At 67.2% G+C, this 56258-nt stretch carries 49 protein-coding genes (1 of these 49 only partly in view); 24 read left to right on the top strand and 25 right to left on the bottom strand.

The window, feature by feature from the left end; translation table 11 throughout:
* Positions 1–106: 106 nt before the first annotated feature.
* The 3 genes from ACFTR6_RS12485 to purB all read right to left on the bottom strand — a co-directional run bounded on the left by ACFTR6_RS12485 (position 107) and on the right by purB (position 7461).
* Positions 107–5092 carry an NAD-glutamate dehydrogenase gene (locus tag ACFTR6_RS12485; RefSeq protein WP_377958149.1) on the bottom strand — a complete coding sequence of 1662 codons (4986 nt, stop codon included), beginning with the start codon at positions 5090–5092 and terminating at the stop codon, positions 107–109.
* 129 nt (positions 5093–5221) lie between these two features.
* Entirely contained in the window at positions 5222–5887 is a 666-nt protein-coding gene (locus tag ACFTR6_RS12480) for a histidine phosphatase family protein (protein WP_377958148.1), read from the bottom strand.
* 131 nt (positions 5888–6018) lie between these two features.
* Entirely contained in the window at positions 6019–7461 is a 1443-nt protein-coding gene (gene purB, locus ACFTR6_RS12475; RefSeq protein WP_087872001.1) for an adenylosuccinate lyase, read from the bottom strand.
* Positions 7462–7665: 204 nt separating this feature from the next.
* Here purB and ACFTR6_RS12470 point away from each other — a divergent pair, with 204 nt between their 5' ends.
* Together ACFTR6_RS12470 and ACFTR6_RS12465 are read left to right on the top strand one after the other, a co-directional pair.
* Positions 7666–7986: a hypothetical protein gene (locus ACFTR6_RS12470; protein ID WP_377958147.1), complete on the top strand. Its 321-nt coding sequence runs from the start codon at positions 7666–7668 to the stop codon at positions 7984–7986.
* Positions 7986–9581, top strand: a complete 1596-nt coding sequence (locus ACFTR6_RS12465) for a hypothetical protein (RefSeq protein WP_377958146.1) — start codon at positions 7986–7988, stop codon at positions 9579–9581. Before ACFTR6_RS12470 ends, ACFTR6_RS12465 begins: the two co-directional genes overlap by 1 nt.
* On the opposite strand, the gene ACFTR6_RS12460 is transcribed toward ACFTR6_RS12465, so the two are convergent.
* Complete coding sequence (locus ACFTR6_RS12460) at positions 9535–9963, bottom strand: phage holin family protein (protein ID WP_076799551.1); 429 nt, start codon at positions 9961–9963, stop codon at positions 9535–9537. The two genes, ACFTR6_RS12465 and ACFTR6_RS12460, sit on opposite strands and share 47 nt — an antisense overlap.
* Before the next feature lie 60 nt (positions 9964–10023).
* Between ACFTR6_RS12460 and hisC the strand changes: the two genes are divergently transcribed.
* The 5 genes from hisC (at position 10024) to ACFTR6_RS12435 (ending at position 15867) form a co-directional block, all read left to right on the top strand.
* A complete protein-coding gene (hisC, locus tag ACFTR6_RS12455; RefSeq protein WP_377958145.1) occupies positions 10024–11142 on the top strand; it encodes a histidinol-phosphate transaminase in 1119 nt (372 codons plus the stop codon).
* 148 nt (positions 11143–11290) lie between these two features.
* Entirely contained in the window at positions 11291–12514 is a 1224-nt protein-coding gene (gene pdhA, locus ACFTR6_RS12450) for a pyruvate dehydrogenase (acetyl-transferring) E1 component subunit alpha (protein ID WP_377958144.1), read from the top strand.
* Positions 12514–13494 carry an alpha-ketoacid dehydrogenase subunit beta gene (locus ACFTR6_RS12445; protein WP_076799554.1) on the top strand — a complete coding sequence of 327 codons (981 nt, stop codon included), beginning with the start codon at positions 12514–12516 and terminating at the stop codon, positions 13492–13494. The genes pdhA and ACFTR6_RS12445 overlap by 1 nt, the downstream gene beginning before the upstream one ends.
* 88 nt (positions 13495–13582) lie before the next feature.
* Positions 13583–15124 (top strand): dihydrolipoamide acetyltransferase family protein, encoded by a 1542-nt coding sequence (locus tag ACFTR6_RS12440; protein WP_377958143.1) that lies wholly within the window; start codon positions 13583–13585, stop codon positions 15122–15124.
* A gap of 113 nt (positions 15125–15237) precedes the next feature.
* Entirely contained in the window at positions 15238–15867 is a 630-nt protein-coding gene (locus ACFTR6_RS12435) for a phosphatase PAP2 family protein (RefSeq protein ID WP_377958142.1), read from the top strand.
* A gap of 3 nt (positions 15868–15870) precedes the next feature.
* Here ACFTR6_RS12435 and ACFTR6_RS12430 read toward each other — a convergent pair whose 3' ends face one another.
* The 3 genes from ACFTR6_RS12430 to ACFTR6_RS12420 form a co-directional block, all read right to left on the bottom strand.
* Positions 15871–16212: a hypothetical protein gene (locus ACFTR6_RS12430; protein ID WP_083706281.1), complete on the bottom strand. Its 342-nt coding sequence runs from the start codon at positions 16210–16212 to the stop codon at positions 15871–15873.
* Between the two features lie 162 nt (positions 16213–16374).
* Complete coding sequence (locus tag ACFTR6_RS12425) at positions 16375–16806, bottom strand: universal stress protein (RefSeq protein WP_377958141.1); 432 nt, start codon at positions 16804–16806, stop codon at positions 16375–16377.
* A 57-nt stretch (positions 16807–16863) separates the two neighbouring features.
* Positions 16864–18159 carry a PLP-dependent aminotransferase family protein gene (locus ACFTR6_RS12420; protein WP_377958140.1) on the bottom strand — a complete coding sequence of 432 codons (1296 nt, stop codon included), beginning with the start codon at positions 18157–18159 and terminating at the stop codon, positions 16864–16866.
* A 124-nt stretch (positions 18160–18283) separates the two neighbouring features.
* Between ACFTR6_RS12420 and ACFTR6_RS12415 the strand changes: the two genes are divergently transcribed.
* Entirely contained in the window at positions 18284–19198 is a 915-nt protein-coding gene (locus ACFTR6_RS12415) for an isocitrate lyase/phosphoenolpyruvate mutase family protein (protein ID WP_377958139.1), read from the top strand.
* On the opposite strand, the gene ACFTR6_RS12410 is transcribed toward ACFTR6_RS12415, so the two are convergent.
* Both ACFTR6_RS12410 and ACFTR6_RS12405 read right to left on the bottom strand, forming a co-directional pair.
* Positions 19195–20124 (bottom strand): GerMN domain-containing protein, encoded by a 930-nt coding sequence (locus tag ACFTR6_RS12410; protein ID WP_377958138.1) that lies wholly within the window; start codon positions 20122–20124, stop codon positions 19195–19197. The genes ACFTR6_RS12415 and ACFTR6_RS12410 overlap by 4 nt on opposite strands.
* Positions 20125–20339: 215 nt before the next feature.
* A complete protein-coding gene (locus ACFTR6_RS12405) occupies positions 20340–20906 on the bottom strand; it encodes an NAD(P)H-dependent oxidoreductase (RefSeq protein WP_377958137.1) in 567 nt (188 codons plus the stop codon).
* A 124-nt stretch (positions 20907–21030) separates the two neighbouring features.
* Between ACFTR6_RS12405 and ACFTR6_RS12400 the strand changes: the two genes are divergently transcribed.
* Entirely contained in the window at positions 21031–21672 is a 642-nt protein-coding gene (locus ACFTR6_RS12400; RefSeq protein ID WP_377958136.1) for a TetR/AcrR family transcriptional regulator, read from the top strand.
* Between the two features lie 57 nt (positions 21673–21729).
* Positions 21730–22782 (top strand): Gfo/Idh/MocA family oxidoreductase, encoded by a 1053-nt coding sequence (locus ACFTR6_RS12395; RefSeq protein WP_377958135.1) that lies wholly within the window; start codon positions 21730–21732, stop codon positions 22780–22782.
* Positions 22783–22859: 77 nt separating this feature from the next.
* Here ACFTR6_RS12395 and ald read toward each other — a convergent pair whose 3' ends face one another.
* The gene (ald, locus tag ACFTR6_RS12390) at positions 22860–23978 is read right to left on the bottom strand and encodes an alanine dehydrogenase (RefSeq protein WP_076799561.1); all 1119 of its coding nucleotides are present in this window, start codon (positions 23976–23978) and stop codon (positions 22860–22862) included.
* Positions 23979–24213: 235 nt separating this feature from the next.
* Here ald and ACFTR6_RS12385 point away from each other — a divergent pair, with 235 nt between their 5' ends.
* Positions 24214–25431 carry a CdaR family transcriptional regulator gene (locus ACFTR6_RS12385; protein ID WP_076799562.1) on the top strand — a complete coding sequence of 406 codons (1218 nt, stop codon included), beginning with the start codon at positions 24214–24216 and terminating at the stop codon, positions 25429–25431.
* Between the two features lie 20 nt (positions 25432–25451).
* On the opposite strand, the gene ACFTR6_RS12380 is transcribed toward ACFTR6_RS12385, so the two are convergent.
* The 4 genes from ACFTR6_RS12380 to ACFTR6_RS12365 all read right to left on the bottom strand — a co-directional run bounded on the left by ACFTR6_RS12380 (position 25452) and on the right by ACFTR6_RS12365 (position 27840).
* Positions 25452–25727, bottom strand: a complete 276-nt coding sequence (locus ACFTR6_RS12380) for a hypothetical protein (protein ID WP_377958134.1) — start codon at positions 25725–25727, stop codon at positions 25452–25454.
* A gap of 88 nt (positions 25728–25815) precedes the next feature.
* Positions 25816–26535 (bottom strand): cache domain-containing protein, encoded by a 720-nt coding sequence (locus ACFTR6_RS12375; RefSeq protein WP_377958133.1) that lies wholly within the window; start codon positions 26533–26535, stop codon positions 25816–25818.
* Between the two features lies 1 nt (position 26536).
* On the bottom strand, positions 26537–27313 hold the full coding sequence (locus ACFTR6_RS12370; RefSeq protein WP_377958132.1) for a FadR/GntR family transcriptional regulator: 777 nt from the start codon (positions 27311–27313) through the stop codon (positions 26537–26539).
* 50 nt (positions 27314–27363) lie between these two features.
* Entirely contained in the window at positions 27364–27840 is a 477-nt protein-coding gene (locus ACFTR6_RS12365; RefSeq protein ID WP_377958131.1) for a helix-turn-helix domain-containing protein, read from the bottom strand.
* A 146-nt stretch (positions 27841–27986) separates the two neighbouring features.
* On the opposite strand from ACFTR6_RS12365, the gene ACFTR6_RS12360 reads away from it, so the two are divergent.
* Complete coding sequence (locus ACFTR6_RS12360; RefSeq protein ID WP_377958130.1) at positions 27987–28715, top strand: alpha/beta fold hydrolase; 729 nt, start codon at positions 27987–27989, stop codon at positions 28713–28715.
* An 87-nt stretch (positions 28716–28802) separates the two neighbouring features.
* On the opposite strand, the gene ptsP is transcribed toward ACFTR6_RS12360, so the two are convergent.
* Positions 28803–30488: a phosphoenolpyruvate--protein phosphotransferase gene (gene ptsP / locus ACFTR6_RS12355; protein ID WP_076799567.1), complete on the bottom strand. Its 1686-nt coding sequence runs from the start codon at positions 30486–30488 to the stop codon at positions 28803–28805.
* Positions 30489–30647: 159 nt separating this feature from the next.
* On the opposite strand from ptsP, the gene ACFTR6_RS12350 reads away from it, so the two are divergent.
* The 3 genes from ACFTR6_RS12350 to ACFTR6_RS12340 are packed head-to-tail and all read left to right on the top strand — an operon-like array spanning position 30648 to position 34611.
* On the top strand, positions 30648–31376 hold the full coding sequence (locus tag ACFTR6_RS12350) for a TetR/AcrR family transcriptional regulator (protein ID WP_087872806.1): 729 nt from the start codon (positions 30648–30650) through the stop codon (positions 31374–31376).
* 53 nt (positions 31377–31429) lie between these two features.
* Complete coding sequence (locus ACFTR6_RS12345) at positions 31430–33448, top strand: PTS mannitol transporter subunit IICBA (protein ID WP_377958129.1); 2019 nt, start codon at positions 31430–31432, stop codon at positions 33446–33448.
* Positions 33448–34611: a mannitol-1-phosphate 5-dehydrogenase gene (locus ACFTR6_RS12340; protein ID WP_377958128.1), complete on the top strand. Its 1164-nt coding sequence runs from the start codon at positions 33448–33450 to the stop codon at positions 34609–34611. Before ACFTR6_RS12345 ends, ACFTR6_RS12340 begins: the two co-directional genes overlap by 1 nt.
* A 399-nt stretch (positions 34612–35010) precedes the next feature.
* On the opposite strand, the gene ACFTR6_RS12335 is transcribed toward ACFTR6_RS12340, so the two are convergent.
* On the bottom strand, positions 35011–35883 hold the full coding sequence (locus ACFTR6_RS12335) for an SDR family oxidoreductase (protein WP_377958127.1): 873 nt from the start codon (positions 35881–35883) through the stop codon (positions 35011–35013).
* A 97-nt stretch (positions 35884–35980) separates the two neighbouring features.
* Between ACFTR6_RS12335 and ACFTR6_RS12330 the strand changes: the two genes are divergently transcribed.
* A complete protein-coding gene (locus ACFTR6_RS12330; protein ID WP_087872809.1) occupies positions 35981–36355 on the top strand; it encodes a helix-turn-helix domain-containing protein in 375 nt (124 codons plus the stop codon).
* Between the two features lie 114 nt (positions 36356–36469).
* Here ACFTR6_RS12330 and ACFTR6_RS12325 read toward each other — a convergent pair whose 3' ends face one another.
* From ACFTR6_RS12325 to rraA, 3 genes are all read right to left on the bottom strand, one after another.
* On the bottom strand, positions 36470–37906 hold the full coding sequence (locus ACFTR6_RS12325; RefSeq protein ID WP_377958126.1) for a sugar porter family MFS transporter: 1437 nt from the start codon (positions 37904–37906) through the stop codon (positions 36470–36472).
* A gap of 267 nt (positions 37907–38173) precedes the next feature.
* Positions 38174–39826 (bottom strand): MDR family MFS transporter, encoded by a 1653-nt coding sequence (locus ACFTR6_RS12320; protein WP_377958125.1) that lies wholly within the window; start codon positions 39824–39826, stop codon positions 38174–38176.
* Between the two features lie 109 nt (positions 39827–39935).
* Positions 39936–40424, bottom strand: coding sequence for a ribonuclease E activity regulator RraA (rraA, locus tag ACFTR6_RS12315; protein ID WP_377958124.1), 489 nt, complete (start codon positions 40422–40424; stop codon positions 39936–39938).
* 158 nt (positions 40425–40582) lie between these two features.
* Between rraA and ACFTR6_RS12310 the strand changes: the two genes are divergently transcribed.
* Positions 40583–41884, top strand: a complete 1302-nt coding sequence (locus ACFTR6_RS12310) for an MFS transporter (RefSeq protein ID WP_377958123.1) — start codon at positions 40583–40585, stop codon at positions 41882–41884.
* 20 nt (positions 41885–41904) lie between these two features.
* Here ACFTR6_RS12310 and ACFTR6_RS12305 read toward each other — a convergent pair whose 3' ends face one another.
* Complete coding sequence (locus ACFTR6_RS12305) at positions 41905–44085, bottom strand: FG-GAP-like repeat-containing protein (RefSeq protein WP_377958122.1); 2181 nt, start codon at positions 44083–44085, stop codon at positions 41905–41907.
* A gap of 390 nt (positions 44086–44475) precedes the next feature.
* Between ACFTR6_RS12305 and ACFTR6_RS12300 the strand changes: the two genes are divergently transcribed.
* The 5 genes from ACFTR6_RS12300 to ACFTR6_RS12280 all read left to right on the top strand — a co-directional run bounded on the left by ACFTR6_RS12300 (position 44476) and on the right by ACFTR6_RS12280 (position 48603).
* The gene (locus ACFTR6_RS12300; RefSeq protein ID WP_236783178.1) at positions 44476–45051 is read left to right on the top strand and encodes a TetR/AcrR family transcriptional regulator; all 576 of its coding nucleotides are present in this window, start codon (positions 44476–44478) and stop codon (positions 45049–45051) included.
* A 290-nt stretch (positions 45052–45341) separates the two neighbouring features.
* The gene (locus ACFTR6_RS12295; RefSeq protein ID WP_377958121.1) at positions 45342–46547 is read left to right on the top strand and encodes an NADP-dependent malic enzyme; all 1206 of its coding nucleotides are present in this window, start codon (positions 45342–45344) and stop codon (positions 46545–46547) included.
* A 137-nt stretch (positions 46548–46684) separates the two neighbouring features.
* The gene (locus ACFTR6_RS12290; RefSeq protein WP_076799579.1) at positions 46685–47188 is read left to right on the top strand and encodes a DUF456 domain-containing protein; all 504 of its coding nucleotides are present in this window, start codon (positions 46685–46687) and stop codon (positions 47186–47188) included.
* Positions 47189–47214: 26 nt separating this feature from the next.
* Complete coding sequence (locus ACFTR6_RS12285; RefSeq protein ID WP_087872815.1) at positions 47215–48177, top strand: lipopolysaccharide assembly protein LapB; 963 nt, start codon at positions 47215–47217, stop codon at positions 48175–48177.
* A 66-nt stretch (positions 48178–48243) separates the two neighbouring features.
* Complete coding sequence (locus ACFTR6_RS12280) at positions 48244–48603, top strand: nuclear transport factor 2 family protein (protein ID WP_076799581.1); 360 nt, start codon at positions 48244–48246, stop codon at positions 48601–48603.
* Between the two features lie 51 nt (positions 48604–48654).
* Here the strand turns inward: ACFTR6_RS12280 and ACFTR6_RS12275 are convergent, their stop codons facing one another.
* Entirely contained in the window at positions 48655–49299 is a 645-nt protein-coding gene (locus ACFTR6_RS12275) for a LysE family translocator (RefSeq protein ID WP_087872817.1), read from the bottom strand.
* A gap of 104 nt (positions 49300–49403) precedes the next feature.
* Here ACFTR6_RS12275 and ACFTR6_RS12270 point away from each other — a divergent pair, with 104 nt between their 5' ends.
* On the top strand, positions 49404–49859 hold the full coding sequence (locus ACFTR6_RS12270; protein WP_087872818.1) for an Lrp/AsnC family transcriptional regulator: 456 nt from the start codon (positions 49404–49406) through the stop codon (positions 49857–49859).
* 87 nt (positions 49860–49946) lie between these two features.
* On the opposite strand, the gene ACFTR6_RS12265 is transcribed toward ACFTR6_RS12270, so the two are convergent.
* The gene (locus ACFTR6_RS12265; protein WP_377958120.1) at positions 49947–52661 is read right to left on the bottom strand and encodes an FG-GAP repeat domain-containing protein; all 2715 of its coding nucleotides are present in this window, start codon (positions 52659–52661) and stop codon (positions 49947–49949) included.
* Between the two features lie 185 nt (positions 52662–52846).
* Positions 52847–53305, bottom strand: coding sequence for an Lrp/AsnC family transcriptional regulator (locus tag ACFTR6_RS12260; RefSeq protein WP_172411669.1), 459 nt, complete (start codon positions 53303–53305; stop codon positions 52847–52849).
* 370 nt (positions 53306–53675) lie between these two features.
* Here ACFTR6_RS12260 and gluQRS point away from each other — a divergent pair, with 370 nt between their 5' ends.
* Positions 53676–54557, top strand: coding sequence for a tRNA glutamyl-Q(34) synthetase GluQRS (gene gluQRS, locus ACFTR6_RS12255; RefSeq protein ID WP_377958119.1), 882 nt, complete (start codon positions 53676–53678; stop codon positions 54555–54557).
* A 39-nt stretch (positions 54558–54596) separates the two neighbouring features.
* On the opposite strand, the gene ACFTR6_RS12250 is transcribed toward gluQRS, so the two are convergent.
* Positions 54597–55847 (bottom strand): low temperature requirement protein A, encoded by a 1251-nt coding sequence (locus ACFTR6_RS12250; RefSeq protein ID WP_377958118.1) that lies wholly within the window; start codon positions 55845–55847, stop codon positions 54597–54599.
* 114 nt (positions 55848–55961) lie between these two features.
* Positions 55962–56258, bottom strand: partial view of an ATP-binding protein gene (locus tag ACFTR6_RS12245; RefSeq protein WP_076799588.1) — the end only. It continues 1029 nt past the right edge of the window; only the last 297 of its 1326 coding nucleotides appear in the window; its start codon lies off the right edge, out of view; the stop codon is at positions 55962–55964.

Below are 56258 nucleotides of genomic sequence, written 5' to 3'. Positions count from 1 at the left end.
GGGGTGATGCAGATCAAGGCTAGAAGCGCGCCGTTACCGCGGTGTTTCCTGCCGGTAAGCGGCATGGGAACACTTGGCGCCGCGCTGTTACGGACGGGCCATGTGACTAGGGCCGGACCAGGGTCCGCAGGAGCTTCAGGGCCACCGAGATCGAGGCGATGTCCACCTGACCGGGCCTGGTGACCTCGGCGAAGGTGTCCTTGATCCGGGCCAGCTGCTCCTGGTGTCCGCGCTCCCAGGCCACGATGCGTCCGATCGGGTCGGGGGCGGACGGGTCGGCGTCCAGGGTGCGCTGCATGACCGAGACCGTCATGTCCGCCACGGCGGAATAGACGTCGTCGCGCAGGGCCGCCCGGGCGAGGGCTTCCCACCGGTTCTGGCGCGGCAGGTCCGTGATGCGCAGCAGCAGGCTTGCGGCGCCGATGCGCTGGAACACCGTGTAGTAGAGGTCGGCGATCGTGGCGATGGGCTCCCGGATCTGTTCCGACACGAGCGAGATGTCCAGTAGCCCGAAGCTCTCCAGCATGTCGGAAGCCCGCATGCCCAGCTCGTGTGGCAGCCCCACCTGGTCCCAATGGGCGAGGCGGTCCTGCACACGGTCCAGGTCAGATCCGCGCAGGTAGTCCACAGTGCGGGTCCGCAGCATCTCCAGCGTTGGCATGATCCTTGCCAGGGACGCTGTGATGGGCTGGTCCCGGTGGTCGTGGGTCACGTACCAGCGGGTGGCCCGGTCGAGTATCCGGCGCATGTGCAGCGCCACCTCGGCCGCATGCTCGGTGGGAAACTGGGGCGGAAGGGCGGCAATCCGGTCCACGAACCATGGCAGGTCGTACACTTCACGGGCCACCACGAAGCCCTTTGCCACCGCCGCGGGGGTGGCGGTCGTTTCCTCGATGGCGCGGAAGGCGAAGGTGATGCCGCCGAGGTTGATCATGTCGTTGGCCACCACGGTGCAGATGATCTCGCGGCGCAGCGGGTGGCTGTCCAGCTCGGCGTCGAAGCGCTCGGACAGCTGGTGCGGGAAGTAGCTGCGGAGCACGCCCCGGAACCAGGGGTCATCGGCGAGGTCGCTGGCAACGAGGTCGGCGGCGAGCTCGATCTTGGCGTAGGCGGCCAGGACGGACAGTTCCGGGGCGGTCAGACCGTGGCCGGAACGGAGCCGTTCGTGAAGCTCTTCGGTGCCGGGCAGCGCCTCGATGCCGCGGTCGAGGTCCGCGGCGGTCTCCAGCCAGTCCATGGCCCGTTCGAAGCCGGGGCTCCAGTTGGCCACCAGGTGCCGGTCGTTGAGCAGCAGCACGTTCTGGTCCGTGTTGTTCCTGAGGACCAGCCGCGCCACCTCCTCCGTGAGGGAATGCAGGAAGCCGGTCCGTTCAGCGGGGTCCATCCGGCCGGCCGCAATGACCCGGTCCAGGAAGATCTTGATGTTGACTTCGTGATCGGAGCAGTCCACCCCTGCGGAGTTGTCGATGGCGTCGGTGTTGAGCAGGACTCCGGCCAGCGCGGCCTCGATGCGGCCGCGCTGGGTCAGCCCGAGGTTGCCGCCTTCGGCCACCACCCTGGCCCGCAGCTCGGATCCGTTGATCCTGATGGGGTCGTTGGCCTTGTCGCCGACGTCGGCGTTTGTTTCGGTTCTGGCCTTCACATAGGTGCCGATCCCGCCGTTGTAGAGGAGGTCCACCGGTGCCCGGAGAATTGCCTGGAGGAGTTCCTGCGGTGCCAGCTCGGCGGTGCCGCGCTCCAGCCCCAGGACGCGCCGGACCGGCTCCGTCACCATGATCGACTTGGCCTGGCGGGAGTAAACTTCGCCGCCCGCACTGATAAATGCCGCGTCGTAGTCGGCCCAGGACGAGCGGGACAGTCCGAAGAGGCGCCAGCGCTCGAGGAAGGAGGCCGCCGGGTCCGGGTCGGGGTCCAGGAAGATGTGCCGGTGGTCGAAGGCTGCCACGAGGCGGATGTGCGGGGAGAGCAGCATGCCGTTCCCGAAGACGTCGCCGCTCATGTCCCCGATGCCCGCCACGGTGAAGTCTTCGTTCTGGGTGTCGAGCCCGAGCTCCCTGAAGTGTTCCTTCACCGACTCCCAGGCACCCCGCGCGGTGATGCCCATCTGCTTGTGGTCGTAGCCCACCGAACCGCCCGAGGCGAAGGCGTCCCCCAGCCAGAACCCGTATTCGCCGGCGATGAGGTTTGCGGTGTCTGAGAACGTAGCGGTCCCCTTGTCGGCGGCCACCACCAGGTAGTAGTCGTCGCCGTCGTGGCGGACCACGCGCTCGGGCGGGACCACTGTTTCCCGGCCTTCTGTTGAATCCCGCCCTTCCGTTGAACCCGCACCGCTTTTTCCGACGGCGGGCAGGACCAGGTTGTCGGTCAGGTCCAGCAGGCCGCGGATGAAGATCCGGTAGCACTCCTGGCCCTCGGCCAGCCAGGCCGCCCGGTCACCGGCCGGATCCGGCAGCCGCTTGGGATAGAAACCGCCCTTCGCCCCGGTCGGCACGATGACCGAGTTCTTGACCACCTGTGCCTTCACCAGGCCAAGGACCTCGGTACGGAAGTCCTCGCGGCGGTCCGACCAGCGCAAACCGCCGCGCGCCAACGCGCCGAAACGCAGATGAACGCCCTCCACGCGCGGCGAATACACCCAGATTTCGTACTTTGGCCGCGGCAGGGGCGAACTGTGGATCGCGGCCGGGTTGAGCTTGATGCTCAGGTGGGGCTTGCCCTGGTAGTAATTGGTCCGGAGGGTGGCCTCCACGAGGTTCATGAACGTCCGCAGCAGCCGATCGGCGTCGAGCACGGGGACGTCGTCGATGGCAGCCAAAAGTTCCTGCCGGGATTCGGCCGTGGCATGGAGCCTTTCGTCAGCGTCCAGCTCCGGATCGAACTTGGCGGCAAACAGCTTCAGCAGGGCACGCGTGGCGCGGACGTTGGCCAGCAGTGTTTCGGCGATGAACCCGTAGGAATTGGTGGTGCCCAGCTGCTGCAGGTACTTGGCGTAACTGCGCAGGATCACAACCTGCCGCCAGGGCACCCCCTCACGGATCACCAGTGCGTCAAAGCTGTCGGATTCGCTGTCTCCCCTCATCGCCGCGGAAAAGCAATCCGCCAGCCGGCCGCCCACCCGGGCAGGGTCAACGCCGCCGGGATACTTCACGCCGAGGTCGTACAGGTGCAGCTCGCGGTCACCGCGCCGCAGGCCGAAGGGCCGCTGGTCCAGCACCTCCACGCCGAGATTGTGCAGGAACGGCAGGAAGGTTGTGAGGCTGCGGGGCCGGGTGAGGTAGAGCCTGATCCGGGAGCTTCGGGCAGCGGCGGGGGAGGCGCCGGCAGGCCGGGCCGGGGCATAAACGGTCAGGACCGGATCATCCGGGTCCCGGCCGCCCTTTCCCTCCAGGTCAAACTCCTCGAACTTGCCGATGTCCCGGATGGCCTCGTCCGGGCCGTACTCCGCGCGGTAGCTGGGCGGAAAGGCGCCGGACCAAAGTCCCGAAAGCCTGGCTGCCTTAGGGCCCGGAAAGCGGTCCCTGAGTGCTTCGTCGAGCCCTTCAGCCCAGGAACGCGTGGCAGACAGGACCTGCCGTTCCAAGGTGGTGGCAGCGACGTCCGGGGTCGCACCGGGTGCCAGCAGGAGCCGGAAGAAAACGCGGGCCATGGGGGAATCCCCCAGCCGGACTTCGAACTCCATGTCCTGCGGCCGGAAGGCGTGGCGGAGGACATCCTCGATCCTGAGCCGGACGGCGGTGTTGTAGCGCCGCCGGGGCAGGAACACCAGGGCGTGGACAAACCGTCCGGGACTGTCCGGGCGCAGGAAGAGCCGGGTCCGGCGGCGCTGCTGCAGGTCAAGGATGTCGCTGGCCAGCCGGGCCAGGTCATCGACGCCGATGGAGAACAGTTCATCGCGTGGAAATGACTCAAGGACCGCCAGTGCATCCTTGCTGCGCTGAGACCGGGGCGTGGATTCGAGGTGTTCCAGCACCGCGGCCAGTTTGTCGCGGATCACCGGTATCCGCCGCACGGACTGGCTGGAAGCGCCAGGGGTGAAGAGGCCAACGAAGTGCCGCTCGCCGGTCACCGTACCCGCGGCATCAAACATCGGAAGCCTGAGCTCGTCCAGGTAGGAAGCCCGGAGAACCCTTGAGCGGAGAGCGCAGGTGGTGAGCGTCAAAACCTGTCCGTGCCAGGACGCTTCCTCGTGTCCGCCGTCCACGTGCGCACCGCCCTCCGGTTGGCCGCCGTCGTCCGCCTGTCCGCCGTCGTCCATAAGGGGACGGCGCAGCAGTCCCAGCGCATTGCCAGTCCGCGGCTCCGCGTCTTCCTTGCGTTCCGCGTACCCCAGGAACGTGAAGTTGCCGTCGTCCAGCCACCGCAGCAGGTCACGGACCTGGTCCGGCGGTGGAGCGGACGACGCGGGGAAACTGTCCACGGAGGCAATCGCAGTAGTCACGGCATCCTGGATGGCAGCGGAGTCCTCTGCAGCCGCGCGGACATCCTCCAGTACCCGGCGCAGATTGGCGATGAGCGCGGCAGCCCCGGATTGCCCGGATTCGTCCGGTTCTCGGGACTGTCCGGACTGTCCTGACTGTTCGAAATGCGCGGGGATCCGGTCGATTTCCACGGCCACCCAGGTCTCGGTGGCGGTCCAGGCGCCGGCCGTTTCGCCAGACGCGCTGGCCGGTTCCTGTTCGGGCGGAGCCCCGGCGGCCAGCCCCGACCTCGAAGGTCCATGCCGCAGGTTCAGGAGCTGATGGGTTCGGGAGTCCCGCCGTGCCAGGAAAGTGGGGTGCACCAGCAGCCGGATCGCCGCGTCCTCGCGCGTCAGTTCAGCCGCGACCGAGTGGACAAGGAAGGGCATGTCGTCCGCGACGATGGCCACGACCGTTGCGTCCGGATCGTTCAAAACGCCGACGGCGGCCTGTCCCGGTGCGCGCTCCGCCGCCACAGACAGGTGGTACAGGGCGCGCTGGCGCAGGATGTCGAGGCTGTAGTCCGCGATGTCTTCCCCGGACACGTGCTCGTAGTAGTCGGTCAGGAACGACTCGCCGGGCAGGAAGGGGCCGCCCCCGCCGTTTCCGTCCCCCGGCACCGTTTCTTGCGCCATGGCAGTGCGCCTCCACCGTGGGGGAGCCGCCGCAAGCCGCGGTTTCCGGTCCTGTCCCCACGCCTGCTCTCATGATGGCCGCCTCCCGGACGCGAGTCCAGTGCGGCGGGCTCCCGGGGCGGCCCGGACTTAGTCGGTGGTCTTTCCCATCGGGTCCTCGGCGGTGGGGTCGGCCAGGGCAAGGCCGCCCACCGGGCTGGCGTCCCAGTGGATCAGGTTCCAGCCGCCGTCGGGGTCGCCTTCCAGCGCCACAATGCCGGTGTTGGCCAGGATGTGCCGGGCGGCGAACTGCATATCGATGTTGTCCGCGCGGTGGCCTGCCCACACGCGGATGGCGGCACCATGGCTCACCACGGCGGCCGCCCCGATGTCAGCGGCTTCTGCGGCCACCTTGGCGATGGCCGCGTCGTAGCGCCCGAAAAACTCGTGCCCGTCCGGTCCGGCAGGCATCCTGCGGTCAAAGTCGCCGTCACTCCAGGCGAAGACGGTGCTCATGTACCGCCGGTGGGACTCATGGTCCGTCAGCTTTTCGAGCGCGCCCGCCTCGATTTCGTGGATGCCGTCCAGGATCTCCACCTCGAGGCCGAGCTCGCGGCTCAGCGGTTTGGCGGTGATCTGCGTGCGGAGCAGGGTGGACGCGTAGAGCGCGCTGATCGGCTCGTTCACGAGGGCCCGTGGCAGGGCCTCTGCCTGACGCTCGCCGAGCTGGGTCAGGCCGGGACCCGGGTGCGCTGTGTCCAGCTGCCCCAGCACGTTTCCGGGAGTTTCGCCGTGGCGGATGAGCAGCAGCCTCATGGTTTTCGCGTTCCTTGTCATCGTCGAAAAAGGTTGGCGGGACGGGCCGCCTGCGGCGGAACCGCTGCCTTGCGGGCGCCGCCGGAAACGAAAGCGGTGCCGGGCCGCAGGGCCCGGCACCGCCGTCGTACTTATTTGAGGTGGTCCACCAGCTGGTCCGCGATGCCGGTGTACTTGCCCGGAGTCAGGGCCAGCAGCCGCGCCTCGGCCTCAGCGGAGAGGCCCAGGCTCTGGACGAACTCCTGCATCCGGGCGGCGTCCACGCGCTGGCCGCGGGTGAGGTCCTTAAGCCGCTCGTACGGGTTTTCCATGCCTGCGACGCCCGCGATCGCCTCCGCACGCATCACCATCTGGATTGCCTCGCCCAGAACTTCCCAGTTGGTGTCGAGATCCTCGGCGAGCACGCTCTCCGCGACATCGAGCCGTTCCAGGCCCTTGGCCACGTTGGAGATGGCCAGCAGGGAGTGCCCGAACGCCACGCCGATGTTGCGCTGGCTGGAGGAGTCCGTCAGGTCGCGCTGCCAGCGGGACGTGACCAGGGTGGAGCCCAGCACGTCCAGCAGGCCGGAGGAGATCTCCAGGTTGGCCTCGGCGTTTTCGAAGCGGATCGGGTTGACCTTGTGCGGCATCGTGGAGGAGCCGGTGGCGCCTGCCACGGGGATCTGGGCGAAGTAGCCGATGGAGATGTAGCTCCAGATGTCCGTGCAGACGTTGTGCAGGATCCGGTTGAAGCGGGCGACGTCGGCGTACAGCTCGGCCTGCCAGTCGTGGCTTTCAATCTGCGTGGTCAGCGGGTTCCAGGTCAGGCCCAGCTTCTCCACGAACGACTTGGCCACCTGCTGCCAGTCGGCGCCCGGGACGGAGGCCACGTGGGCCGCGTACGTGCCGGTCGCGCCGTTGATCTTGCCGAGGTATTCCGTCCTGGCAATCCGGTCCAGCTGCCGGTTCAGGCGGTGCGCGATGACGGCGAGTTCCTTGCCCAGGGTGGTGGGCGTGGCGGGCTGGCCGTGCGTGCGGGACAGCATCGGAACGGCGCGGTTGTCCTCGGCCATCTTGCTGATCTGGGCCACGAGGGCTCGGGCGGCGGGCAGCCACACGTCCTCCACAGCGCCCTTCACGCCCAGGGCGTAGGACAGGTTGTTGATGTCCTCGGACGTGCAGCCGAAGTGCACCATGGCGGTCAGGTTCTCAATGCCGATGGCGGGCAGACGGCGGCCGATGTAGTACTCCACGGCCTTCACGTCGTGGACGGTGACGGCTTCGATTTCTGCCAGCTCGGCGACGGAGGAGGCATCGAATTCAGTGACGATGGCCCGCAGCTGCTGCTGCTGGTCCCCGGTCAGGGGGCCCGCGCCGGGAAGGACGTTGTCCCCGGTCAGATGGATCAGCCACTCCACCTCGACGGCGACGCGGTCGCGGTTGAGGGCTGCCTCGGACAGGTAGTCAACGAGGGGGGCTACGGCGGACTTGTAACGGCCGTCCAGCGGGCCGAGCGCGATTTGTTCCCCTGACGCGGCGAGGGCGAGGCGTCCGGAGGGCGTACGGGTATCAGCTGTGGCGGCAGTTTCAGGCATGACCTGATTCTTTCATGAAGTTCTGTGCCCGCTGAAGCGCAGGATTCCGTGTGACCTGTCCCCCACAGCCCCGCCGCCGGGCACTTCTCCACATGGACGACGCCGGCCGTTCCGCCACCGCGGTACTGCACCTTAGCGTCGTGGTCAGGAATTGCAGAAGGGGCGGTGCCGGAGCGCCGGCCCCGCAGGATTGGGGGTATCCGAATGAGCGCCAGCGTCCCGGCAGGCAGCGTCACGGCAGCGGACGCCGCGGCATGTTCGTCGCGCAGCTATGAGGTCCAGCTGCTGGCCGGGCGGGTGGAGGCCTGCGCGGAACAGGTCGATGCCGTGCAGGCCAGGCTCAGGCAGCTCCAGCTGATGGACTGGCAGTCACCCGCAGGGCTGGCGTACCGCTCCAGCCTGGGGACGCAGGCCGGTTCCCTTTCCCGGTCCCGGGAGAGGGCGCTTGCCGCCTCCCTCGCCGTGCGGCGGCACTCCGTGCAGGTTGCCCGCTCGGCCCTCCCGTCCGCCGCCGGGGATTACTGATGGCCGGGACGATTCCGGGAGGCGGCGGGCAACCGGTTGAAGCCGGGCAGTTACGTCCCGTCGAGCCCACCTCCGGCGGCACGATGTCCGTGCGCGGCGGAGTGGGCGGGATCTCCTTCCAGCTCGAGGAACTGGATGCGGGGGCGCGGGGGCTCGAGGCGCTTGCACGCGATCTGGCTGCGGTGGAACTGGGCCTCTACAGGGTCTGGGGGGAACTGGGAAGCTACCAGCGGGATGAGCCGTTCAGCGGGGCGGAGGCCCTCACTGCAGTCTGGGAGGGTCAGCGTTCCGTGGCGGCGGTGCGCGAGGAGCTGGAGCGCCTGGCCGGAAGTGTGCGCGCCTGCCAGCTGGAGTACAGCGCCGCGGAGGGCGCAAACGTGCTGGTGGCGCAGCTCGGCCTCGACGCCCCGTGGCTGACCGGGCGGTGGCTGGCCGACTTTGCCCTGTCGGGGGACTGGCGCCCGAACAGGGCCAGCACCGAAGCCATGACCGGGAACGACCGTCTGCAAGGCGGCGCGATCCTGGCCGCGCTCCTGGGAACGCGGCCCGGCGAGATCGATGCCGCAGCCCGGATGGCCCTGGCCTCCGGCGGGGGGACCAGCGTGCCGGTCCTCCTTAGGATGCTGCTGGACAGGGTGAGGCCGGATCTGAGGCCGCGGCCCGTCACGGCAGTGCAGGTCACGGGACCAGAGAAGGGATCCGCGGACACTGCCGTGGACACATCCCCGGCGGGTCTTCTGGCGCGGGCGGGGGCGGTCGAGGATGCAGGGACCGGACAGATCGAGGTCATCCAGACTTCCAACGGCGGACGGGACGCGTTCATTGTGATCATTCCCGGAACCCAGCCCGGCAACGTGGGCGGCCCCAACCCGTTCGACGAGGTCGGCGTCGGTGAATCGCTGGGGTACGGGTCGGAGTACACGGCCGCTGCCATCCGCTCCGCACTGCGGCAGGCCGGCGCGGAAGCCGGGGACCAGGTGGTGGCCGTCGGGTACAGCCAGGGTGGAATCCACGCCATGAACCTGAGCCGGGACAAGGCCTTTCTGGCCGAGTATGACCTCAGGTACGTGCTGACTGCTGGATCGCCGGTGGGTGCGGTAACCCCGGAGCCCGGCGTCAGCAGCCTGCATCTGGAGCACCGGCAGGACTGGGTCCCGGGCAGCGAGGGCCTTCCCAACCCGGACACCAGGGACAGGGTGACGGTAACGCTGAACGGGCTGGTCCGGACGCCTTCCGGCGAGGACGCCGGCCTCGGCCCCGGTCACCGGCTGACCAACTATGAGGCGGGGGCCCGGGCTGTCTCGGAGAGTTCCGACCCTTCGCTGGTGGCGTCCACCGCCGTACTTGCCGGCGTGGTGGGGGCCGGAGGGGCAGCCACCGCCACCCGCTTCCAGCTGATCCGCGCGCCAAAGCCGGCGGTGCCCGCCCCTCCGCTGTCACTGCCCGGCGCGGGCAGGGCAGTGCTTCCCGGGCACGTCCTGCCCGGGGGTGGTGGCAGCGGCAGCGGCGGTATCAGTGGTGCCGCGGGCGTCAGCGGTGGCGGGCCCGTCAGCGGTGGCGGGCGCCGGGCACCCGGTCTGCCACCAGCGAAATGATCGTGATGATGATGGCGGCCAGGACGGCGGTCCAGAAGAACGAATCGATCGTGAACTGCACGGGCGTGTAGCTGCTGATCCAGGAGGTGAGGTAGAGCATCGCGGCGTTGATCACGACGGTGAACAGGCCCAGCGTGAGGATGGTGATGGGCAGGGCGAGGAAACTGACCACGGGCCGCACGAAGGCATTGACCAGGCCGAAGATCAGCCCGATGAACAGGTACGCGAGGACGATGCCGGCGGCATCGGTTCCCTGGCTCACTCCGGTCTTCGCCACAGCTTCCGTGGCGGCTGTGGTGGAGATATCCAGGCCGGGCAGAAGCCAGCTGGCAATCCACAGCGCCAAGCCATTAATGATCACGCGCATGATGAAAGACCGCATGCGCCCATGCTGTCACACCCCCAAGGTCAGGCGGCCGGTCAGGGGCATAGGCTAGGTGGCATGACTTCCTCAGAGACTATGGCGGGGGGCCTGAGGCCCCGGCCGGTGGTTGACCGGCTGCCCCGTTACGCCGCCGGCAAGCCGCCCGTCGCCGTCGATGGCCTTGCCAGCTACAAGCTGTCCTCGAACGAGAACCCGCTGCCGCCCATTCCGGCCGTCGTGGAGGCCATTGCGGCGCAAACCGACTTCAACCGTTACCCCGATCCGCTGAGCACCAGGCTGCGCACGGCGCTCGCCGGATTCCTCGACGTTCCGGCGGAGGATATCGTCACCGGTGCCGGCAGCCTCGGCGCCCTCACCCAGCTGCTGAGCACCTTCGCCGGCCAGAACGACGACGGAAAGCCGGACGAAGTGATCTACGCCTGGCGGTCCTTCGAGGCCTACCCCATCTGTGTGGGGCTGGCCGGGGCAGAGAGCGTCCGGATTCCCGTGACCGCCGACGGGCGCCATGACCTCGACGCCATGGCCGCAGCCGTCACAGCCCGGACCCGGGTGATCCTGCTGTGCACCCCCAACAACCCCACCGGGCCCATCCTGACGGCAGAGGAAACCGAGCGGTTCATCCAGGCCGTTCCCTCGGACGTTATCGTCGTCATCGACGAGGCCTACCAGGAGTTCGTCCGGGCCGGGGACGCCGTGGACGGCATCAGCATGTACCGCAAATACCCCAATGTGGTGGTGCTCAGGACGTTCTCCAAGGCGCACGGACTCGCCGGCCTGCGGGTTGGCTACAGCGTTTCCCAGCCCCAGCTCACCCAGCACCTGCGTGTCGCCGCCACCCCGTTCGCGGTCTCGCAGATCGCTGAACAGGCCGCCGTGGTGTCCCTGCAGAACTTCGACCAGGTTGTAGAAAGGGTACAAAGCCTGGTGGATGAAAGGGACCGGGTGACGGCAGGCCTGCGGGACCTTGGCTGGGCTGTTCCGGACGCCCAGGGAAACTTTGTCTGGCTCGAGCTTGGCGAGAACAGCGCGGAGTTCGCCCAGCTCGCCGGGGAACGGGCGTTGTCAGTGCGGGCCTTCGGAAACGAGGGGGTCCGGGTCAGCATCGGCGAGGTGGAAGCCAACACGCGGTTCCTCGAGCTCTGTGCGGTTTACACAAAACCGCCGCGGCGTTCCTAGCGCTTAACAAACAGCCGTGGCTACCTACGCCGGATAAAGTAAGGAACAGTAAGCCAAATATATATGCCTCACCGGGAATGCATTCCGTTTGAGGCATATATCCCAGCGACATTGCAACGCATCCGGATGCGGCAGGCAAGGAGACGGTATGGGCGCACATCTGCCCTCCACCGAGTTCGATGGAACGGAACTGGACGACCAGCTCGAGGCGCAGGCAGAGGCTGCCCTGGGCGCGCCTCCGGCTGAGATGGTCCAGCTTCTGGGCCCTGACGGCACGCTGGGCACGGACCCCGTGTTCTCCGAGTACGCCGGCCGCCTCGATGCCGAAAGGCTCCGGGGTTTCTACGCGGACATGGCTGCCATCCGCCGGTTCGACCAGGAGGCCACGGCACTGCAGCGGCAGGGCCAGCTGGCGCTGTGGGTTCCCCTGACAGGCCAGGAGGCGGCGCAGATCGGATCCGGCCGGGCCAGCCAGCCGCAGGACTACATCTTCCCCACCTACCGTGAGCACGGCGTCGCCCTGACCCGCAACGTGGATCTGGCCGAACTGCTCCGGCAGTTCCGCGGTGTCTCCAACGGCGGCTGGAACCCCAAGGACACCAACTTCCACCTGTACACCCTGGTGCTGGCTGCGCAGACCCCGCACGCCGTCGGTTACGCCATGGGCATCCAGCGCGACCAGCGTCTGGCTGCGGCCCAGGGAGTGGACGGCTCAGCCGAACCGAAGGCGGCTGTCATGGTCTACTTCGGCGACGGCGCCAGTTCCGAGGGCGATGTCCACGAGTCCATGGTCTTTGCCTCCTCCTACAACGCCCCCGTGGTGTTCTTCTGCCAGAACAACCACTGGGCCATCTCCGTTCCCACCGCAGTGCAGACCCGGATCCCGCTCTCCAACCGTGCCAAGGGCTATGGCTTCCCGGGCATCCGGGTGGACGGGAATGACGTCGTGGCGGTCCACGCCGTCACCGAATGGGCGCTCGAGCACGCACGCCAGGGCAACGGTCCGGTGCTGATCGAGGCCTTCACCTACCGGGTGGGCGCCCACACCACGGCAGACGATCCCACGAAGTACCGCGAGTCCTCTGAAGAGGCCCTGTGGCGGGACAAGGATCCGCTGGACCGGCTGGAGAAGTACCTCCGCGCCGAGGGCATGGCTGACGACGCCTTCTTCGCCCGGGTTGCCGCCGAGGGCGACGAACTGGCCGCCTACATCCGCAAGTCCACCTACGAGTCGGACGCCCCGGACATCAGGACAGCCTTTGCCAACACCTACGTCGAGGCGCACCCGCTCGTGGCGGAGGAACTGGCGTGGTTCGAAGAGTACAGTGCGGGCTTTGCCGGCGAGGACGAGGGAGAAGGTGCGGGCCGCTGATGACCACCATGACCATTGCCAAGGCCATCAATGAGGGCCTGCGCGCCACGCTCAGCAACAACCCCAAGTCGCTCCTCATGGGCGAGGACATCGGACCCCTCGGCGGCGTCTACCGCGTCACTGACGGCCTGATCGGCGAGTTCGGGCCGGACCGCGTGGTGGACACACCGCTCGCGGAATCCGGCATCGTGGGCACCGCGATCGGACTGGCGCTGCGCGGCTACCAGCCCGTTGCCGAGATCCAGTTCGACGGCTTTGTCTTCCCCGGCTTCAACCAGATCACCACCCAGCTGGCCAAGATGCACTCGCGCAGCAACGGCAACCTCACCGTCCCGGTGGTCATCCGCATCCCCTACGGCGGCGGCATTGGCTCCATCGAGCACCACTCCGAATCACCGGAAGCGCTCTTCGCACACACCGCCGGGCTGCGCATCATCACCCCGTCCAACCCCCACGACGCCTACTGGATGATCCAGCAGGCCGTGAACTGCCAGGACCCGGTGATCTTCTTCGAACCCAAGCGCCGCTACTGGCTCAAGGGCGAGGTGGACACCGAGTCCGCCGGCCTGTCCGAGGATCCGTTCAAGGCCCACGTGGTCCGGGAGGGAACCGACGCCACCGTGGTGGTCTACGGCCCGCTCGTCCCTGTGGCCCTTGCCGCCGCCAACGCCGCGGCGGAGGACGGGCACAGCATCGAGGTGATCGACCTGCGCTCCATCTCGCCGATCGATTTCGACGCCATCGAAGCCTCCGTCAAGAAAACGGGACGGCTGGTCGTGGCGCATGAGGCTCCCACCTTCGGCGGCATCGGCGGCGAAATCGCCGCCCGGATCAGCGAACGGGCCTTCCTGTCGCTGGAAGCGCCGGTCATCCGGGTGGGCGGCTTCCATATGCCGTACCCCGTGGCGAAGATCGAAGAGGATTACCTCCCGGACATCGACCGCATCCTTGAGGCGCTGGACCGCACCTTCGCGTACTGAGGCCGGCACACACCAGCGCCTGCAGACTCTTGCCCACAAAAGCCTCCGCATCTCCCGGAGGGCCCGAGCTTTCGAATCCGAGGATCCCATGACGCTTAACAAGTTCAACCTCCCCGACGTGGGTGAGGGCCTGACCGAGGCGGAGATCGTTTCGTGGAAGGTCAAGCCCGGCGACGAGGTGGCCATCAACGACGTCCTGTGCGAGATCGAAACGGCCAAGTCCCTGGTGGAACTGCCGTCTCCCTTTGCCGGGACCGTCACCGAGCTGCTGGTCCCGGAAGGTGCGACCGTCGACGTCGGAACTGCCATCATCAGCGTTTCTGACACGATGCACGGTGACCCCACGCCAGCCGACGCTCCTTTGCCGGCAGAAACGGCCCTGATGTACGGGAAGCTCCCGGCGGACGCCGGGTCTGCCGCTGCCGGTGAAAAGTCCGACGGCGGAGCTGCCGCCGGCGGCCTTGCCGCCGGACCGCTGGTGGGTTCCGGTCCGAAGGCCGACGCCGTGAAGCGGCGCCCGCGCCTGACGCGGACAGCGATTCCGGCAGACACAATGCACGGTGCTCCGGAGGTCGAACCTGTCCAGCCCCGGTCCGCCGAGGAAGTGCTCTCGGACGGTCCGGCCAGCGCCGGGCCGGTGACGGGGCATGCCGTGACGCGGCGGCCCGAGTGGACTCCCGCCATCGAGGCCGGCAAGCCGACCCTCGGCGGGGCAATCTCCGGACTCATGAACAGGGTCCTGGCCAAGCCGCCGGTGCGCAAGATTGCCCGCGACCTGGGCATCGACCTTGCCGACGTCGTGGCCACGGGCGCGCGCGGCGAGGTGACACGCGAGGACCTGGTCAGCTACCAGGCCCAGCGTGATGCGGAAGTGGACAAGGCCGACACCTTCTGGGGAACTTCAGGCCGTCCGCAGGAGCAGCGGATCGAGCGGATCCCGGTTAAGGGCGTCCGCAAGGCCACCGCCAAGGCCATGGTGGAGTCGGCATTCTCCGCGCCGCACGTGAGCATCTTCGTGGATGTGGATGCCAGCCGCACCATGGAATTCGTCAAGCGGCTCAAGGCTTCGCGGGACTTTGAGGGCATCAAGGTCTCCCCGCTGCTCATCCTGGCGAAGGCAGTCATCTGGGCGGCGGCCCGGAACCCCAGCGTCAACGCCACCTGGGTGGACAACGCGGACGGCAGCGACTCCGCCGAAATCCACATCAAGCACTTCATGAACCTGGGCATCGCCGCGGCCACCCCCCGCGGGCTGATGGTCCCGAACATCAAGAACGCCCAGGACCTGTCCCTCAAGGAACTGGCGCTGGCCCTCAACGAGCTCGCCACCACCGCACGTGCCGGCAAGACCCAGCCCGCGCAGATGCAGGGCGGCACCCTGACCATCACCAACATCGGCGCCCTCGGCATCGATACCGGTACCCCGATCATCAATCCGGGCGAAGTGGCCATCGTGGCGTTCGGCACCATCAAGCAAAAGCCGTGGGTCCTGGACGGCGAGGTCATTCCGCGCTGGATCACCACGCTCGGCGGATCCTTTGACCACCGCGTCGTGGACGGCGACCTCTCAGCCCGCTTCATGGCCGACGTGGCCGCCATCCTGGAAGAGCCGGCACTGCTGCTCGACTAGCCCGCCAGGCCGCCCGCCCTGCCCGACTGCACGGCCTGCTCGACGGAAGGGGGCCCGGCGGGGTACCCTCCGGGAAAAGGGGGATGGACCGGACAGGCAGGGACGGGGTTCCCATGGACGAGGATCGCGGGATCGTCAGCATCCGAGTGAAGAACCGCGTGGCCAGGGTCATCACGGAGGCCCTTCAGCCGCCCGTCACCGTGGGGCTGCTGCTGCTCCTCAGCCCGGCAATGGAACCAGGCTATCCGGGCACCGTCTGGTTCGGCGCGGTGGCGGTGCTGTTTGTATGCGTGCTGCCGCTGGCCGCCGTCGTTCTCCTGGTCCGGCTGGGCAAGGTGACGGACCACCACGTCAGTGACCGCAGGCAACGGGCTCCAGTGCTGGCCATGTCGGTGGTCTCACTGCTGGCGGGGCTGGCCGTGCTCCTTGCCATCAACGCCCCCTACAGCGTCATCGTGGTGGTGCTCGCGATCGTGGGCGGCGTGGTGGTTCTCGCCGTCATCAGCCTGTTCTGGAAAATCAGCGGGCATGCCGGTGCCACCGCACTGACAACGGTCATCTCGGTGCTGATCCTGGGCGTCCAGTGGCTGCCGTTGCTGCTGCTGGTTCCCGCCGTCGCCTGGTCCCGGGTGGTGCTGCGCGCCCATACGGTGGCGCAGGTTGTTGCCGGTGCCGTGGTGGGCGGCGGTGTCACCGCCGGGCTCTGGTGGCTGCTGCGCGAGCTTCTGGTCCGGCTCGGCTGAGGCTTAGTAGGCGGCGTAGGAGTTGGCCAGCAGCTGGGCCATGGCCGGATCGGTGGACAGGCCGGCCATGCTCACCGCTGCGGCCAGCATGACGCCACATACGGCAGCGATGCCGGTGCTCACGAGCGTGAGGAACTTCCAGTCCTCGCGCACGACGCTCTTCAGCGTCTCCGGCAGCTGCAGATCGGGGGAGATGACGTTGGGGGCGCTGTCCACGGTGCCATCGTCGAGGAGGGCGATGACGCGGCCGGCAGAGCGGTCCACGCGCATGGCGCTGATGTGGTTGCCGTGGCGGGCGAGGAGGATGTCGTGGCCGACGAGGTGGCGCCGCTGGAGTGTAAGCACAGTATTCCCCTGAAAGGTAGTTTTTGGGTTGTCCGCACCATCGGGGGCACCTCCAATTTTATCTTTCGAGGCATGCCGGATTGCCGGAAAACGGGGTGAGACTGCCCACCCGCCCGGGTGATCCGCGTCAAATCAGGCTGTACTGTGCCGGGCTGGCTCCGGTTAATCCGCTCCGTAGGTGTTTGCGATGTAGACGTCGCAGGAGGCACTGTGGGCGACGCTGTTGGCCACACTGCCCAGCACGCGTCCCAAGCCCTGCATGCGGCGGTTTCCCACCACGATCATCTTCGCCTCGAGGCGGTCCGCCTCCCTGACGAGGGCCTCGGCCGGCTTGCCCCGCGCCGCGGCGTACGTGATGTTCAGCCCGCCGCCGGCCAGGCCGGCCGCCACATCCAGGGCCACCTTTTCGGCTTCCCCGGCGTCTGACACGATCCATTTGTCACTGCCGCTGCCGAAGACCTCGGTCCGGTCGGTGTCGAACGCGGACACGACGTGGAGCCGGGCGTCCAACGCTGCGGCCAAATCCCGCGCCACTTCCGCCGCCTTGTGGGCGGTCGCGCTTCCGTCAACACCCACGATGATGGTTCCCGCCATGGCGATTCTCCTTTGAATACCGTGAATAAGGCTTGCTGGTCCGTTCGCTGCTCCAGTTTAGGCCAGCGCGTCTATGGCCTCCTGCAGCACCGGTGCCAGGCGCCGTACACCCTCGCTAATGGCCTCCGGCGGAACCGCGCTGAACGCCAGGCGGAGCTTGTTGGACGGCTCATCCGAGTGCGTGAAGGCGGCGCCGGGAATGAAGACGACGCCGGCATCGATCGCTTTTTGGAGCAGGGGATAGGTGTCCACGCCCTCGGGCAGCGTCACCCACACGAAGAACCCGCCCTGCGGCCTGGTCCAGCTCAGCCCCTCCGGCATGTGCTCCTCCAGCGCCGCCAGCATTGCGTGGCAGCGCTCCGCATACAGCCCGCGGTACGTCTCGATCTGGCCCTTCCAGTCGTAGTCCCGAAGGTAGGCCGAGACGAGCATCTGGTTCAGCGTCGGCGGGCAGAGCGTCACCGCTTCGGAGGCCAGGTAGTAGCGCCGCTGCAGGTGGGCCGGAACCAGGGCCCAGCCGATGCGCAGGCCCGGGGCAAAGATCTTGGAGAACGAGCCCATGTAGATGACGTCGTCGGGGTTGCCTGCCCGCAGCGGTGCCAGCGGCTCGCCGTCGAACCTCAGCAGGCCGTACGGGTTGTCCTCAAGCACCAGGATGTTGGCACGGCGGCAGATGCCCACGATCTGCTGCCGGCGCTCCTTTGCCAGTGTGATGCCTGACGGGTTGTTGAAGTTGGGGATGGTGTAGAGGAACTTGATGTTTTTCCCGGCGGTCTGGAGCGCCGCAATCCTGGCCTCGAGAAGCTCAGGCACCAGGCCGTCGTCGTCCATGGGAACGGACTCCACCTGGACCTGGTAGGCCTCGAACGTGTTCAGCGCCCCCACATAAGTGGGTTCCTCGACGAGGACCACGTCGCCGGGGTTGCAGAACACCTTGGTGGCCACGTCCTGCGCGGACTGCGAGCCGGCGGTGATCACCACGTTCTCCGGCCTGGCGTCCAGGATGCCCTCCGCGGCCATGACTTCGCAGATCTGCGTCCGCAGTTCCTCCGTGCCCTGGCCGCCGCCGTACTGAAGAGCCGTGAGGCCGTCCTCGGCGATGATCCGGGAGGCTGTCCGGGCGAGCCTGTCGAGGGGCAGGGACTGCAGGTAGGGGCTGCCGCCGGCCAGCGACACCAGGCCCGGCCGCATGGAGATGTCGAAAACGTCCCGGACCGCCGACTGCTTGATGTTCGCCGCGCGCTCGGAGAAGAGTTCGTCGTGGCGGTGGGCTGATGTCGCGGCCCGCTCGATGGCGTCAATGGCTTCGGCGGGGAGGACGGCTGCGGCGGCGTCGAGTGTCTCGTGGGTCACAGTCCCAGAGTACAGCCTTTGGTTGCTGGTTAGGCAACAGCTGTTGACGAAAGAATGTGCTGGTTTTCCAGGCCGGGAACGCACACGGCTTTACCTCCGACGCCACAAGGCATGGAATGGAGCCATGACGTCACCTGAGCCCTCACCCGCAATGTCAGAGCGAGCAGCATTGCAGTCTGCAGCGTCGCAGTCCGCCGCATCGCAGTCAGCCAGGGCGGACGCCTTCCGCCGCATGCACGAGGGCGGCGCCGTTCCCCTGGTGCTCGTGAATGTGTGGGATGCGGCATCGGCGCGCCTGGTGGAGAAGGCGGGCGCGCGGGCCATTGCCACCTCGAGTTCGGCCATCTCCTGGAGCCTCGGGTTCCCTGACGGCAGCCACATGCCGCCGGGCCTGGCATTCGACGTGCTCCGCAGGATTGCCGCGGCCACGGGCGTCCCGGTAACGGCCGATATCGAATCCGGGTATGCGGGCTCGGACGGCAGCTTCGACGACGGCCGGCTCCGGCAGACCGTGGCGGCTGTGCTCGAGGCCGGCGCGGTGGGAGTGAACCTCGAAGACTCGGGCGGTGTCCGCCTTACGGGCATCGGCGAGCAGGCCCGCCGCATCCGTCTGGTCCGCAGCATCGCGGCGGACTCCGGCGTCCACCTTTTCATCAATGCCCGGACGGACACGTACCTTTCCGGGCAGTTCGGGGATTCCGCCTTCGACGAGACCCTCGCGCGGGCCGAGGGTTATCTTGCCGCGGGGGCCGACGGCATTTTCGTTCCCGGCGTGACGGATCTGCACGTCCTGCATGAACTCAGCCGGCGGATACCTGCGCCGGTGAATGCCCTCGCAGGCGTCGGTTCGGCGTCGGTGGGCGAACTGCACGACGCCGGTGTGCGGCGGGTCAGCATCGGCGGCAATGCGGCCAAAGCGGCATATGCTACGGTCTCCCGCGTGGCGGCCGAAGTCCTGGGCGACGGCAACTGGTCGGAACTTGCCGGGGCACCGAGCCACGCCGACATGGATGCCCTGTTCACCCGGCAGGACGGCTAACGGAGGCCAAGAACTTCTGCCAGCGGCACGCCGCTGACATAGATCTCAGCCCGGACGGCCCCCACGGCCGTGACGGCCGTATGGGTGAGCTGCGCTTCGATCCGCGGCAGATCGCAGACGCCGCCGGGCTGGACCGCGCCAGTCAGGTTCACCACCACAGTGGTGCCGTCGAGGTAGCCGGAGACGTACTGGAGCGAGGACGCTGACAGCGCGTTGTACAGCCCGCTCGCCGGCGGTGCGTCCGGACCGGACAGCAGCCTGCTCATGGCGGCCTGCAGCGGCTCGCTGATGGAGGAGTCCGCGTTGCGGACCGCCACCAGGCTGTCATTGCAGCCGAAGCGCACGCCGGACCTCCCGCCGTCGTCGATCGCCACGTAGTAGACAGCAGTGCCTGTTCCAGTCCCCGGCGACGTGGAACCGGGCAGCGTAGAACCCGGTGCTGTGGAACCCGGTGCTGTGGAACCCGGCGCTGTGGGGCCGGCGGAAGCCGGGCCGGCTGCGGCACCGGAAGCAGGAGCCGGCTGCTGTCCGGCTTCGCCCGGCAGCTGTGCCTGCGGGTCGGGGACGCCGAGGCCGCCGGACGGAGGCCCGCCCGGCCCTGATCCACCGGCGGCGGGGGCGCCGGCCGTCTGGCCGCCGGGGTCCGATCCTCCGGGGACTGCCGACGCCGTGCCGGTGGGAGGAACGGCTTCAGAATCCCCTGCCACCGTTCCCTCGCCTGTGGTGCCGGAACCGGAAGCCAGGCCGGAGCCCGCGCCGGGCAGGCTGGCCGGAGGCGCCGGGCGCGGTTCGGGTGCCGCCGCAGGGGAGGGCCCGGCGTCGTACACGTTCTGGGAGGGGGCACAGGAGGCGAGCCACAGGGGGAGTGTCAGGCAGAAGGCGGCAACCGCCGTCGTCAGCGGTCTGACTCCCCAGCTTGACTTCATGACTGCACCGCACTCCCTGCCCCGGCACGCCCCGTACCTCAACGTTACGGCGGGGCGGCGGGCCGGGGAACGGTGCCCGGGTGTCAGTTTGGCCGCAGCTCAGTCACGGATTGGTTGCAGCTGCCGTGGCTGCCCTGCACCGTGCCCGGAAACGCCGCACGCCCCGGGCCTCCAGTGCAGCGGAAGGCCGGGGCGTGCGGAAGGGAAGGCGCTGCTTAGGCGGCTGCGCCGGCAGGCTCGACGGCGGCAAGGGCATCGAAGAGGCCCTTGATCTGCTCGACAACCTCGGCGTCGTCCTTCGGGTGGGTTTCCGCGAAGCGGACCATGGAGCCGGGGACGGCGAGCTTGGCGTCTTCCAGGACGCGGGCGCCGGCAATGCCGACGGCCTTGCGGGCCTCATCCTGGGCCCAGACGCCGCCGAACTGGCCGAAGGCGGTGCCGACGACGGCCGTGGGCTTTCCGGCGAGGGCGCCGGCGCCGAACGGGCGGGACAGCCAGTCGATGGCGTTCTTCAGCGAGGCGGGCATGGTGCCGTTGTGCTCAGGGGTGACCAGCAGCAGGGCGTCGGCCTGGCCGGCTGCCTCGCGCAGGGCGGTGGCGGCGGCGGGGACCTGGCCTTCGACGTCGATGTCCTCGTTGTAGAACGGGATGTTGCCCAGGCTCTCGTGGATCACAATCTCGATGTCTTCGGGGGCGTTCAGCTGGATGGCTTCGGCAAGCTTGCGGTTGTGGGAGTCGGCGCGGAGGCTTCCCACCAGTGCGAGTACGGTGCTCTTGGACATGTGAACTCCTTGGGTCCTGTCGCGGAACGCTCCGCGGCGAGTGGTTCTTGGAGGCGTTTGGTGCCTTCACCCAGACTAAACGGACTACGGTCCGGATACTATTCCCGGGTCTAGAATATTTTTTGTGAGCCTCATCCCAATCCGTTCCGGATCCGCGCCTGGTGCCGGGTCCGCGCCGGGATCTTCTGCCTCCGGGGCGGAACGCAGCGATGCTGCCCGCAACCGGGAGCTGCTCCTGTGTGCTGCCCGGCAGCTCGTGGAGGAATGCGGGGCCGACGGCCTGACCATGGACAAGCTGGCGGAGCGGGCAGGCGTGGGCAAGGGAACTGTGTTCCGCCGCTTCGGCAACCGGGCCGGGCTCATGATGACCCTGCTCAGCGACGCTGAGGCCGAATTCCAGGGCCGCTTCATGTTCGGACCGCCGCCCCTGGGGCCCGGAGCGCCGCCGCTGGAACGGCTGATCGCCTTCGGCGCCGAACGCATCCGCTACGTCATGGAGTACGGCGAGCTGGCGAGAGCGGCTGAAGCATCCCTGCACAACAGGTTCGAGGCCCCGCCGGCAGTGCTGTGGCACCGGCACATCGAGTACCTGTTGCGTTCGGCGGGCTTTGACGCGGACCCGTGGCTGATGGCCATGTCCCTCAGCGCCACCTTGGAACCGGAACGGCTCCTGCACGCTGTCCGCGGCCAGCATGTTTCACCCGAGCGGCTGGCAGAGTCCTGGCGCGAGCTGGTTACCCGCATCCTGCGAAGCGCGGAAGGCTGAATACCTGATAGCCGAATCCGGCTGAAGCAGGACCGGTCCAGGGGGTAGCGTGGCAGCATGAGCACCGAATCCTCCGCCCCCATCCGCACGGCTGTCGTGGGCTTCGGCCTGTCCGGCCGGGTTTTCCATGCCCCGCTGATCGCCACGAACCCCAGCTATTCGCTGGAAGTCATCGCCACCTCGAACACCGGCCGGCAGGCGTCTGCCCTTGAGCATTACCCGGGTGTGAAAACAGTGCCCGACGCCGAGGCCGTCCTTGCGCTGGCCGCCGACCTTGATCTGGTGGTGCTGGGGACTCCGCCGGCCACTCACTACCCGCTGGCCAAGGCCGCGCTCGAGGCCGGCCTCGACGTCGTCGTGGACAAGCCGTTCGCCGTCACCAGCGGCCAGGGGCAGGAGCTGATCGCGCTCGCGGAGCGTCTGGGGCGGGTCCTGACGGTGTTCCAGAACCGCCGCTGGGACGGGGACTACCTCACCGTCAAAGCCCTGCTCGACGGCGGCGTGCTGGGGGAGGTCATCCGGTTCGAATCACGCTTTGAACGGTGGTCGCCCGAGGTTTCCAAGGCGTGGAAGGCGGAGGCCACGGCGGCCGACGGCGGCGGCGTCCTGTTCGACCTCGGCACCCACCTCCTGGACCAGGCCCTGCAGCTCTTCGGCCCGGCCACGGTGGTCCATGCCGAGCTCCAGGCCCGGCGTCCGGGTGAAAAGACGGATGACGACTGCTTCGTGGTCCTGCGGCATGAGAGCGGTGTGCTCAGCCACCACTGGATGAACATGCTCTGCGCCCAGCAGGGGCCGCGCTACCGGGTCCTCGGTTCAAGCGGCGGCTACACCAAGCACGGCGTGGACCCGCAGGAGCCGTACATCGTCGCCGGCGGGAGCCCGCTGGATGCGGAGTACGGCGTGGAGGCCGCCGAATGGGCCGGGCAGCTGGGCCGCGACGGGCACCTCGACCGGCTGCCGACCGAACGGGGGAATTACCCCGAGTTCTACCGGATCCTCGCGGCCAAGATTTCCGACGGCGGCGCCAACTCCTCCTTGCCGCTGCCGGTGGACCCGGCCGGCCCCGTCGAAGTCCTGAAACTGATCGAGCAGGCCAGGTCGCTTTAAACACCCATCGGCTGCTCCGTATCTGCCGTATTGGAGGTCCAAAAGGGCAGGTACGGAGCAGCCGATGGTGCCGGAGCTTACGCGGAGACCAGTTCGTGCCAGTCCGCCACGAGGGGCAGGTTGTGCGCCTCAGAGACGGAGTGGTGTGCCACGTGGCCTGCCGCGATGTTCAGGCCGGCGGCGAGGGCGGGGTCCTTCTCGAAGGCTGCCTTGACGCCGAGGTTTGCCAGCGCCACACCGTAGCGAAGCGTGACGTTGGTCAGCGCGTAGGTGGAGGTGTTCGGGACGGCGCCGGGCATGTTGGCCACGCAGTAGAAGATCGTGTTGTGGACCTTGTACGTGGGTTCCTGGTGCGTGGTGGGGTGGGTGTCCTCGAAGCAGCCGCCCTGGTCCACGGCGATGTCCACGAGCACCGAGCCCGGCTTCATCCGGGCCACGAGTTCGTTGGTCACCAGCTTGGGGGCCTTGGCGCCGGGGATCAGGACGGAGCCGATCACGAGGTCGGCGTCCACCACGGACTTCTCGATCTCGTACTTGTTGGAGGCCACGGTCTTCAGGCGGCCCTGGTACTGGGCGTCCAGTTCGCGCAGCCGGTTGATGTTGATGTCCAGGATGGTGACGTCGGCGCCGAGGCCCAGCGCCATGGCGGCGGCGTTGGTTCCCGCTACGCCTGCGCCCAGCACGACGACCTTGGCGGGACGGACACCCGGAACGCCGCCGAGCAGAACACCCTTGCCGCCGGCAGGCGCCATGAGGGAGGTCGCACCCACCTGGACGGACAGCCGGCCGGCCACCTCGGACATGGGTGCGAGCAGCGGCAGCGTGCGGCCTTCCTGGACGGTCTCGTAGGCGATGGCGGTGACGCCGGAGTTGATGAGCTCCTGGGTCAGCTCGGGCTCGGCGGCCAGGTGCAGGTAGGTGAAGAGGATCAGGCCCTTGCGGAAGCGGTGGTATTCGGCCTTGATGGGTTCCTTGACCTTCATCACCATGTCCGCGCGGGACCAGACCTCGTCGGCGTCGGCGATGATTTCGGCGCCCGCGATGGCGTATTCCTCGTCGGTGATGCCGGAACCCAGGCCCGCGCCGCGCTCCACCAGGACCGAGTGGCCGTGCGTGCGGAATTCGTGAACGCCGGCGGCGGTGATGGCGACGCGGAATTCGTTGTTCTTGATCTCTTTGGGGATACCGATGATCATTTTTTGGGCTCCAGATTCGATGGCTGCAAAGGCCGGAATGTGTGCGGGAAGTTGTGATTCCAGAATAGATCCCGCTGTGAGGCGCACTACAGGAACCGGATGCCCCGCCCTGAGTTCAACCGCGGATTTCCGGGGTTTTCAAACACGCCGGCTCGACGATTGTCGATCCCCGGAGCGTCAGGTGTCGCCTGATGTCCGTTCGCCCGGAGGCTGCTGCGCGACGTAGTCTTTCACCATGCAGCAGGATGTGGAGCAGCTCGTGGAGCGGGTGGCCCTTAAGTTGGGCCGGGGGCTTTCCCTTGAGGACCTTGACGGCGTTTTGCTCGCCTACAGCTCCAACCAGTCGCACGCGGACAGGGTCCGGGTGAACTTCCTGCTCAGCAAACGCGTGCCGTTGGACGTCAAGAACTGGCAGCTCTCCCACGGCATCGCCACCGCGGTGCGGCCGGTGGTGGTGCCCGCGAACGAGGAACTGGGCATGCTCGGGCGCGTGTGCGTCCCGCTCCTGGTGCGTGGATTCCGGGTGGGTTATCTGTGGGTGCAGCAGGACCTGGAGGAACAAAGCGCGACGGCGATTCTCGCCGAACTGCCGGGCGTCCGGGATGAGCTGGACCTGCTTTCCGGACTCCTGCTGGATTCCAACACTGCGGAATCCGAGTTCCGCCGGAACCGCGAACGGGAGTTCCTGGCAGCCTGCGCCGGGGAATCGAATGCGGTTGCCGCGGTGGCGGGCTGGAAGGAAGTGCAGGACCGTGGGCCCTGGCAGCTGGTGACGGTACTCGACGCCGACGGCTGGAGGGCGGGTCCGGACCCGATCGCCTCGACGCTCATCCACCGGGCCGCGGCGCTGCAGGCGACCATCGGCGTGGATGCCGCACTGTTCAGCGCCGGCGCGGAAACCCATTCGGTGGTCCTCTTCCGGGAATCAACCGGGCGCGCCAGCCAGGCGCAGGTCCTGGTGCACTACCAGCTTGAGCTGGCCAAGCGTTCCGGCAGGTCCGTGGAGCGGATCATTCTCGGGACCAGCGAGGGTTTCACCCGGACCAAGGAGCTGGCGGAAGCCTACCGGCAGTCCAGGATTGCTGCCCAGGCTGCTGCCGTTGACCCGCGGCTCGGTGAGCTGGTGGATTGCCGGGCCACGGGGATTTACCAGCTGCTGGCATCGGCAGGCGGCGGGGCGGGGGTCTGGAGCGACGCCGGTTCCGTGAACTTCCAAGCCCTTGAGGACCACGACCGGAACGGGGAGCTGCTGCCCGTGCTGGAACTGCTCTACGACAATGACGGCTCCGTCCAGGACGTCGCGGAAAAACTCCACCTGCACCGGAGCAGCATCTACAACCGCCTGGGCCGAATTCGACAGCTGCTGGGCGTGGATCCGCTCAAGGGAATGGTTCGGCTTGAACTGCACGCTGCCCTGAAGGCGCGGCGCTGGGCGGCAAGGCCAAGGATCTGACGCCAGGGAGGCGGTGGGGACTAGGCGGCGTTGCCTTCGCCGCCGGGCAACTGCTCGGAAGGACGCTCGCCGGCCCGTTCCCGCGTGGCGCCGTCGGGAAGCTGTTGCGGCAGGCCCTGAAGCTGCGTCCGGGACTTGGCGACGCGGCTCTGGACCCAGAGGGAAACTGCCACGAAGACCACGCAGCTGGATGTGAAAATTGCGGTGTTGCTCAGGCCCATGACCATTCCGAGGACAGCCGCCACACCCATAGCGGCGATGCCCGCCACGATGTGCAACCCCCTGAATCTCACCACGAATAAAGAGTAACCCCGCCTGCCAGCCGGAACCCCCGGTTCCGGGCGATCGTTGCTTGATCCTTATCACCGCGTCATCTTGAAGCGGCTAGTCCCGGAGGGTAATCAGCTTCCAGGGCAGGCGCGCGGGGTCAGCGGGGGAGACGTCAACAGAAATGTCGGCCCGCGCCATGTCCTCTTCGAGGAACAGGGTTCCCGTGGCGATGCGTGCATTGTTGGACGCGATGACGCGCCCGTTGGGTCCGAGCAGGACAACCACCGGTTCCCTGAGCTGAAGGGCGCGGAGGAAGACTCCCTCAAGATTCGCCAGGGTCAGGTCGCACCCAAGGATCTGCGTTCCCTGTGCAGTGGGCGCGGGAACGCAGAGCGTGATGATGCTGACGTTGATGCCGCCGAAGTCGACGTACGGCCCCACGGCTACGGGGTGTCCGCTGGCGGTCGGGATGGTGAACCACTCACGCGTGGTGTAGTCGTAGTAGTTCAGCGAGTCCGGGTTGAGGTCATGGGTGACGAAACGCGGTTCGCCGGTGCGTTGGGTCCGCCACCATTCCAGCCAGTGGGTTGTTTCCTGGAGGCTCCCCGGGGCGTAGGCGATTCCGGCCCCGATGATGAGATCCGAGTGCTGCTTGATGAAATTAGCCAGCTCCTGCTTCAGGAACAGGAATTCGCTGCGCCGTGGAACGCCTGGCGCGGCGGCGGCCGCGGCGGTGACGGAGCCGGCGATCTTCTCCAGATCGACGAAGACGCGGCTGATGCTGGAGGAGAGCGCGGCGGCCGTCCGCTCAAGGGCTTCTTCTACAGTCTCCACGTCATGCACCTTCTTCGGGCCCCATCTTCAACCTCAGATGCTGCTCTATCAAGTATTCGGTCTCGTTGCGGCTGTGCCGTTCGGCGGCACTGGCGGCCGCGTCACCGTCCCGCGCCCTGATGGCTGCCACAATGGCGGCGTGGTCCGCCACGGACGTGGCGTCGTTGCCTGACTCGCCGGAGTGTCCCCACCACAGGGTCATCAGTTCGGCTTCAAGTTGCAGGGCAACAGAGGTCAGCTTGCTCGACTGGGCGGCGATGCTGACGGCGACGTGGAACCGGCTGTCCATGCGGCGCCGCGCTCGCGCATCTTCGGCGTCCCGGTGGCGTTTCGCCAGGTCTTCGAGGTGCTCGACGTTTTGGGGGTCGGCGCGGCTGGCGGCCAGGCGTGCCGACATTGATGAGATGGCAGCGCCCAGGTCCCCGAGGTCTCTCAGGGTTTCGGTGCTGGTATCCCGGAGCTTGTCCTGAAGCTGGGAGTCGGTGAATTCGATCTGGCGGCGGATCACACTGCCGCCGCTGCGTCCCCGGCTGGTTTCGATCAGGCCCTTGGTCCGTAGGGCGGCGAGGGACTGCCGGAGGGTGATCGGGGAGATGCCCAGTTCGGCGGCCAGCACAGACTCCGTGGGCAGCCTGTCACCTTCGGTCAGGATGCCCATCAGAATGGCGGTTTCGATCTGGTAGGAGACCTGGTCCGCCCTGCCCAGCCCCTCGGGCTCGCTGCCGCGAAGCAGCAGGAGCAGGTCAAGCGCGGAGGTGGAAATTGCCACACTTGCCATTCCAGGGCCTCCTCCCGCCACTTTTCCCGATTACCTCAATCTTTGCACGTTTAACGGTTTGGACCCCGAACCCGGGTGCCGCTACTTTCCGCCCCGCCGCCGCCAGCAGATCCGCCGCCGGAGGTCCCGCCGTCGGAAGTTTCCGCATGCTCAGCCGCCTGCTTCTTTTTCTGCCCTTCCAGCCACGCCATGATGGCGGCCAGCCTGATGCGGCGGTGGGTGCCGCGGTACTCCACGGGTATCTCGCCCCGGTCCGTCATGTTCCGCAGGTACGTGTGGGAGATGCCGGCCAGTTCGGCCGCCTGCGAGGTGGTGAGCATTTCCTCCACGCTGCTGACAGTCACCGCTTCGCCGCGGCTGAACCTGGCCAGAAGGTCGACGACGGCGTCCCTCGCCTGGGGCGCGAGGCGGTGGACGGTACCGTCCACGAACACGGTGATGTCGGTGCCGCCGTCGAGCGCGCGCTGCAGCGCCAGCGCATCCTCGGCGGGAAGGGCGGGCGCCACCCTGGGAGCAATCAGAGCCATGGCAGAAGCCTAACTGCTGTCACAGCCGGGCCGGTTATGGCGTGAACCGAATGTGCCGCCGCGCCGGATATGCTCGGCGGATGAGACTTGGCGAGGGAGTTGCTGTAACAGCGAGCGGCCTGACGGGCCGGCTGTACTCTTCGAACGTGGCTTCGGCTGGTGGCCGCCCGGCCTTTGTGCTGCTCCACGGCATTGGCGTCTCGCACCGTTATTTGGCCCGGCTGCACCTTGAACTCGCCAAGAGTGCCGCGGTCTATTCCTTCGACCTGCCGGGCTTCGGCGGTACACCCCGTCCCGGGCATCAGATGACCGTAGGCGGGTATGCGGCCTTCGTGGCGGCGGTCCTCTCGCAGCGGGGCGTGGAGTCCTGCATCGTGGTGGGACATTCCATGGGGGTCCAGTTTGCGGTGGAACTGGCGCTTCAGGCGCCCGGGCTGGTGACCCGGACAGTGCTCATGGGCCCCGTGGTGGATCCCGCGCGCAGGAGTGCGGCCTGGCACGCGCTGGCGCTCACCCGGGACGCCCTGTTCAGTGAGCCGCCGTCCACCAATGCCGTGGTTTTCACCGATTACTTCCGGGCCGGATTCCGGTGGTACATGACCGAACTTCCCGTGATGATGGAGTATCCGCTCGACGTCCGGGTGCGGGGCGTGGCACAGCCGGTGCTCGTGCTCCGCGGGGGCAGGGATCCGATCGCCCGGCGTCCGTGGTGTGAATTCCTCGCCGCGAACGCACCGGACGGTGCCTTTGCCGAGGTGCACGGGCGCGGGCACGTTGTCCAGGAGACCGCCACCGAAGATGTTGCCCGGATCATCCGGGGCTGGGCAGGCACCGCAGCCGAGGGTTCCGCGGCAGCCGGCGGCGCCACCGCCTAAAAAGTCTCCACCGCCCAAAAGTCCGAAAAATGCCGGCAGGTGCCCCGGGAATTCCGGGAGCACCTGCCTGCATACCTTGGGCGGGAACTAGAGTCCGAGTTCCTCCAGGACCGGCAGCTTCTCCCGGACCCAGGCCCGGGCTTCCACAGCACTCGGCGCGGACAGGGCCAGCTTGGCCAGCTCCTGGGCCTCCGCCAGCGTGACGGTCTTCAGCACGGCGGCCACCGCTGCCAGTGAGCGGGCGGTCATGGACAGCGTGGTGACGCCCAGGCCGGTCAGTACGACGGCGAGGGCGGGGTCCGCCGCGGCCTCGCCGCAGACGCCAACCGGCTTGTTGTGTCCCTCGGCCCTGGAGCCTTCAACGGTCAGGCCCACCAAGCGCAGCACGGCCGGCTGCCACGGCGTGTTCAGCCCGGCGAGGGGACCCAGCTGGCGGTCGGCGGCCATGGCGTACTGGGTGAGGTCGTTGGTTCCCAGGCTGGCGAACGCGACTTCGCGCAGGATGGTGTCGGCGGTGAGGGCGGCGGACGGAACCTCCACCATCACACCCGGCGTCTTGATGCCGGCCTCGGCACACATGGTGGCGAAGCGGGCGGCTTCCTCTGCCGTCGAAATCATCGGGGCCATGACCCACACGTCAGCCTCCGACTCCGCCTCGGCCTTCGCGATCGCCTCCAGCTGCCGGTCCAGGACGCCCGGAGTGGTGAAGTCGGTGCGGTAGCCGCGCACGCCCAGGGCCGGGTTGGGTTCGGTGGAGTCGGTGAGGAACGGAAGCGGCTTGTCTGCGCCGGCGTCCAGGGTGCGGAGCACCACCTTCTTGCCGGGGAAGGCGTCGAACACGCCCTTGTAGGCGGCGGCCTGTTCCTCAACGGTGGGCTCGGTGTCCCGTTCCAGGAAGCAGAACTCGGTGCGGAACAGGCCCACGCCCTGGGCGCCGAGCTTGGCCGCAGCCTGGGCGTCCTTGGCACCGCCGACGTTGGCGAGGAGGGGCACCAGGTGGCCGTCCGCCGTCGAGCCCGTACCGCTGAATTCGGCGAGCAGGGACGCAGTGGCGGCCCATGCCTCCGCGGCCGCACGCAGCGACCCGTCCGGGTTCGCCGTGATGGAACCGGCGGCGCCGTCAACGTAAACCTCAGTGCCGTCGGGGAGCTCGTCCACGCCGACGGCGGCCACGACGGCGGGCAGGCCGAGTGAGCGGGCGATGATGGCGGTGTGCGACTGCGGACCGCCGCCGGCGGTCACGAGTGCGAGGACCTTGTTGGGATCGAGGGTGGCGGTGTCTGCCGGGGCCAGGTCCTCGGCCACCAGGATGAAGGGTTCGTTCGACGACGGGATGCCTGGGGCGGGGACGCCGCGCAGTTCGGCAACGATGCGGGCGCGGACATCCAGGATGTCGGTGGCGCGTTCGGCCATGTAGCCGCCGAGGTTGTGCAGCATCTCCGAAACCGAGGAACCCGATTCCCAGATGGCGCGCTGCGGTGAGGTCCCCCGGGCGATCAGCTTCGCGGCGCCCTTGATCAGCATGGTGTCCTTGGCCATCAGTGCCGTGGCTTCCAGGACGGCCTTGCCATCACCGGTGGCGTGGTCCGCGCGGGCCCGCAGCTCATCATGGACGGCACCCGCTGCAGCCTTGAGCGCTGCCGTTGCCTCTTCGGGTGTGGTCCCGGCAGCCAGCTGTTCGCCGGCCGGAGGTTCGCTGATGGGCTTGGGCATCTGGCGGATCGTTCCGATGATGCGGCCGGGGCTGACGCCTACTCCTGGGAAGTTCTGCACTGAAGGTCCTCATTCTCTGCCGGTAGCCAGGCCCGCCCGTGTCTGCCCGGGGAGCCCGGAAGTTCGGAACGGCTGCGTCCGATGCTGCTTTGCGGTGCCTGAAAAAATTGTATGTGATTCAGTTCATATAGCGTTGCTATAGGTGCTAGGGTAGCGGTTATGAGTTTCGATGGCCAGCTTCCGCCCAAAATGAGGCTGTTGCGTGCGGCAGCCGAACTGCTGGCCAAATCCGCGGGGGCCGCTGTTTCCACCCGCCAGATCACGCAGCTGGCGGGCGTTACGGCGCCCACCCTCTATCACCACTTCGGTGACAAGGAGGGCCTGTTTGACGCAGTTGTCGCCGCGGGCTTCGAAGAGTATGTGGCGGGCGAGAGGGACTTCGCCCCGTCCGGACAGCCGCTGGTGGACATCCGGCGGATGTGGGACAACCACGTGCAGTTCGGGCTCAAGCAGCCCGAACTCTATCTGGTCATGTTCGGTAACATCCGCCCCGAGAGCCGCCCGGCCATCGTCGCCGACGCGGAGGGTCTCCTGGAGGAAATGCTGAATAAGGCCGCTGCGGCCGGACAGCTGAACGTCCAGCCACGGGAAGCAGCCAGGAGCATCCTGGCGGCCAACGTGGGCGTGACGCTCATGCTGATCGCAGAACCGGCCGCGGAGCGGAACCTGGAGCTGTCCACGATGACCCGGGACGCCATGATCTTTGCGGTGTCCAGGGACCAGGGGCGGGATGCGGGACCGGAGGACTCCGGAAAGTCATCAGTGGTGGTGGCTGCCATTGCGCTGAATGCGGCGCTGCAGGCATCCCACTCGGACCAGCTCACCAGCTCGGAACTCAAGCTTTTCCTCGAATGGCTCCACCGGATCTCCACCAGTTCCACCAGCTAGTCGAAACTATCGGACCATCCTGCGGTGCCGCAGGGACCACGTTAGGAATTCACATGGCAACAGAGACAGTTGCAAAACCCAAAACCAGCGCGCGGGTGCATGTCCAGAAATTCGGGACTTTCCTGTCCGGGATGATCATGCCCAACATTGGCGCCTTTATCGCCTGGGGCCTCATCACCGCGCTCTTCATTGAGAAGGGATACATCCCGGTTCCGGAACTCGGTGGCTTCGGCACCAATGCGGCCGGGGAGCCCAACGTGGGCCTTGTTGGCCCCATGATCACCTACCTGTTGCCCCTCCTGATCGGCTACACCGGCGGCAAGATGGTCCATGATGTCCGGGGCGGCGTCGTCGGTGCCATCGGCACCATGGGTGTGATCGTGGGCGCCGGCATTCCGATGTTCATCGGCGCCATGATCATGGGCCCGCTGGGCGGCTGGACCATGAAGAAGCTCGACGCGATCTGGCACGGCAAGATCCGCCCGGGCTTCGAGATGCTGGTGAACAACTTCTCTGCCGGCATCTGGGGCGCCCTGCTGGCCCTGCTTGGCTTCTACGGCATCTCGCCGCTGGTCAGCGCCTTCAGCACGGCTGCCGGAAACGTGGTTCAGTTCCTGGTGAACAACGGGTTGCTGCCTCTGACCTCCATCTTCATCGAGCCTGCCAAGGTCCTGTTCCTCAATAACGCCATCAACCACGGCGTGCTGACCCCGCTGGGCATCCAGCAGTCGCTGGATCAGGGCAAGTCCATCCTGTTCCTGCTCGAGGCCAACCCGGGCCCGGGCCTTGGGCTGCTGCTCGCCTACATGTTCTTCGGCCGCGGCGCGGCCAAGGCCTCGGCTCCCGGCGCTGCCATCATCCACTTCCTGGGCGGCATCCACGAGATCTACTTCCCGTACGTGCTGATGCGCCCGCTGCTGATCCTCGCCACGATCGCTGGCGGCATGACGGGCATCGCCACGCTGGCAGTCACAGGCGCCGGCCTTGTTGCCCCGTCCGCCCCCGGTTCCATCATTGCCGTGCTCGCCCAGACCTCCCGCGACAGCTACTTCGGCGTCATCCTGTCGGTCGTGCTGGCCACCACGGTCTCCTTCCTCGTCGCCTCCGTGATCCTGAAGACCACGCGCCACAGTGACGAGGACGATCTCACCGCGGCCACCAGCCGCATGGAGTCGATGAAGGGCAAGAAGAGTTCCGTTGCCTCCACCCTTACCGGGGCTGCGGCCGGCGGCGGCGTGGGCGTTCTGGCCGGCCCGATCAAGAACATTGTGTTCGCGTGCGACGCCGGCATGGGCTCCAGTGCCATGGGCGCCTCCGTGCTGCGCAACAAGATCAAGGCTGCCGGATTCCCGGAGGTCAATGTCACCAACGCGTCCATTGCCAACCTCAATGACACCTACGACGTTGTGGTCACCCACCAGGACCTGACCGAGCGGGCCAAGCCGGCAACATCCAGTGCCGTCCACGTTTCGGTGGACAACTTCATGAACAGCCCGCGTTACGACGAGATCGTCGAGATGGTCCAGCGCAGCAATGCAGAAGGCGCGGAAGCTCCCGCCACCGGCACGGCGGGCACCGCCGCTCCGGCTGCAGCCACCACAACCGAAACCGCCGCTGCCCCCGAAACTGCTGCGGCGGTTTCGGACATCCTGGTGCCGGAGAGCGTGGTCCTGACCGGCTCCGCCTCCACCCGGGACGCCGCGATCGACGAGGCGGGCCGGCTGCTCCTGGAGCGCGGTGCCGTGGACGAGGACTACATCCGCGCCATGCACGAGCGCGAGGAGTCCGTCAGCACCTACATGGGCAGCTTCCTGGCAATCCCGCACGGCACCAACGCCGCCAAGGACCACATCCGTAAGTCTGCCGTCTCGGTGGTCCGCTACCCCGACGGCATCGACTGGAACGGCAAGCAGGTCAAGTTCGTGGTGGGCGTGGCCGGTGTCAACAACGAGCACCTGCACATCCTGTCCTCGATCGCGAAGGTCTTCACCAACAAGGCACAGGTGGCGCAGCTTGAGGCGGCGACGACTGTGGACGAAGTCCTGGAGCTGTTCGGAAAGGTCAACGCATAGTGAAGGCTGTACATTTTGGGGCCGGCAACATCGGCCGCGGGTTCGTCGGGCTGCTGCTGCACGATGCCGGGTATGAGGTGGTGTTCGCCGACGTCGCGGATGCCCTGATCGCCCAGCTCGCCGAGGCGGACAGCTACAGCGTGCACGAGGTGGGGGAGAACCCCGCCACCCGCACGGTGGACAACTTCCGGGCGGTGAACTCCGGCACCCAGGAGGCACAGCTCATCGAGGAAATCGCGACGGCGGACATCGTCACCACGGCGGTGGGTCCGCACATCCTGAAGTTCGTGGCCCCCGCGATCGCCAGGGGAATTGCCGCCCGCGCGGCGGGGCTGGCGCCGCTGCAGGTGATGGCCTGCGAGAACGCCATCAATGCCACGGATATCCTCCGCGAGTCCATCGTGCAGAGCTGGGACGAGGCTGCCGGGTCGCTGGCCGACTCGGCCGTGTTCGCCAACACGGCCGTGGACCGGATCGTGCCCAACCAGGAGCCAGGGCAGGGCCTGGACGTGACGGTGGAGACGTTCTACGAGTGGGTCATCGACCGCACGCCGTTCGGCGGTGCTGCTCCGGTGATTCCGGGCGCCACGTTCGTGGATCAGCTCGGGCCCTACATCGAGCGTAAGCTGTTCACCGTGAACACGGGGCACGCGTCCGCGGCGTACTTCGGCTTCGAGGCCGGGCTGGAGAAGATCTCCGACGCCATGGCGGACGAGGACGTTGCCGCGGACGTCCGTTCCGTGCTCGACGAGACCAAGCAGCTGCTCGTGTCCAAGCACGGCTTCAGCTACGACGAGCAGGAGGCCTACGTCCAGAAGATCCTGGCCCGCTTCACCAATCCGCACCTGCCGGACACGGTGAACCGCGTGGGCCGCGCGCCGCTGCGGAAGCTCAGCCGGCACGAACGCTTCATCGGCCCCGCCGCGGAACTGGCGGAACGCGGGATTGTCCCCGAGGCGCTGCTCGGGGCCATCGCGGCAGCCCTCCGGTTCAACGACCCCGCCGATGCCGAGGCCGTCGAACTGGGCCAGATCCTGGCCTCGTCCGAGCCGGCCGCCGCCACCGAGCGCATCACCGGGCTGGCGCCGGACCACCCGCTCTTCGCGGCCGTCTGCGGCCTCGTCGAGGAGCGCAAAGCGGAGGACGTCACGGCCCCGGCCTAGGCACCGGCCGCGGGCTGCCTCCCGCTGCACACCGGAACTGGGGAAAGCGGAACCGGACAAACGAAACGCACGACGCCGGAACTCAACGCGAGTTCCGGCGTCGTGCGTTTAAATCGTGAGTTCAACCCGTGCCTTACGGGACGCTCTATCACGTTCTGCCGCTTTTTTCGGGACCCTCTCTCAGATCCTGCGGCGTTTTTCCCGACGCTCGCGCACGTCCTGTCCACGGCCGGCCAATCCGCTCTGGCAAGTGAGAGGGGGTCGGGAGGGACCCTGCAGGTAGTGAGAGGGGGTCGGGAGTAACCCTGCAGGATGTGAGAGGGCGTCGGGAGTAACCCTGCAGGAGGTGAGGAAGCGTCGGGTCAGAACCTTCAGGAGGCGGGAGAGGGTTCGGTGGGGTCAGCCCGCCTGGAGGCTCTTGGCGGCCGCCTGGACTGCCTGGCGCAGCGGTGTGGTGGGGCGGCCGAGCAGGGCACTGAGATCGCCGGTGGTGACCAGGAGATCGCCGCGTGCGATGCCAAGGTCGCTGTCCGCAAGGATGGCTGCATACGCCTCCGGCAGTCCGGCTTCCACCAGGACGTTGGTGTACTGCTCTGCGGGCAGGTTCCGGTACGTCACGTCCTGCCCGGATGCTGCACTGACTTCCCCGGCCAGCTCACTGAGGGTGAAGGCCTCGTCGCCGCCCAGCTCGTAAACCTTGCCGGCCTCGCCGTCCCGGAGCAGTACCGCTGCGGCCGCTGCCGCGTAGTCGGCCCGGGCCGCCGCGCTCACCCGACCGTCGCCGGCGCTGCCCAGAACGGCGCCATGCTGGAGCTGAACCGGAAGCTGGCCGGTGTAGTTCTCCAGGTACCAGCCGTTGCGGAGCAGGACGAACGGGACCCCGGAGTCGCGGAGGATCCCCTCGGTGGCGAGGTGCTCGGCGGCCAGCTGCATGGCCGTAGTGTCCGCGTTGGCAATGCTGGTGTAGGCGATCAGCCCGACGCCGGCTTCCTTGGCCGCTTCTACCGCGTTCCGGTGCTGCTCCACGCGCTGGCCTACTTCGCTGCCTGAGACCAGCAGGACCTTGTCCGCGCCCGCGAACGCCTGGCGCAGCGAGTCCGGCTGGCTGTAGTCGATGCTGCGGACCTGGACGCCGCGTTCGCCGAGGTCAGCGATCCTGTAGGTGCTCCGGCCTGCGGCCACAATCTGTTCCGCGGGAACCCCGCTGTCCAGCAGTGCTTCTACAACGAGGCGGCCGAGCTGGCCGGTGGCTCCGGTGATGACGATGGTCATGATGGTCCTTTCTGAGGTGACTGTCAGTGGTGCCAACCGCGCTGCTTCCCGATTACTTCCCAAAAAGAGAGTACGCACTTTGAGGTAAGGTACTGGTATGAAGGTAAGTACCCCAGTCGACGCGTTTCCCTCCGCCGGCGGCATCTTCCCCGCGGGATGCCCCAGCCGGACGGTGCTGGACCACGTCACCAGCAAGTGGGGTGTGCTGATCCTCGTGGCCCTGTCCGAAGGTCCCCAGCGCTGGAGTGAACTCCGGCGCCGTGCCCAGGGCATCAGCGAGAAGATGCTGGCCCAGACGCTGAAGACACTCGAGGCAGACGGGTTTGTCCGCCGGGATGCCCAGCCGGTCATCCCTCCCCGGGTGGACTACAGCCTGACCGGCCGCGGCGAGGAGCTCGCCGCCCTGCTGCTGCCGCTCGTGTCCTGGGTGGCCGAACACGCGGAGGCAATTGTGAATCAACCCCGGTCCTAGGCACAGGAGCGCGAAAAAACCTCGGCCGAAAAACAAAAGACGCCCAGGTTCCCGGACACAGTCGGCGGGGAACCTGGGCGTCTTCCGTTTCATGCCGGAGGAGCCAAGAGCCGGTCAGACCTTGACGGACCCCTTCGGAACAAACAGGGTCTCAGCCTGTTCCAGCGACATGCCGTTCGTCTCCGGCACCTTGTACATGACGAAGAAGAACGAGGCCGCCGCGAAGAGCGCGTACATGGCGTACGTCAGCGGCAGCGAGCCTGCGGCCATCACGGGGAAGCTCAGCGTGATGGCGAAGTTGGCGATCCACTGGGCAGCGGCGGCCAGGCCCAGGGCCCGGGCACGGATCCGGGCCGGGAAGATCTCGCCCAGCAGCACCCACACCAGCGGTCCCCAGGAGGCGCCGAAGCTGATCACGAACACATTGGCGGCAACGAGGGCGACAGGTCCCCAGGCGCCGGGCAGCGTGATGTCGGAGCCCGTGCCCGTGGCCGAGGCGAAGGCCAGGGCCATGGCACCGAGGGAAACGGCCATGCCAACCGAGCCGGCCAGCAGGATGGGACGGCGGCCGATCCTGTCCACGAGGGCGATGGCCACGAGCGTGACCAGGATGTTGGTGACGGACGTGGCCACCGAGATGGCCAGCGAATCCTTCTCCTGGAAGCCCACGGCCTTCCAGAGCGCCGTGGAGTAGTAGAAGATCACGTTGATGCCCACAAACTGCTGCAGGACGGAGAGGGTAATGCCGATCCAGACCACCGCCTGCAGGCCGAACGACTTGCCGCGGAGGGATCCCTTCAGGCCGGCGAGCTGGTCCTCCTCGATTGCCTCGCGGATTTCACGCAGGTGGCGGTCCGTGTCCTCGTCCGGGGCGATGGAGTCGAAGACCTTCCGGGCCAGGTCCTCCTTGCCCTGGACCACCAGGAAGCGGGGGGACTCAGGCAGGGTGTAGGAGATCACGCCGTAGAGCACGGCCGGAACAGCGGCGGCCAGGAACATCCAGCGCCAGGCCTCGATGCCCAGCCAGAATGCCTGGTGTGCTCCGCCCGCAGACGTCGCGAACAGGGCGTCGGACAGCAGAGCGGCGAAGATACCCGTGGTGATGGCCAGCTGCTGCAGCGACGCGAGCCGGCCGCGGACGTGCCGCGGTGAAATTTCGGAGATGTAGGCCGGCGCGATCACCGAGGCCAGACCGATGCCGAGCCCGCCCACGAGGCGCCAGAAAATGAGGTCCCAGACGCTGAAGGCGAAGCCGGTTCCGAGGGCGCTGACGAAGAACAGCAGTGCCCCCAGCTTCATGGCGGGGATGCGCCCGTAGCGGTCAGCCACCTTGCCGGCCAGGTAGGCGCCGGCCGCACAGCCGAGCAGCGCCACGGCCACGGCGAAACCGGTGACGGCCTCGCTCAGGGCAAATTCGTCCTTCATGGCATCCACGGCGCCGTTGACCACGGAGGAGTCGAAGCCGAACAGGAAGCCGCCCACAGCGCCGGCAAGCGCCAGCCAGATCACCCGCTTGGGAATCCTGGCGGTTGTTTGCTTGTCGGTGGACATAGTTCTCCCTTGGTTTGGGGGTTGGTGGATGCGGTGCAAACGTCGTCGGCTGCGGAAACCGGCCCTGTCGGCCGGCGCACACGCGCCTAACAGTGTGCCACCTCACGGCGCGCTGATCCACTTCGGAACGCAAGACGACGACGGCGGGCGGTCCCGCCGTCGTCGTCCGTTTGGTGCGGTTTAAGGCGGATTCCCGCGGAATAAGGAAACGGCAGGCACCCGGGAAGGTGCCTGCCGTAACGTAATGCGGAAGTAGGCCGGGAGCGCCTAGTGGGCGGCCGCGGGCTCCTGGGCCACTGCCTTGGGGTCGGTCAGTTTCTTGTTCGGCAGCGCGAAGCTGATGAGGAAGGCGACGCCGGTGAGGATGGCGGCGGTGAGCATGACGGCGTCGATCGACTGGGCAAAGCCCTCGGTGATGGGCCGGGTGAGCACCGGGTTGGCGGAGTGCAGCCAGCTGGTGTCGTTGAGGGAGTCGTTGCTGGCACCGTTCCTGAAGAACTCGTACAGTTTGGCGTTGGCGGGGTCGGCGGCAACGGCGGGGTCCTGGAGGACCTTGAGGTAGTCCGCGTTCTGCATGGCGTCCTTCATGGCGTTGGCGATCCTGTCGGCGGCCAGGCTGAACAGCATGGAGATGAACACCGCCGTGCCCACGGCGCCGCCCATCGAGCGGAAGAACGCGGCGGTGGAGGTGCCCACACCCATGTCCTTCGCGGGCACCGAGACCTGCATCGCGAGGGTGAGCGGCTGCATGCAGAAGCCCAGGCCCAGGCCGAAGAAGACGGCGATCAGTCCGGGGACCCATAGGTCGGTGTGGGCGCCGAGCGAGAGCCCCATGACGACGGCGGCGGCGGTCAGGATGGCGGTGCCCGCGATCGGGAAGATCCGGAAGGTGCCCGACGCCGAGATGGTGCGTCCGGCGGTGATGGAACCGGTCAGGATGCCGATGGTGAAGGTGATCATCATCAGTCCGGCCTCGGTGGGTGTGAGGCCCTTGACCAGCTGCAGGTACATGGGCAGCATCGCGATGGCGCCGAACATGCCGATGCCGATGATGAAGTTCAGCAGCGAGGACAGCCCGAAGGTGATGTTGCGGAAGAGGCGCAGCGGGATCAGCGCGTAGTCCCCGGCGCGCCGTTCGGCCAGCAGGAATGCAATGATGCCGGCCACGCCCAGGCCGTAGCAGATGAGGGAGCTGGCCGACGTCCAGCCCCAGCTGCGGCCCTGTTCGGCGACGAGCAGCAGCGGCACGATGGCCAGGGTGATGGCGGCGGCGCCCCAGTAGTCGATCCGCTGCTTGACGTGCCTGGCGGGCAGGTGGAGGTAGAGGAACACGACAACCAGGGCGGCAAGGCCGATGGGCAGGTTGATGAAGAAGACCCAGCGCCAGCCGTCGAAGCCCAGGATGTTCTGGGAACCGGCGAAAGCGCCGCCCACCACGGGGCCCAGCACCGAGGAGATGCCGAAGACGGACATGAAGTAGCCCTGGAACTTCGCCCGGTCCTTGAGCGGGACGATGTCGCCGATGATGGTCAGCGCCAGGGCCAGCAGGCCGCCGGCGCCCATGCCCTGGATGCCGCGGGCGATGGCCAGCTCGGTCATCGAGTGCACCGAGCCGGCATACAGCGAGCCGGCCAGGAAGATGACGATCGCCGCGAGGTAGAGCGGACGGCGGCCGAAGATATCGCTGAGCTTGCCGTACAGCGGTGTGGTGACCGTGGACGTGATGAGGTACGCGGTGGTGGCCCACGCCTGCAGGGACAGCCCGTCCAGGTCGTTGGCAATGGTGTAGATCGACGTGGACACGATGGTCTGGTCCAGCGAGGACAGGAACATGCCGAGCATCAGCCCCACCATGACGGTGATGGTCTGCCGCTGTGTCAGGGTCTCTCCGGGTGCGGGTCCTGCGGTGGTTTTGGACATGGCTGCTCCAGGGTCAAGAGAAAGGGGATCGCATTTGATAGTTGCTTTCAGTAACTATGTTACTTGCAACTTTGTTCCCCGGAGCAACCAAATTTTTCCGGACCCTTCCTCAGCGCTCGACGAGGATGCCGTCCGGGTCGCACCAGATCGTGGCGCCGGCGCGGATCGTCACGCCGTCGATCAGCACGTCCACGTCGGTCTCGCCCGCCCCCGCCTTGGCGCTCTTGCGCGGATTGCTGCCCAGGGCCTTGACGCCGAGGGGGAGTTCGGCGATCGCCTCACGGTCGCGGATGGCGCCGTTAATAACGACGCCGGCCCACCCGTTTGCCACGGCGCTCGCCGCGATCAGGTCCCCCATCAGGGCGGTCCGCAGGGAGCCGCCGCCGTCGACGACGAGCACGGCGCCCTTGCCGGGTGTGGCCAGAATGCTTTTGACGAGGGCGTTGTCCTCCAGGCAGCGCACCGTCCGGACGGTGCCGCTGAAATGCGTGTGGCCGCCCAAGGACTGGAACTGCAGGGAGATGGAGTTGAGTTCCTCACCGCGCTCGTCGTAGAGGTCGGCGGTGTTGACGGCGGCATTGGCAGGCGAAGCGGTCATTGGTTCTCCTTGGACGGTTTGTAGCCTCGGTCAAAAGCAACGCAGGGTCATTTAGCGCCCAATGTAACGCCCGAATTGGGCGCTAAATGACCCCGCGTTGCGGTTGATGCCCACGATAGTCTGATTTCATCATCATGACGTTCCAAGGGGAGACCGCTATGAGCCTGTCCGACATACCCGGTGCGGTACCCGACCCCGGCCTGGTGGGCACCCGGCGCTCCGCCGCGCTCGCTGAACCGACGGAACGCGTCAGGCCGCTCTGGATCACGGGCGTGGTGCTGGTCAACCTCGGCATCAACGCGGCATTTTTCGGCCCCATCCAGGTGCTCCTCGGACAGCAGGCGGAACATTTTGACCCCGGGCAGAAGGAAGCCATCCTCGCCCTGGTCACCGGTGCCGGCGCAGCGGTGTCGCTGGTGGCGAATCCGCTGTTTGGCGCCTTCAGCGACCGCACTACGTCCCGGTTTGGCCGTCGGGTGCCCTGGGTGCTGGCGGGCGCCGTTCTGGGTGCCGCGGCGCTGGTGGGCCTCGCGGGCGCGCCGAACGTGGCGGTGATGACGCTGCTGTGGTGCCTGGTCCAGGCAGGCTGCAACGGCGCCTATGCCGCGATCTTCGCCGCCGTTCCGGACCGCGTCCCCGTCCCGCAGCGCGCGACTGTGGGTGGGCTGGCGGCGATGGGGCAGACGGCCGGGATCCTGGCCGGTGCGGTGATTGCCGCCGTCGTGAGCGGAAACTTCGTGCTGGGCTACATCATCTGTGCGACGGCACTCGTGGCCGGCGTCGTGATGTACCTGATCAAGAGCGACGACGACCCCCTCCCGGCAGGGGCTGCCCAGCCAATGAACTGGGCGGGCTTCCTGCTCGGGTTCATCAGGCCGCTGCGGCACCCGGACTTCGCCTGGGCCTGGACCACCCGGCTGCTGGTCAACATCGGCAACCACATGGTCACCCTGTACCTGCTGTTTTTCCTGGCGGACGCCGTGCGCCTGAAGGAGACCACAGGCCTCGAGCCCGCCTTCGGCGTGCTGGTCCTGACCGGGCTGTACGCCGTGTTCGTGATCATCAGCAGCGTGGTGGGTGGCAGGCTCAGCGACAGGACGGGCAAACGCAAGCCTTTGGTGATCGCCTCGTCCGCGATCATTGCCCTGGCATCGCTGATCCTCGCCTTCGCGCCCACGTGGACGGGCGGCATCATCGGCGCGTGCGTGCTGGGCATCGGGTTCGGCGCGTACCTCGCCGTGGACTTCGCGCTCATCACCCAGGTGCTCCCCAACGCAGCCGAGCGGGGCAAGGACCTTGGAATCATCAATATCGCCAGCTCCCTGCCGCAGGTCATCGCCCCGGTGCTCGCGTGGCCGTTCGTCACTCTCTGGGGCGGCTACGTGTCTCTCTACGTAGCAGCCGCCGTCATCGGCCTGCTGGGCGCGGTGTTCGTGGTGAAGATCAAGGGCGTCGCCTAGCTCTACAAGCCTGCAACCGGTTAGAACACCGCCGTGAAGCCGCCCCATCCGGTGCCGACGACGGCATTCCCCTTAAATTCTGAGCTGTAGTCCAGTCCGTGGGTGGATACATATCTTCCATTGCCGTAGTACATGGTGAGGGCTCCGGCGCCGTTGATTCCCCAGATGTCCTCGTCGCCGTCGCCGTTGAAATCACCAGCGGCATCAAAACGGCGCACCCCGCCCCAGCCCTGCCCGATCTGGAAGTACGTGTTCGGCGCATCGAGAGCAAACTGCCCCTTGCCGTTGCCGGGGAAGAGCCGGAGGTAGCCGAAGCTGTCGCGGCCGATGACGTCAACCTCGTTGAAGCCGGAGAGCTTGGCCGAAGCTGCGATCGGACCGATCTCCTCCCAGCCGGTGTCGATGACTGACTTGGCCAGCCAGCCGCCGCGGCCATTGCCCGGGTAAAGCCAGATCCGGTTGGCGCTGTCGCGGGCGATGATGTCGTTGTTGCCGTCCCCGCTGAAGTCGCCCGGCGCGATGATGTCCCTGAATCCGCCCCAACCGGCTCCGATCAGGGTCTTTGTCAGCCAGCCGCCCTTTCCGTTGCCGGGGTACAGGAACAGCCGCCCGGAGCGGTCGCGGGCCATCACGTCATTGTTGAAATCGCCGTTGAAGTCTCCGGGGGCCATTAGCTTGTCGAACCCGTGCCAGCCCGTACCGACCTTCTGGCGCGGCAGCCAGCTGCCCTTCCCATTGGTGGGGTACAGGTACAGGTTGCCGGCGGCGTCGCGGGCGAAGAAGTCCGTGGTGCCGTCTGCGTTGAAGCCGCGAGCCTTCGGCTTGTTGGCGATGACAGAACCCAGCTTTCCCGTGACGACAGCGCGCGTGGCAGCATCGTAGGTGACCGTCACACCGACCGTGATGGTCTTGCCCTTGTCGGCCGGTGTGAGGACGTAGCCTGCCCGGGTTGCACCAGGTATCGGAGCGCCGTTCCGCTTCCAGACGTAGGAGTATGAGAGGCTGCCGCCGGCGGGGATGACACGTGAGTAGCCTGGAACAACCCGCAGCGTGCCGCCGATTGAGGAATCCCCGACGATTCCCGGGGGCTGTGCTTCGATGTAGCGCGGGATGGGACCCGCGGCGCTGCTTGTTGCTATTGCCGGCTGGTACCCGGAAGCCCGGGCGGTAACGCGCACCGACATCTTCTGGCCGCCGTCGACAGTGCTGTTGTAGTAATAATCGCTATCGGTGGCCCCTGAGATGGCGACCCCGTTGCGCAGCCACTGGTATGTGAAGCTCGGGGGAGTATCTGCATCCCAGGTCCCTGGTTCGGCGGACAGCCGGGTGCCTGTCGCGGCAGGTCCGGTGACCGTGGGCGGCACGGTGTTGTGCATGGCCTTGAGGGCCTTCGCAGGATTACTGACACTGAAGTTGCCGCCGGCGAGAGGCGCGAGTGGCACTGAGGGTACCGGCGCATAGACGGGAATCCGCGAAATTTGGCCGTCGCGGAAATAGTGGGTGACTCCGCGGCCGCCGAGGTAGGTCACCCGCACATAGTCGATTTCATACCCTCCGGACGTCCACTCTGGTGTGACCGGGGCTGACGCCGTGGCGCTGAAGGGGCCCGGGGACGCCGTTCCCTGCCAGGTCAGCACCTGCTGGGAGGTGTCCACGGAACTCGTGTAGACCAGCAGCACTTCCTTGGCACCCTGGGCCAGTGAAAAATTCACGCTTGCGGTCTGTCCCGGGATGAAAGGCCCTGCCGTCGCCGGACTCAGATGGGTCAGCCGGGGATCCTGGAACACGAGCCCCGGATTGGATGTTTCGAAGTCCCGCAGAGCGAGGGAACCAAATGCAGGCGCAAGGGTCATGCCCGCCGGCACGGTCCTGCCGTCGCGGTTATACCACTGGTCAATGCCGGAAACGAGGTCCAGGCCGATAGTGCTGACTTGGACGTGCCCGCTCGGCCAAGCGTCGGCAGCGGCCACGACGGACACTGTGCCGGAAAGGACGCCATCGGTCGACATCCATCTGGCGTACTGCGGCCCGGCCACATCCTGCAGCGTGACAGAAACACCCTTAACCGGAACCGACGTGGTGAAGCTGAAGCTGACCGTGCCCCCGGCTTCCAGCACCGCAGGAGACGTCCGCTCGAAGGACAGCAGAACAGGCTCATCGGCGGCTGCGGCAGGTGACGCCGGAACCAGCAGGAGAGCCACGAGGGCAAACGCGACAAGGAGTCCCAGACCCCTGTGGCATTTCGCGCGCAGGCTCAGCCCCGCGCGGGCGGCGCAGGCCGATGACAGTACAGCAGAAAGAGACCCCAAAATTCCCCCAACGAGACCAGAACCAAGACCGGAAATATGGCCCAATAAAAGAGCCGGACGAGACCAGTGAGATGAGACTACTCTGCGCCGCAGACATTGTGGGCTTTTCCGGCCGGGACGCTGCGAGAACGCAGCCGTCAGCACCCGCCGGGAGCTTCCGCTCCCAGGAAACCCGAAGAGTGGGTGCCGTATAGTGGAGGGCGAATTGCGGCAGGACCGGGAATGGGGCTCTTCCTGACTGCACCAGGAATCCCAACCTCCGGACTGATGATGCTTGACTCTATGCCTGATCTTCCGCCCATGGCCGCCCCGCCCTCCCTTCCCCGGCAGCTGCGCCGCTACAACCGGATCCTGGAGGTTGCCGCCGGCTTCGCGAGGAAGGGCCTCAAGTCCGTAACCCTCTCCGAGGTGGCTGCGCAGGCCAACGTTCCGCTCGGCACCCTGTACCGCTACTTTCCCTCCGCCACGCACCTGATGCTGGCCCTTTACCGGCACCAGCTCGGTGAGCTGAAGACGGGGACCGGGGCCGTCCGCATCCATGCACTCTCCGGCGTTGCCATGGAAATCTTCCACATGCGCGTCATGCAGCCTGCCGTTGAGCAGTGCCTCAGCCAGGGCGTGTACATCAAGGACCGGGACACCACCGGCCTGCTGCGCGAGATCGACTCCCTGGCGGAACGCGCCGTCACGGCGGTCTGCGGGGACGCGGCTGTGGCCCGGGTCCTGCTGCTGACGGTCGCCGGTCTAGTCCAGTCGGTCCGCTGCCGCCGACTTTCCCTGTTTGAAGCCGAGGAGGACCTCAAGAAGGCCTGCTCCCTGCTGATGCCCACGCCCCGGCTGGCACGGAACACCGCGTAACTGGTCTAGACCGGGCGGTCTTAAAAGCCGCAAGAAACGGTGACATAAGCCACAGCCGGACCGAAAATCAGCCGTTTTCGGGCCAGGCCCGTCCCAACTGGCGTCCAGTGGGCCTTTGTCCTGTCTAATATGGCACTACCGGAGTGGCCAGTACCCCGCACCTCCCCAGGCTTTCCGGCGGAACCCGCACCCTTGGGCCGCCAGCAAAGCGCGTACCTGACCATCTTGAGCCCCGAATGCTCGAGCCATAATGTGCCGTGCGCCCACGGCTAGCCACAGGAGACAACGACGTGTCCACTGAAACCATTGCTCCGATTGACACCAGTGCAGCCGCAGAGCTGACTGACCAGGAAATTTTCGCTGCCCACGAGGGCGGCAAGCTTTCCATCGCCAGCACCGTTCCCCTCAGCAACAAGCGCGACCTTTCCATCGCCTACACGCCGGGCGTTGCCCAGGTCAGCCGCGCCATCCACGCCGACCCGGAGCTTGCCAAGAGCCACACCTGGGCCCAGCGCCTCGTGGCCGTCGTCAGCGACGGCACGGCCGTCCTCGGCCTGGGAAACATTGGCGCCAGCGCCTCGCTGCCCGTCATGGAGGGCAAGTCCGCCCTCTTCAAGGCCTTCGGCGAGCTGGACTCCATCCCGCTGGTCCTGAACACCACCGACGTGGACGAGATCGTGGAGACCCTTGTCCGGCTGCGCCCCAGCTTCGGCGCCGTCAATCTCGAGGACATCGCCGCCCCGCGCTGCTTCGAGCTGGAAGAGAAGCTCGTCGAGGCCCTGGACTGCCCCGTCATGCACGATGACCAGCACGGCACCGCCGTCGTGGTCCTCGCCGCGCTCACCGGAGCCGCCAAGGTCACCGGCCGCGGGCTCGAGGAGCTCCGAGTCGTGATCTCCGGCGCCGGCGCCGCAGGCATCGCCATCGCCGAAATCCTGCTCACGGCGGGCATCGAGGACGTGGTCCTGCTGGATTCGCGCGGCGTGATCAACTCCGGGCGCGCCGACATCGCCGCCGACCCCGCCAGCAAGAAGGCCCAGATGGCGCAGCGCAGCAATCCGCGCGGCATCTCCGGCGGTCCGGGTGAGGCGCTGCTGGGCGCAGACGTCTTCGTCGGCGTCTCCTCCTCCAAGCTGGACGAGGAGCACCTGAAGCTGATGAACCACAGCTCCATCGTGTTCGCACTGTCCAACCCGGACCCGGAAGTCCTGCCCGAGGTCGCGTCCAAATACGCCGCGGTAGTGGCCACCGGCCGCAGCGACTTCCCGAACCAGATCAACAACGTCCTGGCGTTCCCCGGCATCTTCCGCGGCGCGCTCGACGCCGGTGCGCGCCGCATCACCCCCGCGATGAAGGTTGCCGCAGCCCGCGCCATCGCCGAACTGGCCGATGACAAGCTGTCCGCGTCCTACATCGTGCCCAGCCCGCTGGACCCCCGCGTGGCGCCCGCCGTCACGGCCGCGGTCGCCGCTGCCGCCGAAGCCGAAGCCAACTAAGGCTGCAGCCACCTAAAGGGCGGCGGCTGCAGCGGCTGCCGGGAACGGGCTGACTGACGTCCGACGGCGGTGCCTCCCCTGCGCGGGAGGCACCGCCGTCGTCGTTCCTGGCAAACTCCGTTCCCTAGACTGGGGGCATGAATGCCCAAACCCTCGTGACCGTCCTGTGCGGCCTGGCCATCCTGGTTGGCGTTGCCGGCACTGTTATCCCGGTGCTGCCGGGCAGCTTCCTGATCGGCCTGGGCCTGCTGGCGTGGGCAATCTGGGGCGGTGAGGGCGTGACCGGCTGGGTGGTCTTCGCCGTGGGCATGGTGTTCGTGCTGGCAGGCATGGCGGCCAGTGCTGTCCTCGCCGGCCGCAAACTGAAGGAGCACCGGATTCCCAGCCGGAGCGTCGCGGTGGGGGTTGTGCTGGGCATTGCGGGCATGTTCGTCATTCCCGTCGTGGGGCTGTTCGTGGGCTTCGCTGCCGGTCTGCTGCTCAGCGAAGTCCTGCGTACGCGCCATTTCCGGGCAGCGCTGACCTCCAGCTGGGCGGCCCTGAAGGCGACCGGACTGGGAATGCTCGCGGAGTTTGGCCTGGCCTGCCTCGCCGCCAGCACCTGGCTGGTGGGCGTGTGGGTGGGCGCCGCTTCGGCCTAGTTCCCGCGCGCTATTAGCATGGAGGAATGAGCGCGGGGCAGTTTCCAGGACCGATCTACCGCGACACGCGTGACCTCACGCCATTCGGCGGGGGCAAGGTCCGCACCCCGGTGCGCGAAATGGCCGAGGGCATGGGCGGACTCATCCACGGCATGCTCGGCGGCGGGGACGGGCGGATCAGCGTGGACGGCAGCGTCCCGCGGCTCAAGCTGCTGCCCGGAAAAGCGGCCAGGACCGTGTACGACGCCATCTTCTTCAACACCGACCCCAACCGGCTCATCGCGGCCGGCCGTGCTTATCCCGGCTGGGCCGGGCTCTGCTGCGTGATGGCCGGCCTCCTCGCGTACAGGCAGGGCGGCTACCTGCGTGCCGCCGAGCTGCTGCAGCGGGGGCTTTCCATCAGGAACGACGACGAGGCCAACCAGTTTGCCGCCAGTTACCTTACGCGGGTGGTCACCCGGGTGGAGGTGGCCGAACGCATCGTGGTGCCGGTGCTGTTCAGCGAGGAGTCGGTGTTCCTCGCACTCTCGCATTCCCTCCGGGAAACGGGGCAGACCGAGGCGGCCCTTGAAACGCTGGTCCGGCTACCGCCATCGTTGCCCACCGCGCTGGCGAGGTGTTCACTCGCCGCCGACCTCGGCCGGGACCAGGAAGTGGTCGTCTGGACCGAGGGGCTGATGAACGCCGACGATCTCTCCGCGGCGCTGCTCCTGGTGCGCGCGCGTTCCCTGCGCCGGCTCGGCGCCCATGCCCAGGCCCAGCAGGCTCTGAAGGAAGTTCTGCGCCGGCAGAAGACCAGCATGTCCCTGCGCAACGACGCCCTGACGGACCGGGCCCTGATGCTGCTGGACAACGGACGGAAGTCCCTCAACCCGCGGGAATGGCAGCGCGGCAGGCAGGCAGAGCTCGAAACCTTTGAAGTCATCCGCAAGGACATCGAGGCGCGCCGGGCCTGGGAACAGAAGTGGAAGCAGTTCGGCGGCGACTGAGGCCGTTCGCGTTGCCGGCACCGGCAGCCTCTTGTGGGCGGCAGGGGGCCGCGCTACAACGGAGCCATGACTGACGCAATCAGGCAGTGGATGGAAAAGTACATCGCGGCGTGGGAAACGAATGACCCGGAGGACATCCGCGCCCTCTTCACCGAGGAGGCCGTCTACGCCACCCGGCCCTATGACCCCGACCCGTGGCGTGGCCGGGAACAGATCGTGGAACGCTGGATCGGCTCGGCGGACGAGCCCGAAGACTGGAGGTTCGAGTGGTCCCTGCTGGGCTCCGACGGGGACCTCGCGTTTGTGCAGGGCCGCACCACGTACCTTGATGACCGGCCCAACTACGAGAACCTGTGGGTCATCCGGCTCGATCCGGACGGGCGGGCGTCAAGCTTCACCGAGTGGTTCATGGAGCAAAAAGTCTGACCCGGCTTCCGGGCGGGCCGGCTTAGCCCGCGGCTTACGCGAGCCGCAGGCTCAGCCGAACCGCAGGGCCGGAAGCAGCTGTTCGGACAGCAGCGCGGCGCCAAGGACCACCATGATGATCCCGCTGGCCAGCGTGACGCTGCGGGCCGCGTTCGGTCGGGACTGCAGGAGCTTCCGCGAGAGCAGCGCCACGCACGTGTATACGAGGGCCGCAAGCAGCACGAACGTCAGGCCCAGCAGGCCGGACTGCACCGGCACCGGCAATGGCGCATCAGCGCTGACGAACTGCGGCACGAGGGCCAGGAAGAACAGCAGCCCCTTGGGGTTGATGCCGCTGGTGCCCATCCCCTGCAGGAAGGAGCGGAGCTGGTTCTGCCCCGGATTTCCGACGGCGGCCGCTGAGCTGAAGCTCGCACCGCGCCACGACCGGATGGTGACGGTTCCCAGCCACAGCAGGTAGAGCGCGCCGGCCACGGTGATCCAGCCCAGCAGGCCCGGCACGCTTGCCAGGACTGCGGCCAGCCCCACGACCATGAGGAGCGTGTGCAGCACGTATCCGCTGCACAGCCCGGCCACCGCGGGCACAAAACTCCGGCGGCCGAGGCCGGCCGTGATGGAGTAGGCCCAGTCCACTCCCGGGGTGCAGGCCAGAGCGGCCGCGACCACGATGAAGGCGAGGAAAAGCTGGGGATTCATGGCGGGCTCCTGCGTGTTTGGCGGTATGAAAAGCCTAGGCAAAACCGCGCCAGATGTGCTTTCAAATTTCGCGCGGATCGCTGCTGCAGGAGTAAGATTTTTGCGTGATCGACCACATCGATAGAAGTATTTTGCGGCACCTCAAGGAGGACGGCAGAATTACTGCCACGGCGCTGGCCTCGAAGGTGGGGCTGACCGTGGCCCCTTGCCACCGCCGGCTCCGCGACCTCGAGCAGTCCGGCGTGATCCGCGGCTATAAGGCGGACATTGACCCGGCCGCCGTCGGGCTTGGCTTTGAGGCGATTGTGTTCGTGACCCTCCGGCAGGTGGACCGCCCCACCATGGAAATCTTCGAGAACAGGGTGGCGGAGAACCCGAACATCGTGGAGGCGCAGCGGCTGTTCGGTTCCCCGGATTACCTGCTGAAGGTGATCGCTGCGGACCTGCCCTCCTACCAGCGCTTCTACGACAGCGAACTGACGGTCCTGCCGGGGGTGGAACGGCTGACCTCAACACTCGTGATGAAGAACCTGAAATCCAACGCAGGGCCGCCGGTGTAGCCGACAGGCCGAAAGAACACTTGGGGCCCCTGATCCGTGTGGATCAGGGGCCCCAAGTGTTCGCTCGCGCTGGACTGTCTCCCCTGCTCAGCGGGGGTTCAGCACGACGTTCTGGAAGGCGCCCTTCCCGGTGCCGGTGTGGAGCCAGAGGGCTCCGTCGGCCGACACGGAAACGACGTTCGGGTTGCCCGTTCCGGCGAAGCGGCCCACGCTGGCCAGGGACTTGTAGGCGTTCCAGCCGGTGCCCAGCTGGCTGCTGGCGAGGAAGCCGGACGCGCCGTTCCCGGGGTAGAGCCAGAGCGTGCCGTCAGTCTTAGCGGCCATCAGGTCAGCCTTCCCGTCACCGCTGAAGTCATTGGCCGCGATGACCTGGCTGAAGCCTGCCCAGCCGGAGCCGATCTGCTTCGGGGCAAGGAAACTGCCAGTCCCGTTGCCGGGGTACAGCAACAGCTTGCCGTCGGTGGTCTGTCCGATGACGTCCGTCTTCCCGTCGCCGGAGAAATCGCCGGGGGCGAGGAACCGGGCGAAGACCTGCCAGCCCAGGCCAACCTTCTTAGGGGTCTGGAAGACGCCCGTTCCGGTCGTGGGGTAGAGCCACAGCGAGCCGTCGGGCTTCCTGGCCAGGAGGTCGGGACCGCCGGCGCCGTTGAAGTTTCCGGCGGACACCACCTGGTCGAAGACCTGCCAGCCGGTGCCGATCTGCCGGGATGTGCGGAACCCGCCCGAGCCGTTGCCGGGGTAGAGCCGCAGGGCGCCCTGGGTGGTGCGGGCCAGGATGTCGGGTTTGCCGTCGCCGTCGAAATCGCCGGCTTCCCAGACCTGGCTAAAGCCGCCCCAGCCGCTGCCGATCTTCAGCTTGGTCGCGAAACCGCCGCTGCCGTTGCCCGCGTAGGCGGTGATCGCGCCGGTGGTGCTGGCAGACAGGACGTCCGTGAGCCCGTCAGAGGTGAAGTCCTGGCCGGCGATCAGCTGGGTGCTGCCCCAGCCTGTGGCCAGGGTCCGGCGGGCCAGGAAGCCGCCGGTGCCGTTGCCCGGGTACAGGTAGACCGTCCCGGTGCTGGAGCGGGCGAGCAGGCCGGGACCCGTGGCGAGTCCTCCCGCCGCGGTGACGGCGGTGAAGCCGTTCCATCCGGAGCCGATCTGCGTGACAGCCAGGAACCCTCCGGTGCCGTTGCCGGGGTACAGCCACAGCGTTCCGTCGGTGCGCATGGCCAGCAGGTCGGCACGCTTGTCGCCGGTGAAATCACCGGGGGCGATGATGCGGAGGAAGCCCTCCCAGCCGGACCCGATCTGCTTGCGGGCCAGGAAACCGCCGGTGCCACTGCCGGGGTACAGCCACAGATCTCCGTTGGATGTCCGGGCAATGAGGTCCGTTTTCCCGTCGCCGTTGAAGTCACCGTTGCCGAAGACGGTGTTGAAGCTGTTCCAGCCCGTGCCGATCTTCACGGCCGTTCCGAGCTTGTTGCCGCCCAGGCCGGGGAGCAGCAGGAGCGAACCGTCCGCTTCGCGGGAGATCAGGTCCGGTCGTCCGTCGCCGTTGAAGTCGCCGGCGGAGAACTGGATCTTGGTGTACCGGGCAGGGTCGGCGTCGATGGTCACAGTGGCCGACGTGGCCGTGACGGAGTTGACCGTGACCCGGGTACCCGCGTGCGTTCTGAACGTGCTCCCGGCCTGCCAGGTGTGGTTGGTGGCGTAGGACGCGCTGAACGGAATGGTGGACGGCATCAGCACCAGGGAGGACGCGGCTGTGGCGCCGCCGCGCTGGACCACCTTCACGCCGCGGTTGCCGGAAGGCCCGCTGGCCAGGTAGGTGTCGTAGCCGGCAGGCTGCCGGAGCTCCAGGTAGTAGACCTCCCTGCTGACCGGGTCGGTGAACTTCACTGCCCGGTAGGCCTGCTTCGTGTCGCCCCAGGGCTTCAGTGTGTAACTCTTCACGCCTGAGGCCACGCCGAGGTCGCGGATGTCGGTGGCAGCGCCCAGGCCCTTGGCGTCCCAGAAGGGCGAGCTGATCACCGGCATGCTCGAGCTGGAAAGCCCCATCACGTCCGTGCTGTCCCCGTATTCCCGGATGTAGCAGGAGGAGTCGGTGAACTGTCCGGTGCTCGTCACGCCCACGTCGGAAACACCGCTGGCGCACTGCAGGGCGTCCGCGTGCATGGATCCCAGCACGTGTCCGAACTCGTGAGCCATCACGCTGTTGGTGACGCCGCTGATCTGCGGCATCAGCACGCGGCCGCTGTTGCCGGAGCTACTGAAGCCGAAGCCCCAAGCACCACCGGCGAGCGTGGACGTCGGGACAAAAACCACCAGGGCCTTGTTGGTGGCGTAGGCCCACTTCAGCTCGGCGGTGATCTTGTCCATCATGTCGTAGTAGGAGTCCGTCGACCTGGCCGTCTTGGAGGCATGCGTTGTCCGCTCGGTCACGGTCATGGAGATGCGGCCGCCGGACATCGCCTTCCAGTAATTGCTGGAAGCCGCCACCGCCGCTTCGGCCTGGGTCATTGAAACCACGCCTTTGTTGTCCACCAGGGTGGCGACGACGAGCTTGACCGAGAGAGGAGCCGTCGCTGTCCCGCCCGCCTCGGCCTGCAGGGCCAGTCCTTCCCGCGGACCATCCGTGGGTACACCCATTGCGGATTCGTAGACGTGGTGCTCGTGCTCCGAAGTGGACTCGACCGGCAGGGACGTGCCGCTTCCGGAAGGGTCTGTGGCCGCGGTAGCGGCGGCGGGCAGCGAGACGAGGCCCGCGGCGAGAACCAGCAAACCGGTGACCGACGCGATTGAACGGGAAAAAGAGCGCATTGAGTTCCTAATTGAGACCGACCCCCCGGCGGAGACCCTGAGTGAACAATGCATCCCCCGCTTGCCCAGCGCTGCGGCGGATGCGGAATCAGGCTACCGTAGCCATCGCAGGACAGCCGCCGGAATATCCGCAGTTTTCCCCAATGATTAGCGCAATATCGGCGCGCCGCCCCCGGCGGATCGAATCAGTGTTCTAGGAGACCGGTGGTCCGGTAGGGAATCACCTCACGCAGGAACATGCTGGTGGATGTCCGCACGATTCCCGGGCAGAGCCGGATCTCCTCGGAAACCCGGTACAGGTCATCGGGGCTCGTGGCCACCACCCGGATCAGCAGGTCCGTATCGCCGGCAGGGGCGTGGCATTCCAGCACCTCGGGGATTTCACGGAGCGCGGCGATGGCCTCGTTGAGATGGCTCTGGTCCAGTTCGGCGCTGACCGCAGCAGCAACACCCCGGCCCAGGGCCGCAGGCAGCACCCGGCTGCTGTTGGGCCGGAGGGCGCCCGACGCCGTCATCCGCTCCAGGCGGGACTGTACAGTTCCACGGGCCAGGCCCAGCCGCTGCGACAGGACCATGATGGGCAGCCGGGGATCCTCGTCCAGGGCGGCAAGGATTCGCCTGTCAATGGCGTCGAGCTGCTGCAATCTGATCACTTCCTGTCCGCTTCCGCGCGCACGACTGGTCGTATTGACCACTGCGACCCGTGCCTGTTGCGCCTACTGTAGGGCTTCTGCTCAGATAGTGGCAACGCAGGCGGTGGTTACCCCCACAGCCGGCAGGCTACAGGTTCCCGGCACACCACCCGGATCCCTGGACCACGCTTCCCGCAAGGACGCCGCCGCTGATTGACACTTGTTCACGCATTCGTCTTTCCGCAAGAAGTGCCTCGCTTCCCTGACGGAGTTCCGTCCGGGACAGGCACGGCAAGAGCCCCTGAGCCACCGATTCCCGGCCAACGCCCGGAGTGCGCGGTAGCTGAGGGGCTCTTGTGGTGTTCGGCATAGGGTGGAGGGCATGACTCGTGCAGGCCGTTTCGCCCCCAGCCCGTCCGGTGAGCTGCATGTGGGAAACCTCCGGACGGCCATCCTTGCCTGGCTCTTTGCCCGCTCCACCGGCCGGCGGTTTCTGCTGCGCGTCGAGGACCTCGACCGGGCACGGGCAGGGGCCGAGGCCGTGCAGCTGCGCGACCTGGCCGCCGTCGGAGTGACCTGGGACGGCGCGGTGGTGCGCCAGACAGACCGCGAGCCGCTCTACACGGCAGCCATCGGACAGCTGGCGGCCGCCGGTCTGACGTATGAATGCTTCTGCACCCGCCGTGAAATCCAGGAGGCGCCCTCTGCCCCGCATGCGCCGCAGGGTGCCTACCCCGGAACCTGCCGGGAACTGTCGGCGGCGGAGCTTGAATTCAAACGTTCCACGCGCCCGGCGGCCATCCGGCTGCGTTCCTCGGTCACGGAATGGACCGCGGAGGATGTGCTGCACGGGCCGTTCACCGGAATGGTGGATGACTTTGTGCTGCGCCGGAACGACGGCGTGACCGCGTACAACCTGGCCGTGGTGGTGGATGATGCCGAGCAGGGCATAGACCAGGTGGTCCGGGGCGACGACCTCCTGCCCTCAACGCCCCGGCAGGCATATTTGGCCTCCCTGCTGAATATGCCCGTTCCGGAATACGCCCACGTGCCGCTGGTAGTGAATGCCGACGGCGCGCGGCTGGCCAAGCGGGACGGGGCGGTCACCCTCGGTGACCTGGCCGCCGTCGGAATCCCCGCGGAAGCCTTACGCCGAACCATCCTGGAGTCGCTGGGCCTGCCGGGCCCGTCACTCGAGGAGGCCCTGCGGGAGTTCAAGCCTGCCGCGCTGCCGCGCGAACCCTGGGTGTGGACCGGTTTGTAGTGGCGGGTCCGCTGCCGGGACTGTCCAGACCCGTGGGCTTCAGGCGGTCTTGTGCCGGTGCTCCATCTTCTCCAGCGCGGCGTGCAGCAGGTCCGTACTCCGGCGTTCATCGATGACGATCGAGGCGCCGAGCCCAGCCACGATGATCAGCAGGCAGACGGGAACGGAAACGCCCGCGGCCGCCAGTGCCACGCTTGCTGCGAGCACAAGCAAAACGCCCGTGGTCACGGCGATGAGGGTGCGGTCGACGCACGTCATCACGCTGAAGAGGGCTGTCAGCGAGACTTTGAACAGTGCAACGGGAATGGCGATTGTGGCGACTGCCGCGGCGGCGCTGATGTGCGCGGCATGGTCGATGTAATACGCCGCGACGTGCAGGCCTGCCCCGGTGGCGGCAATGGCGGCGAAGATCGGAATGTGGCCGTAGCCGAAGAAGTACGAGCGGTGCCGCTGCAGGTGCAGGGCCCGGCCGGCAGGCAGGATGAAGTAGATCCACCACATGCCGAAGGCGAGGGCCGTGCCGCCGACACCCACCAGGGCCGCATCAACAGACCAGCCGTGGTTGGACACGATGGCCCGGAGAGTGGCGACTGCGCCAATCAGGCACTCACCGAGGGCAATGATGGCCAGCAGGCCGTAGCGTTCGGCAATGTGGTGGGCATGCCAGGGAGTTCTTGCGTTCCGCTCGGCCCAGTACGGGGTGCCCAGTTCCAGGACATACAGCGGTGCGATCATCAGGAAGGTGGTCAGCACGTCGGCCTGGATGAACAGCACCGCGACCCACCCCAGCTGGACCACTGCCAGGTAGCGGGCGTAGCGCAGGCACGTCGTCCGCCGGGCCGGGTCCTGCCTGGCGGCGCGCAGCCACTGGGAGATCAGTGCCAGCCGCATGATGATGTAGCCGCCCACAATGATGGTGTTGTCCACGTACTTCCCCTCAACGAGGGAGTGGAACATGGGTTCGATCCCCATGGTCAGGACCAGGACGCCCAGCAGCTGGACCATGGTGACCACCCGGAACACCCAGTCGTCAGTGTCGTACGCGCTGGCGAACCAGGTGAAGTTGATCCAGGCCCAGATCACCGCAAACATCGCAAAGGAAAAGCCGAGCAGGCCGACGCCGAAGCGAGCCTCCGCAATCTCATGCGCAAACTGGTTGCCAGCCACGCCGAAGGCGATTACGAAGGTCAGGTCGAAGAAGAGTTCCAGGGGGGTGGCTGTCCGGTGAGGCTGGTGCGGGTCGCGGCCGCCCATGCGGGCCACCGCGTGCCGGAGGGGATTAGAGGGCATGGATCAAAGGTATCGCGGGTTCCCCACCCTGCAACGCGGAGTCATTTAGCGCCCAATCCAGGCCCTGAATTGGGCCGTATCTGACTCCGCGTTGCTTTGGAAGACCCGGGCAGCCTAGACCCGGCCCAGGGCGTCGATGTCCTCCAGGAACTCCTGGTGCACCTCTTCGCTGACGGTGGTGCGCGTGTCCGCGATGGCATCGAGGTAGTCCTCGGTGGTAGGACCCTTCCGGACCGCCTCGCGGACGGAAACGCCGCCCCCGGAAGCCAGCCCGCCGTCGCCGCCATTGCCGTAGACGGATTTCTCCAGCGCCCGCTGGGAGGCACTGCGTGCCGCAAACTCAATATCCGCAGGGGAGAAGCCCTTGGTGCGGTCCACGAGCTGCTCCACGTCCACGTCGTCCACCACGGC

Origin of the sequence: Arthrobacter sp. NPDC057009, assembly GCF_042673905.1 — a bacterium.
GTDB lineage: Bacteria > Actinomycetota > Actinomycetes > Actinomycetales > Micrococcaceae > Arthrobacter.
The sequence above is the reverse complement of the archived record's forward strand: the minus strand, read 5'-3'. Positions and strand labels throughout refer to the sequence as shown.

What these genes read in the sequence shown, in the direction of transcription:
- gluQRS (WP_377958119.1), top strand. Translation starts at nt 53,676, where the DNA reads ATGACTCGTGCAGGCCGTTTCGCCCCCAGCCCGTCCGGTGAGCTGCAT.
- ACFTR6_RS12325 (WP_377958126.1), bottom strand. Translation starts at nt 37,906, where the DNA reads ATGTCCACCGACAAGCAAACAACCGCCAGGATTCCCAAGCGGGTGATC.
- ACFTR6_RS12435 (WP_377958142.1), top strand. Translation starts at nt 15,238, where the DNA reads ATGGACGAGGATCGCGGGATCGTCAGCATCCGAGTGAAGAACCGCGTG.
- ACFTR6_RS12285 (WP_087872815.1), top strand. Translation starts at nt 47,215, where the DNA reads ATGAGCGCGGGGCAGTTTCCAGGACCGATCTACCGCGACACGCGTGAC.
- hisC (WP_377958145.1), top strand. Translation starts at nt 10,024, where the DNA reads ATGACTTCCTCAGAGACTATGGCGGGGGGCCTGAGGCCCCGGCCGGTG.
- ACFTR6_RS12465 (WP_377958146.1), top strand. Translation starts at nt 7,986, where the DNA reads ATGGCCGGGACGATTCCGGGAGGCGGCGGGCAACCGGTTGAAGCCGGG.
- ACFTR6_RS12345 (WP_377958129.1), top strand. Translation starts at nt 31,430, where the DNA reads ATGGCAACAGAGACAGTTGCAAAACCCAAAACCAGCGCGCGGGTGCAT.
- ACFTR6_RS12415 (WP_377958139.1), top strand. Translation starts at nt 18,284, where the DNA reads ATGACGTCACCTGAGCCCTCACCCGCAATGTCAGAGCGAGCAGCATTG.
- ACFTR6_RS12320 (WP_377958125.1), bottom strand. Translation starts at nt 39,826, where the DNA reads ATGTCCAAAACCACCGCAGGACCCGCACCCGGAGAGACCCTGACACAG.
- rraA (WP_377958124.1), bottom strand. Translation starts at nt 40,424, where the DNA reads ATGACCGCTTCGCCTGCCAATGCCGCCGTCAACACCGCCGACCTCTAC.
- ACFTR6_RS12405 (WP_377958137.1), bottom strand. Translation starts at nt 20,906, where the DNA reads ATGTCCAAGAGCACCGTACTCGCACTGGTGGGAAGCCTCCGCGCCGAC.
- ACFTR6_RS12480 (WP_377958148.1), bottom strand. Translation starts at nt 5,887, where the DNA reads ATGAGGCTGCTGCTCATCCGCCACGGCGAAACTCCCGGAAACGTGCTG.
- ACFTR6_RS12440 (WP_377958143.1), top strand. Translation starts at nt 13,583, where the DNA reads ATGACGCTTAACAAGTTCAACCTCCCCGACGTGGGTGAGGGCCTGACC.
- ACFTR6_RS12275 (WP_087872817.1), bottom strand. Translation starts at nt 49,299, where the DNA reads ATGAATCCCCAGCTTTTCCTCGCCTTCATCGTGGTCGCGGCCGCTCTG.
- ACFTR6_RS12350 (WP_087872806.1), top strand. Translation starts at nt 30,648, where the DNA reads ATGAGTTTCGATGGCCAGCTTCCGCCCAAAATGAGGCTGTTGCGTGCG.
- ACFTR6_RS12445 (WP_076799554.1), top strand. Translation starts at nt 12,514, where the DNA reads ATGACCACCATGACCATTGCCAAGGCCATCAATGAGGGCCTGCGCGCC.
- purB (WP_087872001.1), bottom strand. Translation starts at nt 7,461, where the DNA reads ATGCCTGAAACTGCCGCCACAGCTGATACCCGTACGCCCTCCGGACGC.
- ACFTR6_RS12335 (WP_377958127.1), bottom strand. Translation starts at nt 35,883, where the DNA reads ATGACCATCGTCATCACCGGAGCCACCGGCCAGCTCGGCCGCCTCGTT.
- ACFTR6_RS12265 (WP_377958120.1), bottom strand. Translation starts at nt 52,661, where the DNA reads ATGCGCTCTTTTTCCCGTTCAATCGCGTCGGTCACCGGTTTGCTGGTT.
- ACFTR6_RS12280 (WP_076799581.1), top strand. Translation starts at nt 48,244, where the DNA reads ATGACTGACGCAATCAGGCAGTGGATGGAAAAGTACATCGCGGCGTGG.
- ACFTR6_RS12460 (WP_076799551.1), bottom strand. Translation starts at nt 9,963, where the DNA reads ATGCGGTCTTTCATCATGCGCGTGATCATTAATGGCTTGGCGCTGTGG.
- ACFTR6_RS12385 (WP_076799562.1), top strand. Translation starts at nt 24,214, where the DNA reads ATGCAGCAGGATGTGGAGCAGCTCGTGGAGCGGGTGGCCCTTAAGTTG.
- ACFTR6_RS12290 (WP_076799579.1), top strand. Translation starts at nt 46,685, where the DNA reads ATGAATGCCCAAACCCTCGTGACCGTCCTGTGCGGCCTGGCCATCCTG.
- pdhA (WP_377958144.1), top strand. Translation starts at nt 11,291, where the DNA reads ATGGGCGCACATCTGCCCTCCACCGAGTTCGATGGAACGGAACTGGAC.
- ACFTR6_RS12250 (WP_377958118.1), bottom strand. Translation starts at nt 55,847, where the DNA reads ATGCCCTCTAATCCCCTCCGGCACGCGGTGGCCCGCATGGGCGGCCGC.
- ACFTR6_RS12370 (WP_377958132.1), bottom strand. Translation starts at nt 27,313, where the DNA reads ATGGCAAGTGTGGCAATTTCCACCTCCGCGCTTGACCTGCTCCTGCTG.
- ACFTR6_RS12410 (WP_377958138.1), bottom strand. Translation starts at nt 20,124, where the DNA reads ATGAAGTCAAGCTGGGGAGTCAGACCGCTGACGACGGCGGTTGCCGCC.
- ACFTR6_RS12365 (WP_377958131.1), bottom strand. Translation starts at nt 27,840, where the DNA reads ATGGCTCTGATTGCTCCCAGGGTGGCGCCCGCCCTTCCCGCCGAGGAT.
- ACFTR6_RS12310 (WP_377958123.1), top strand. Translation starts at nt 40,583, where the DNA reads ATGAGCCTGTCCGACATACCCGGTGCGGTACCCGACCCCGGCCTGGTG.
- ACFTR6_RS12470 (WP_377958147.1), top strand. Translation starts at nt 7,666, where the DNA reads ATGAGCGCCAGCGTCCCGGCAGGCAGCGTCACGGCAGCGGACGCCGCG.
- ACFTR6_RS12395 (WP_377958135.1), top strand. Translation starts at nt 21,730, where the DNA reads ATGAGCACCGAATCCTCCGCCCCCATCCGCACGGCTGTCGTGGGCTTC.
- ACFTR6_RS12330 (WP_087872809.1), top strand. Translation starts at nt 35,981, where the DNA reads ATGAAGGTAAGTACCCCAGTCGACGCGTTTCCCTCCGCCGGCGGCATC.
- ACFTR6_RS12300 (WP_236783178.1), top strand. Translation starts at nt 44,476, where the DNA reads ATGCCTGATCTTCCGCCCATGGCCGCCCCGCCCTCCCTTCCCCGGCAG.
- ACFTR6_RS12425 (WP_377958141.1), bottom strand. Translation starts at nt 16,806, where the DNA reads ATGGCGGGAACCATCATCGTGGGTGTTGACGGAAGCGCGACCGCCCAC.
- ACFTR6_RS12485 (WP_377958149.1), bottom strand. Translation starts at nt 5,092, where the DNA reads ATGGCGCAAGAAACGGTGCCGGGGGACGGAAACGGCGGGGGCGGCCCC.
- ald (WP_076799561.1), bottom strand. Translation starts at nt 23,978, where the DNA reads ATGATCATCGGTATCCCCAAAGAGATCAAGAACAACGAATTCCGCGTC.